The sequence below is a fragment of the Pseudomonas sp. SA233 genome (assembly GCF_054792385.1).
The window spans coordinates 57,672-112,146 of sequence record NZ_CP096450.1; the positions used below are offsets into that span (position 1 = coordinate 57,672).

General features: G+C 58.4%; 60 protein-coding genes and 4 pseudogenes (1 of these 64 running past the window's edge). 43 read left to right on the top strand and 21 right to left on the bottom strand.

The features are described 5' to 3' along the window. Positions 1–403 precede the first annotated feature (403 nt). The 3 genes from M1D87_RS26755 (at position 404) to M1D87_RS26765 (ending at position 2,018) form a co-directional block, all read left to right on the top strand. Positions 404–1,141: a HupE/UreJ family protein gene (locus M1D87_RS26755; protein ID WP_003089091.1), complete on the top strand. Its 738-nt coding sequence runs from the start codon at positions 404–406 to the stop codon at positions 1,139–1,141. A 12-nt stretch (positions 1,142–1,153) separates the two neighbouring features. After that, positions 1,154–1,834 (top strand): hypothetical protein, encoded by a 681-nt coding sequence (locus M1D87_RS26760; protein ID WP_003089089.1) that lies wholly within the window; start codon positions 1,154–1,156, stop codon positions 1,832–1,834. A gap of 61 nt (positions 1,835–1,895) precedes the next feature. After that, positions 1,896–2,018 (top strand): hypothetical protein, encoded by a 123-nt coding sequence (locus M1D87_RS26765; RefSeq protein WP_016713062.1) that lies wholly within the window; start codon positions 1,896–1,898, stop codon positions 2,016–2,018. An 80-nt stretch (positions 2,019–2,098) separates the two neighbouring features. Here M1D87_RS26765 and M1D87_RS26770 read toward each other — a convergent pair whose 3' ends face one another. Beyond that, positions 2,099–3,403: an MFS transporter gene (locus M1D87_RS26770; RefSeq protein ID WP_003089087.1), complete on the bottom strand. Its 1,305-nt coding sequence runs from the start codon at positions 3,401–3,403 to the stop codon at positions 2,099–2,101. Positions 3,404–3,561: 158 nt separating this feature from the next. On the opposite strand from M1D87_RS26770, the gene M1D87_RS26775 reads away from it, so the two are divergent. Continuing rightward, positions 3,562–4,503 carry a chromate resistance protein ChrB domain-containing protein gene (locus M1D87_RS26775; protein ID WP_023095846.1) on the top strand — a complete coding sequence of 314 codons (942 nt, stop codon included), beginning with the start codon at positions 3,562–3,564 and terminating at the stop codon, positions 4,501–4,503. After that, entirely contained in the window at positions 4,496–5,863 is a 1,368-nt protein-coding gene (gene chrA, locus M1D87_RS26780; protein ID WP_016713063.1) for a chromate efflux transporter, read from the top strand. Before M1D87_RS26775 ends, chrA begins: the two co-directional genes overlap by 8 nt. A gap of 98 nt (positions 5,864–5,961) precedes the next feature. On the opposite strand, the gene M1D87_RS26785 is transcribed toward chrA, so the two are convergent. The 4 genes from M1D87_RS26785 to M1D87_RS26800 all read right to left on the bottom strand — a co-directional run bounded on the left by M1D87_RS26785 (position 5,962) and on the right by M1D87_RS26800 (position 9,582). Then, positions 5,962–6,168 (bottom strand): hypothetical protein, encoded by a 207-nt coding sequence (locus M1D87_RS26785; protein ID WP_003089081.1) that lies wholly within the window; start codon positions 6,166–6,168, stop codon positions 5,962–5,964. A 124-nt stretch (positions 6,169–6,292) separates the two neighbouring features. After that, positions 6,293–7,687: a heavy metal sensor histidine kinase gene (locus M1D87_RS26790; protein ID WP_144000657.1), complete on the bottom strand. Its 1,395-nt coding sequence runs from the start codon at positions 7,685–7,687 to the stop codon at positions 6,293–6,295. Further along, positions 7,684–8,358 (bottom strand): heavy metal response regulator transcription factor, encoded by a 675-nt coding sequence (locus M1D87_RS26795; protein ID WP_003288515.1) that lies wholly within the window; start codon positions 8,356–8,358, stop codon positions 7,684–7,686. The genes M1D87_RS26790 and M1D87_RS26795 overlap by 4 nt, the downstream gene beginning before the upstream one ends. Positions 8,359–8,598: 240 nt before the next feature. Further along, entirely contained in the window at positions 8,599–9,582 is a 984-nt protein-coding gene (locus M1D87_RS26800) for an IS5-like element IS2000 family transposase (RefSeq protein WP_013973047.1), read from the bottom strand. A 336-nt stretch (positions 9,583–9,918) separates the two neighbouring features. Here M1D87_RS26800 and M1D87_RS26805 point away from each other — a divergent pair, with 336 nt between their 5' ends. From M1D87_RS26805 to M1D87_RS26820, 4 genes are read left to right on the top strand one after another with little or no spacing between them, the layout of a single operon-like run. Then, entirely contained in the window at positions 9,919–11,031 is a 1,113-nt protein-coding gene (locus tag M1D87_RS26805; RefSeq protein WP_023628708.1) for an efflux RND transporter periplasmic adaptor subunit, read from the top strand. Further along, entirely contained in the window at positions 11,031–14,114 is a 3,084-nt protein-coding gene (locus M1D87_RS26810) for an efflux RND transporter permease subunit (protein ID WP_003089077.1), read from the top strand. Before M1D87_RS26805 ends, M1D87_RS26810 begins: the two co-directional genes overlap by 1 nt. Next, the gene (locus M1D87_RS26815) at positions 14,107–14,409 is read left to right on the top strand and encodes a DUF3240 family protein (protein WP_003288512.1); all 303 of its coding nucleotides are present in this window, start codon (positions 14,107–14,109) and stop codon (positions 14,407–14,409) included. The genes M1D87_RS26810 and M1D87_RS26815 overlap by 8 nt, the downstream gene beginning before the upstream one ends. After that, positions 14,409–15,644, top strand: a complete 1,236-nt coding sequence (locus M1D87_RS26820) for a TolC family protein (RefSeq protein WP_003089075.1) — start codon at positions 14,409–14,411, stop codon at positions 15,642–15,644. Before M1D87_RS26815 ends, M1D87_RS26820 begins: the two co-directional genes overlap by 1 nt. Before the next feature lie 288 nt (positions 15,645–15,932). Here the strand turns inward: M1D87_RS26820 and M1D87_RS26825 are convergent. After that, a pseudogene (locus tag M1D87_RS26825) lies at positions 15,933–16,316 on the bottom strand (transposase); the annotation flags it as partial. Between the two features lie 216 nt (positions 16,317–16,532). Here M1D87_RS26825 and M1D87_RS26830 point away from each other — a divergent pair. The 26 genes and pseudogenes from M1D87_RS26830 (at position 16,533) to M1D87_RS26955 (ending at position 34,247) form a co-directional block, all read left to right on the top strand. Next, complete coding sequence (locus tag M1D87_RS26830; protein WP_003089068.1) at positions 16,533–17,468, top strand: recombinase family protein; 936 nt, start codon at positions 16,533–16,535, stop codon at positions 17,466–17,468. 211 nt (positions 17,469–17,679) lie between these two features. Beyond that, positions 17,680–18,030 (top strand): annotated as a pseudogene (locus M1D87_RS26835) (SprT family zinc-dependent metalloprotease); the annotation flags it as partial. Between the two features lie 15 nt (positions 18,031–18,045). Further along, a complete protein-coding gene (locus tag M1D87_RS26840; RefSeq protein WP_223817446.1) occupies positions 18,046–18,555 on the top strand; it encodes a SprT family zinc-dependent metalloprotease in 510 nt (169 codons plus the stop codon). A gap of 59 nt (positions 18,556–18,614) precedes the next feature. Further along, complete coding sequence (locus M1D87_RS26845; protein WP_004577585.1) at positions 18,615–19,115, top strand: hypothetical protein; 501 nt, start codon at positions 18,615–18,617, stop codon at positions 19,113–19,115. Positions 19,116–19,226: 111 nt separating this feature from the next. Then, on the top strand, positions 19,227–19,733 hold the full coding sequence (locus M1D87_RS26850) for a hypothetical protein (protein WP_004577584.1): 507 nt from the start codon (positions 19,227–19,229) through the stop codon (positions 19,731–19,733). Positions 19,734–19,982: 249 nt separating this feature from the next. After that, complete coding sequence (locus M1D87_RS26855) at positions 19,983–20,387, top strand: TraR/DksA family transcriptional regulator (RefSeq protein ID WP_144000633.1); 405 nt, start codon at positions 19,983–19,985, stop codon at positions 20,385–20,387. 50 nt (positions 20,388–20,437) lie between these two features. Continuing rightward, positions 20,438–20,758, top strand: a complete 321-nt coding sequence (locus M1D87_RS26860) for an Arc family DNA-binding protein (RefSeq protein ID WP_223817445.1) — start codon at positions 20,438–20,440, stop codon at positions 20,756–20,758. Between the two features lie 12 nt (positions 20,759–20,770). After that, positions 20,771–21,559, top strand: a complete 789-nt coding sequence (locus M1D87_RS26865) for a hypothetical protein (RefSeq protein ID WP_144000632.1) — start codon at positions 20,771–20,773, stop codon at positions 21,557–21,559. Positions 21,560–21,672: 113 nt separating this feature from the next. Continuing rightward, a complete protein-coding gene (gene rdgC, locus M1D87_RS26870; protein WP_144000631.1) occupies positions 21,673–22,593 on the top strand; it encodes a recombination-associated protein RdgC in 921 nt (306 codons plus the stop codon). Positions 22,594–22,761: 168 nt separating this feature from the next. Further along, the gene (locus M1D87_RS26875) at positions 22,762–24,231 is read left to right on the top strand and encodes a DNA cytosine methyltransferase (RefSeq protein WP_144000630.1); all 1,470 of its coding nucleotides are present in this window, start codon (positions 22,762–22,764) and stop codon (positions 24,229–24,231) included. Positions 24,232–24,386: 155 nt separating this feature from the next. Further along, positions 24,387–24,539 carry a hypothetical protein gene (locus tag M1D87_RS26880; protein WP_016487031.1) on the top strand — a complete coding sequence of 51 codons (153 nt, stop codon included), beginning with the start codon at positions 24,387–24,389 and terminating at the stop codon, positions 24,537–24,539. A gap of 71 nt (positions 24,540–24,610) precedes the next feature. Continuing rightward, positions 24,611–24,964, top strand: a complete 354-nt coding sequence (locus tag M1D87_RS26885) for a hypothetical protein (RefSeq protein ID WP_023662065.1) — start codon at positions 24,611–24,613, stop codon at positions 24,962–24,964. 416 nt (positions 24,965–25,380) lie between these two features. Beyond that, the gene (locus tag M1D87_RS26890) at positions 25,381–25,539 is read left to right on the top strand and encodes a hypothetical protein (protein ID WP_004574345.1); all 159 of its coding nucleotides are present in this window, start codon (positions 25,381–25,383) and stop codon (positions 25,537–25,539) included. Between the two features lie 223 nt (positions 25,540–25,762). Further along, positions 25,763–26,239 carry a hypothetical protein gene (locus M1D87_RS26895; RefSeq protein WP_023662067.1) on the top strand — a complete coding sequence of 159 codons (477 nt, stop codon included), beginning with the start codon at positions 25,763–25,765 and terminating at the stop codon, positions 26,237–26,239. 317 nt (positions 26,240–26,556) lie between these two features. Next, positions 26,557–26,805, top strand: coding sequence for a hypothetical protein (locus M1D87_RS26900; RefSeq protein ID WP_023662068.1), 249 nt, complete (start codon positions 26,557–26,559; stop codon positions 26,803–26,805). Positions 26,806–26,953: 148 nt separating this feature from the next. After that, positions 26,954–27,196 (top strand): hypothetical protein, encoded by a 243-nt coding sequence (locus M1D87_RS26905; RefSeq protein WP_023662069.1) that lies wholly within the window; start codon positions 26,954–26,956, stop codon positions 27,194–27,196. Positions 27,197–27,977: 781 nt separating this feature from the next. Beyond that, positions 27,978–28,208: a hypothetical protein gene (locus tag M1D87_RS26910; RefSeq protein WP_172688339.1), complete on the top strand. Its 231-nt coding sequence runs from the start codon at positions 27,978–27,980 to the stop codon at positions 28,206–28,208. Then, complete coding sequence (gene lepB, locus M1D87_RS26915; protein ID WP_023662072.1) at positions 28,205–29,146, top strand: signal peptidase I; 942 nt, start codon at positions 28,205–28,207, stop codon at positions 29,144–29,146. The genes M1D87_RS26910 and lepB overlap by 4 nt, the downstream gene beginning before the upstream one ends. Before the next feature lie 115 nt (positions 29,147–29,261). Next, positions 29,262–29,792 (top strand): hypothetical protein, encoded by a 531-nt coding sequence (locus tag M1D87_RS26920; protein WP_023662073.1) that lies wholly within the window; start codon positions 29,262–29,264, stop codon positions 29,790–29,792. 140 nt (positions 29,793–29,932) lie between these two features. After that, positions 29,933–30,178, top strand: a complete 246-nt coding sequence (locus tag M1D87_RS26925) for a hypothetical protein (protein ID WP_023662074.1) — start codon at positions 29,933–29,935, stop codon at positions 30,176–30,178. Next, complete coding sequence (locus tag M1D87_RS26930) at positions 30,179–30,799, top strand: hypothetical protein (RefSeq protein WP_023662075.1); 621 nt, start codon at positions 30,179–30,181, stop codon at positions 30,797–30,799. Between the two features lie 72 nt (positions 30,800–30,871). Beyond that, positions 30,872–31,537 (top strand): hypothetical protein, encoded by a 666-nt coding sequence (locus M1D87_RS26935; RefSeq protein WP_144000629.1) that lies wholly within the window; start codon positions 30,872–30,874, stop codon positions 31,535–31,537. 125 nt (positions 31,538–31,662) lie between these two features. Then, entirely contained in the window at positions 31,663–32,262 is a 600-nt protein-coding gene (locus M1D87_RS26940; RefSeq protein WP_023662077.1) for a hypothetical protein, read from the top strand. Between the two features lie 11 nt (positions 32,263–32,273). Further along, a complete protein-coding gene (locus M1D87_RS26945; protein WP_023662078.1) occupies positions 32,274–32,678 on the top strand; it encodes a hypothetical protein in 405 nt (134 codons plus the stop codon). A 129-nt stretch (positions 32,679–32,807) separates the two neighbouring features. Further along, positions 32,808–33,602: a hypothetical protein gene (locus tag M1D87_RS26950; protein WP_144000628.1), complete on the top strand. Its 795-nt coding sequence runs from the start codon at positions 32,808–32,810 to the stop codon at positions 33,600–33,602. A gap of 237 nt (positions 33,603–33,839) precedes the next feature. After that, positions 33,840–34,247 carry a helix-turn-helix domain-containing protein gene (locus M1D87_RS26955; protein ID WP_368045025.1) on the top strand — a complete coding sequence of 136 codons (408 nt, stop codon included), beginning with the start codon at positions 33,840–33,842 and terminating at the stop codon, positions 34,245–34,247. Between the two features lie 419 nt (positions 34,248–34,666). Here the strand turns inward: M1D87_RS26955 and M1D87_RS26960 are convergent, their stop codons facing one another. The 4 genes from M1D87_RS26960 to M1D87_RS26975 form a co-directional block, all read right to left on the bottom strand. Beyond that, positions 34,667–35,653, bottom strand: a complete 987-nt coding sequence (locus M1D87_RS26960; RefSeq protein WP_023662083.1) for a ParB/RepB/Spo0J family partition protein — start codon at positions 35,651–35,653, stop codon at positions 34,667–34,669. Between the two features lie 174 nt (positions 35,654–35,827). Continuing rightward, positions 35,828–36,625, bottom strand: coding sequence for a hypothetical protein (locus M1D87_RS26965; protein WP_023662084.1), 798 nt, complete (start codon positions 36,623–36,625; stop codon positions 35,828–35,830). 128 nt (positions 36,626–36,753) lie between these two features. Beyond that, entirely contained in the window at positions 36,754–37,164 is a 411-nt protein-coding gene (locus tag M1D87_RS26970; protein ID WP_023662085.1) for a hypothetical protein, read from the bottom strand. 59 nt (positions 37,165–37,223) lie between these two features. Then, positions 37,224–37,766, bottom strand: coding sequence for a M50 family metallopeptidase (locus M1D87_RS26975; RefSeq protein WP_054903276.1), 543 nt, complete (start codon positions 37,764–37,766; stop codon positions 37,224–37,226). A gap of 175 nt (positions 37,767–37,941) precedes the next feature. Between M1D87_RS26975 and M1D87_RS26980 the strand changes: the two genes are divergently transcribed. Continuing rightward, positions 37,942–38,190 carry a hypothetical protein gene (locus M1D87_RS26980; RefSeq protein WP_128637225.1) on the top strand — a complete coding sequence of 83 codons (249 nt, stop codon included), beginning with the start codon at positions 37,942–37,944 and terminating at the stop codon, positions 38,188–38,190. Positions 38,191–38,217: 27 nt separating this feature from the next. Further along, entirely contained in the window at positions 38,218–38,874 is a 657-nt protein-coding gene (locus M1D87_RS26985; protein ID WP_039614970.1) for a hypothetical protein, read from the top strand. Between the two features lie 115 nt (positions 38,875–38,989). On the opposite strand, the gene M1D87_RS26990 is transcribed toward M1D87_RS26985, so the two are convergent. The 3 genes from M1D87_RS26990 to M1D87_RS27000 form a co-directional block, all read right to left on the bottom strand. Continuing rightward, complete coding sequence (locus M1D87_RS26990) at positions 38,990–40,669, bottom strand: autotransporter domain-containing protein (protein WP_421091836.1); 1,680 nt, start codon at positions 40,667–40,669, stop codon at positions 38,990–38,992. Positions 40,670–40,732: 63 nt separating this feature from the next. After that, positions 40,733–43,699 carry a Tn3 family transposase gene (locus tag M1D87_RS26995; protein ID WP_003090772.1) on the bottom strand — a complete coding sequence of 989 codons (2,967 nt, stop codon included), beginning with the start codon at positions 43,697–43,699 and terminating at the stop codon, positions 40,733–40,735. Between the two features lie 3 nt (positions 43,700–43,702). Beyond that, a complete protein-coding gene (locus M1D87_RS27000; RefSeq protein ID WP_003090771.1) occupies positions 43,703–44,263 on the bottom strand; it encodes a recombinase family protein in 561 nt (186 codons plus the stop codon). 331 nt (positions 44,264–44,594) lie between these two features. On the opposite strand from M1D87_RS27000, the gene M1D87_RS27005 reads away from it, so the two are divergent. Then, complete coding sequence (locus tag M1D87_RS27005) at positions 44,595–45,095, top strand: integrase (RefSeq protein WP_223817443.1); 501 nt, start codon at positions 44,595–44,597, stop codon at positions 45,093–45,095. Then, positions 45,088–45,504 carry a TetR family transcriptional regulator gene (locus tag M1D87_RS27010; protein WP_079384160.1) on the top strand — a complete coding sequence of 139 codons (417 nt, stop codon included), beginning with the start codon at positions 45,088–45,090 and terminating at the stop codon, positions 45,502–45,504. Before M1D87_RS27005 ends, M1D87_RS27010 begins: the two co-directional genes overlap by 8 nt. An 89-nt stretch (positions 45,505–45,593) precedes the next feature. Here the strand turns inward: M1D87_RS27010 and M1D87_RS27015 are convergent, their stop codons facing one another. The 4 genes from M1D87_RS27015 to M1D87_RS27030 are packed head-to-tail and all read right to left on the bottom strand — an operon-like array spanning position 45,594 to position 49,314. Then, positions 45,594–46,556, bottom strand: coding sequence for an SdiA-regulated domain-containing protein (locus tag M1D87_RS27015; protein WP_028692954.1), 963 nt, complete (start codon positions 46,554–46,556; stop codon positions 45,594–45,596). A gap of 45 nt (positions 46,557–46,601) precedes the next feature. Continuing rightward, on the bottom strand, positions 46,602–46,955 hold the full coding sequence (locus M1D87_RS27020) for a TraR/DksA family transcriptional regulator (RefSeq protein WP_028692953.1): 354 nt from the start codon (positions 46,953–46,955) through the stop codon (positions 46,602–46,604). Between the two features lie 5 nt (positions 46,956–46,960). Beyond that, the gene (locus M1D87_RS27025) at positions 46,961–47,812 is read right to left on the bottom strand and encodes a universal stress protein (protein WP_028692952.1); all 852 of its coding nucleotides are present in this window, start codon (positions 47,810–47,812) and stop codon (positions 46,961–46,963) included. A gap of 14 nt (positions 47,813–47,826) precedes the next feature. After that, positions 47,827–49,314 (bottom strand): SulP family inorganic anion transporter, encoded by a 1,488-nt coding sequence (locus M1D87_RS27030; RefSeq protein ID WP_028692951.1) that lies wholly within the window; start codon positions 49,312–49,314, stop codon positions 47,827–47,829. A 448-nt stretch (positions 49,315–49,762) separates the two neighbouring features. Here M1D87_RS27030 and umuC point away from each other — a divergent pair. Beyond that, positions 49,763–50,944: pseudogene (gene umuC / locus M1D87_RS27035) on the top strand (translesion error-prone DNA polymerase V subunit UmuC); the annotation flags it as partial. Positions 50,945–51,229: 285 nt separating this feature from the next. Here umuC and M1D87_RS27040 read toward each other — a convergent pair. The 4 genes from M1D87_RS27040 to M1D87_RS27055 all read right to left on the bottom strand — a co-directional run bounded on the left by M1D87_RS27040 (position 51,230) and on the right by M1D87_RS27055 (position 53,449). Then, positions 51,230–51,400, bottom strand: coding sequence for a hypothetical protein (locus M1D87_RS27040; protein WP_190295240.1), 171 nt, complete (start codon positions 51,398–51,400; stop codon positions 51,230–51,232). A gap of 379 nt (positions 51,401–51,779) precedes the next feature. Continuing rightward, a complete protein-coding gene (locus M1D87_RS27045) occupies positions 51,780–52,565 on the bottom strand; it encodes an inositol monophosphatase family protein (RefSeq protein ID WP_144000625.1) in 786 nt (261 codons plus the stop codon). 99 nt (positions 52,566–52,664) lie between these two features. Further along, complete coding sequence (locus tag M1D87_RS27050) at positions 52,665–52,925, bottom strand: AbrB/MazE/SpoVT family DNA-binding domain-containing protein (RefSeq protein WP_144000624.1); 261 nt, start codon at positions 52,923–52,925, stop codon at positions 52,665–52,667. 74 nt (positions 52,926–52,999) lie between these two features. Further along, a complete protein-coding gene (locus tag M1D87_RS27055; protein WP_144000623.1) occupies positions 53,000–53,449 on the bottom strand; it encodes a hypothetical protein in 450 nt (149 codons plus the stop codon). 86 nt (positions 53,450–53,535) lie between these two features. Between M1D87_RS27055 and M1D87_RS27060 the strand changes: the two genes are divergently transcribed. The 3 genes and pseudogenes from M1D87_RS27060 to M1D87_RS27070 all read left to right on the top strand — a co-directional run. Continuing rightward, complete coding sequence (locus M1D87_RS27060) at positions 53,536–53,823, top strand: helix-turn-helix domain-containing protein (RefSeq protein ID WP_144000622.1); 288 nt, start codon at positions 53,536–53,538, stop codon at positions 53,821–53,823. A gap of 247 nt (positions 53,824–54,070) precedes the next feature. Next, a pseudogene (locus tag M1D87_RS27065) lies at positions 54,071–54,280 on the top strand (recombinase family protein); the annotation flags it as partial. Positions 54,281–54,326: 46 nt separating this feature from the next. Then, positions 54,327–54,475, top strand: the beginning of a protein-coding gene (locus M1D87_RS27070) for a histone-like nucleoid-structuring protein, MvaT/MvaU family (protein WP_144000621.1). It continues 217 nt past the right edge of the window; 149 of the gene's 366 nt are visible here — the first part of the coding sequence; the start codon lies at positions 54,327–54,329; its stop codon lies off the right edge, out of view.

A 54,475-nucleotide genomic window follows, 5' to 3' on the forward strand; every position in this document is an offset into this window, starting at 1 on the left:
TGTCTCGTCGTTTTCTTTCAGCGACCATGATCGTGGCTTTGGCAATGGCCTTTCTGCTGGCCTGGACCGGTCATGCCTATTCACTTTCCGTCCTCTCGCAAATCACGGCAAAGAGCGCCCAGAGCCTGACTCATGATCACTCCCACGACTCGTCCCTGAGTTGTGCGCAGTGCTCTGATCACTACCACTCCCCCCTGACGCCCGATCACCAGCACGAAACGCCTCAGATACCAGCTGCAATCCACTTCTCCAGTCATTTCGAAGCCTCGGTACACCTGGCCATGCTGGGCGATTCCGTGCCTTGGCCCCCCATCTTCCGTATCGAACGCCCACCCCGTCCTGTGCTTGCTTCCTGACCAAGGCCGCTCTGCGGCCAACAATCACTGCAAGAAAGGATTGATCCATGCATTCGCACTCCCTAAAGGGTGGGGGCCTGTTCGCCATGCGTTCACGCCACCTGTTGTATCTGCTGTTCCTGCTCGTCGCCTCGCTGTTCATCGGCATGCCAGAAGCTCTGGCCCATGCCGTGGCCGAGGGTGACAAGGGCTTCATCCAGGAAAGCACCGGGGTCATGCTGATCCCCTTCATCTACATGGGCGCCAAGCACATGGTCACGGGATACGACCATCTGCTGTTCCTGTTCGGCGTCATCTTCTTCCTCTACCGGCTGAAGGATGTCGGCCTGTACGTCACGCTGTTTGCGGTCGGCCATTCGGTGACGCTGCTGATCGGCGTGCTGACGGAAGTCAGCATCAGCTCGTACGTCATCGACGCAATCATCGGTTTCTCGGTGGTGTACAAGGCCCTGGATAACCTGGGCGCCTTCCAGCGCTGGTTCGGCTATCAGCCGAACACCAAGGCCGCCACGCTGATTTTCGGCCTGCTGCACGGCTTCGGCCTGGCAACCAAGATCCAGGAATACGAGATCTCTCCCGATGGGCTGATCCCCAACCTGATCGCCTTCAACGTAGGGGTGGAGATCGGTCAGCTGATGGCGTTGAGCGCCATTCTGATCCTGATGGGCTTCTGGAGGCAGACCCCAAGCTTCTGGCGTCATGCCTATACCGCCAACGTCGCAATGATGAGTGCTGGTTTCCTGTTGATGGGTTACCAGATCTCCGGCCTGTTTCTGACCGCTTAAGGACTCCTGATCATGTTCAATTCTCCACTCCCATCGGCAAGCGAATTGCCGAGCAGCCGCCAACTCGTTCGTTCCACCGTCATTGCCCTGGCTGTCGCCATGGGCCTGCTGGTCACCGTGGTGATGCCTTCGGAATACGCGGTCGACCCGACCGGCCTGGGCCGCGCCATGGGCCTGACGCAAATGGGCGAGATCAAGATCACCCTCGCTGCCGAGGCTTTGGCTGACGAGGCTGCGTCGAAAGCGGCAGCTGCTCCGGCCCCAGCTCCTGTCGTTGCTGCTGCACCGGCACCTGCACCGGTAGCGCCACCCGTACAGCAAGTGGCAGCAGCCCCTCAGCCCGCGGCTCCCGTATCCAGCAAACCTGCTGCCAACGCCAAGTCCGATCAGGTCACCGTAACCCTGACGCCAGGCGAAGGTCGGGAGATCAAGCTGGAAATGCTCAAGGGCAGCACTGTGAGCTATGAATGGACCGCATCCGGCCCGGTCAACCACGACACCCACGGTGAGATCTACAACGCCGCCCAAGGCGATTTCCACAGCTACAGCAAAGGGCGTCAGGTGAAAGGCGACAAGGGCGACCTGACCGCGCTGTTCGATGGCACCCATGGCTGGTTCTGGCGTAACCGCACCAACGCCGATGTCACCATCGTGCTGAACACGACTGGCGACTACCTGAACGTGAAGAAGTAATCCCGCCGGGGCGAACCTGTTGTTCGCCCCGACTTTTTGATCTCAATTGGAATAGCTGAAGATGACTACCAAAATCCTCAAATCGCTCGTTGTGCTGAGCTTCCTCGGCCTGTTGGCTGCCTGCGGTGGTACTGATACCGAATCGAAGTCTGGCGATGCGGGTCACGGCCACTCGCACGAGTGATGCAAACAGGGCCGCTAAAGCGGCCCTGTTTCTTTCTGGATTACGCGAAGATCATCGATAGAACCCGTGCAACGCGGGCTTTATGGCTTTGGCCATTTCCGGTGATCGTCATCGATGACGAACGAGTGCGCATGCGCATTGCCGTTGGCCACGTGCGGGTGGTCTTCCGGCAGGTCATCGTGATTGTGCGCTACCACGTCTTCCTCATACTCCGGGCGCCAGATCCGCTTGCTCACCAGCCAGGCTACGGCGGCAACCAGACTCAGTCCGATGAACGAAGCCGTCAGGCTGACGCTTGCCCCCAACCATCCCGCGAGCGGGTAGGTGATCAGCCAGCAGGCGTGTGAAAGGGCGAACTGGGCGGCGAACAGCGCAGGTCGATCCTGGGCTGAGGACGAGCGCCGCAGAATGCGTCCGGACGGTGTCTGTGCCAGGGAGTAGCCGGCACCCAACACCAGCCACAACAGGATCAGCGCCGGGTAACTGGAGACGAAGGTACCCAGGATCAAACCGGCTACCAGCACGGCACCGCCGGCCAGCATCGCCTTGCGATCGTCCAGTCGTTCCAGCAGCTTGGGCAGCATCAGGGCGACCACCATCGAGCCACCGCCGAAGGCCATCAAGGCCATGGCGGTAGAGCTCTGGGGCAGCGCGAACTTGGATTGCACCAGTACCACGGTGTTGACGATGACCATGGCGCTGGCGGCTGCGATCGTCAGGTTCAGTGCAAGAAGGCCACGCAGCCGCGGGGTGCGCAGGAAAATCCGCATGCCCTTGGTGGTGCGTTCATAGATGCTGCGTTTGGGTCCTCGTGCCGCCAGGGGCAGCACCACGGTACCGACCATCGCGGCGGACACCAGGAAGCCCACCACCGTGCCCGCGAACAGGCTGTGGAAGCTGACCACCGTAAGCAACAGCGCGGCCAGCATCGGACTGATCACGCTTTCCAGGTCATAGGCCAGGCGCGAAAGGGAAAGCGCCCGGGTGTACTCGCGCTCATCCGGCAGGATGTCAGGGATGGTGGCCTGGAAGGTTGGCGTAAACGCCGCAGAGGCCGACTGCAGCACGAAAATCAGCACGTACACCTGCCAGATCTCGGTGACGAAGGGCAGCATCAGCGCGACCGCTGCCCTGACCAGATCGAGGGTGACCAGCATCGCCTTGCGCGGCAGATGCTCGGCGAACGCGGCGGCAACCGGTGCAACGCCGATGTAAGCCGCCATCTTGATGGCGAGCGCGGTACCCAATACAGCTCCCGCCTGGGCGCCGGCCAGGTCGAATGCCAGAAGCCCGAGGGCAACCGTCGCCAGACCAGTGCCCACCAGGGCGATCACCTGGGCCAGAAAGAGGTGTCGATAAGTACGATTTTTTAGAACGGATAGCATGCGCTACCTCCGGGTAGTGCGGGTGATTCATGTTTCTAGCGTATCCCCCCTGGGGGGATACGGTCAACGTGAGTGAATCGAACCCTCATCCCGGCAGTGCATTTTCCTGAGAACAGAGCTAAAGTAGAGATTCATACATTTTATGTTTGATTCTCTACATGAAAAATTGGCTTCTTCTTGTGTTGGCACTCCCCACGGCCAACGCGACCGAACGTATGCGTGCCTGGCGGGCGTTGAAGGCTTGCGGCGCTGCCGTGCTGCGCGACGGTGTGTACCTGTTGCCTGAGCAGGACGCGGGCCGCGAGGCGTTCGAGTCCGTGGAGCGCGATGTGACGGTCAGCGGCGGCACTGCGTTTCTGCTGGCATTCCCGGACGAAGAAACTCGCTTCGCCGGCCTGTTCGACCGGAGTGAGGAGTACAGCAAGCTGCGCGACGAAGTCGCCGCGTGCAGGGAGGGACTGCTTCCCGAGAACGCCCTGCAGGTCGCTCGCCAGGTCAGAAAACTGCGCAAGAGCTTCGCCCAGTTGGCCCTGATCGACTTCTTCCCCGGCGTTGCGAAGCAGCAGACGGAGACCGCGCTGGAAGCGCTGGAGACGGCAATCAGCCGTGCCCTCTCACCTGATGAACCGCACATTCAGGATCATCCCGTCACGCTGCTGGACCACAGTCATTACCAGGGGCGTCGCTGGGCAACCCGTCGACGTCCCTGGGTCGACCGGCTGGCCTGTGCCTGGCTCATCCAGCGCTTCATCGACAGCGGCGCGGAAATCCTCTGGCTGGAATCCCCGAGCGACTGCCCCGCCGATGCACTGGGCTTTGACTTCGATGGCGCCGCGTTCAGCCATGTCGGGCACCGCGTCACCTTCGAAACCCTGATCGACAGCTTCGTGCTGCAGGCTCCAGGCCTTTCACGCATCGCCGCGCTGGTTCACTACCTCGATGTCGGTGGCAGCCAGCCTGCGGAAGCGTCCGGCATCGAGCGTGTCCTGGCGGGCCTGCGCGAGAGCATTACCGATGACAACCAACTGATGGCAGCGGCAAACGGCATCTTCGACGGGCTGCTGGCGGCCTTTGCCAACGAGGAAAACGGTCATGGCTGAAACGACGACGCTGGCCACGGGCGAAGCCCCCCTCAAGCCAGCGACCCCGGTGGGCTTGTTCGAAGCGTTGCTGTTCTGGCTGAAGATCGGCTTCATCAGCTTTGGCGGGCCGGCAGGACAGATCTCCATCCTCCACCAGGAGTTGGTGGAGCGTCGCCGCTGGATCAGCGAGAAGCGCTTTCTGCATGCCCTGAACTACTGCATGTTGCTGCCCGGGCCCGAGGCCCAGCAGCTCGCGACCTACATCGGTTGGTTGATGCACCGGACCTGGGGCGGGGTGATTGCTGGCGGGCTGTTCGTGCTGCCGTCGCTGTTCATCCTGATCGGGCTGTCGTGGGTCTATATCGAGTTCGGCAACGTTCCGGTGGTTGCCGGGATCTTCTATGGCATCAAGCCGGCGGTCACCGCGATCGTCGTTCATGCGTCGCACCGCATCGGTTCCCGGGCATTGAAGAATGGCTGGCTATGGGCGATCGCCGCAGCATCCTTCGTCGCCATTTTTGCCCTGAACGTCCCGTTCCCGCTGATCGTTCTGGCCGCTGCCGTGCTGGGCTACATCGGCGGAAAAGTGCTGCCGGACAAGTTCGTGACCGCTGGCAAGCATGGCTCCGGGAAGGCCAGTTACGGGCCTGCGCTGATCGATGACGATACACCGCCACCCGCGCATGCCCGTTTCCGCTGGAGCTATCTGCTCAAGCTGATCCTGATCGGTGCGGCGCTATGGATGCTCCCCATGGGGTTGCTGACCGTCATCTTCGGCTGGCAAGGCACTCTGACCCAGATGGGGTGGTTCTTCACCAAGGCTGCGTTGCTCACCTTCGGCGGTGCCTACGCGGTGTTGCCCTATGTCTACCAAGGTGCGGTCGGTCACTACGGCTGGCTGTCGCCCACGCAGATGATCGACGGCCTGGCCTTGGGGGAAACAACGCCGGGGCCGTTGATCATGGTGGTGACTTTCGTCGGCTTCATTGGCAGCTACATCCACCCGATGTTCGGCACCGACCATCCGTTCCTGGCGGGCGCGGTGGCGGCTGTGCTGGTCACCTGGTTCACCTTCCTGCCCTCGTTCCTGTTCATCCTTGCCGGCGGTCCGCTGGTGGAGTCGACGCACAACGAACTGAAGTTCACAGCGCCGCTGACCGGGATCACCGCCGCCGTGGTAGGTGTGATCCTGAATCTGGCGTTGTTCTTCGGTTACCACGTGCTCTGGCCCAACGGCTTTGGGGGAGGATTCGAGTGGGCCTCCGCACTTATCGCCGCGGCCGCCGCTATTGCCCTGTTCTACTTCAAGCGCGGTGTGATCCAGGTGCTGGTGATGAGTGCACTGGCGGGGCTGGCTGTCCAGCTGTCGATGCGTTGAGGAGGATGCCGCTTGAGGGTGATCCGGGGCAGGCGGTCAAGCGCCTGCCTCAAGATCGAGGGGGAAGGAGGAAGTAGAGAAACAGCACATCCATGAGCCTAGGATGGGCTTTTAGCGTTTTCCTTTTCTTTGGTCTCTGCCGGTTTGGCTTTGTCTGCGGTGTCTTTTTCACCCCAGAGGCGTTTCTGGTCCTCGCGGAATTTCTTGTTGAATTCGATCGAGCGGTCGTAGCCATCTTCGGCAAATACCGGTGTCGTCACACCAACAGCCAGTACACCGATGAGAAGCGCTTGGGTCAGTCGCATTTTCAGAAACTCCAGGGGTTTGGATCTCAATGGATCGTGAGATTTTCGATACCCCTGAAGCTTAAAGAAGCGTCTCTGACGACAACGTGAGGCGCGAATTACAATGTTGAAAGACGCCTTGGGCTCAGAGACGGTTCACCGGAAAACTCAGGTGGAACCAGGTAAAGCCCGAGCCCGTTATTTCTACCTTCGCCACGCCTTGGTGCAGGCTCATGATCGATCGCACGATGGCAAGCCCGAGGCCTGTGCCTCCCTCGCTGCGCGCACGCCCTTTGTCGACCCGATAGAAGCGTTCGAACAGATGAGGCAGGTGCTCTTCCGGAATACCTTGGCCTGGATTGCCTACGCTGAGCCTGATGTGCTCCTGCTCACGGTGAACCTTCACCACTACAGCCTGCCCTTGTGGGCAGTAGCGAATGGCGTTGGAGAGCAAATTGGACACTGCCCGTTGAATCATCAGGCGATTGCCTTGGATCACATCGACACTGCCTGACACATCGAGCCGAACGCCGCTCTCTTCGGCACTCAGGCTGAACAAGTCACTGACCCTCTGCACCTCGTCGACCAGTGCCACCGTCTCGAATTGCACCAAGGCTGCAGGCTGGCTGACATGTGCCAGGAAAAGCATGTCGGCCACCATGCTTTTCATGCGATCCAGCTCCTCGGCGCAGGATTCCAGCACCTCACGGTACTCCTCCGAGCTGCGTGGTCGTGACAGGGCCACCTGTGCTTTGCCCATCAGGTTAGTGAGCGGAGCACGCAACTCGTGGGACAGGTCGTCCGAGAACTGCGATAGCTGCTGCACGCCACCGTCCAGGCGGTGCAGCATAAAGTTGATGCCGTCCGCGAGCTCCAGCAGTTCGATCGGCAAGCGGTCGGTAGGCAGCCGATGCTGCATGTTGTCGGTGGAGATCTTCGACGCGACTTTCAGAAAGCGCGTAAGCGGCAGCAAGCCCCGGCGTACCGTCCACCAGGCCACGACCATGATCAGCGCCAGGATGAAGGGTGACGCCATCAGGGCCCAGCTCAGCATCGCCCGGAGCAATTCGGCATCGGAGGATTCATCCACGGTCATGTACACACCGACCTGGGTACCGTCAGCCAGACGCATGAGCTGGGAAACGCTGAGCATGGGCATGCCCAGTTCGTTGTTCCACTCGTAGAACTCCACTTGATCGTTGGCAGGAAAGCTGGTGAGTTCGGTGGTTATCTTCTTCGAGCCGATGGTCAGCAGGGGGATTCGGCTGTTTGCCGTATCGAAAATGCTGACGAACAGTTTGTTGTGGCCCATCGCAAGGTCGACCAACTGGTGGGAGTCTGCGGTGACCTCGGACAGATCCGCGACGGTCGATAGGTTATGGGCCATGCCACCCATCTTGGTGATCAGGCTGCTTTGCGCCGTGCGCTCCAGCGCCTGGCCGAGCATCAGGTAGCCCACGATAGAGAGCAGCACCAGCAGTATCACGCTCATCAAGCCGACTTTGAGTCCCAACCTGGCGGCCAGGCTGAAGCGCTTCATGAACGCTCCTCGATCACATAGCCCACACCGCGCAGGGTGTGGATAAGTTTGTTCTCGAACGGATCGTCGATCTTGGCGCGCAGGCGCCGGATCGCCACGTCGATCACGTTGGTATCGCAGTCGAAGTTCATGTCCCAGACCAGGGAAATGATCTGCGAGCGGGTCAGGGCTTCCCCTGGGTGGCTCATGAGCAGGCGCAACAGGGCGAATTCCTTGGTAGTCAGCTCGACGCGCAGGTCACCCCGGAACGCGCGGTGGCGACCCGGATCCAGCTCAAGGTCTGCGACCCGCAAGGTCGGGTGGTCCACCACCTTGTCGCCACGCCGCTGCAGCGAGCGGATGCGGGCAAGCAGTTCCGGAAACTCGAACGGCTTCACTAGATAGTCGTCGGCGCCGCCGTCCAGGCCCTTCAGCTTGTCGTGCAGGCGGCCACGACCGGTCAGCATGATGATGCGAACCCGACTGGTCTTGCGGATCGTGTCGAGCACGTCCCAGCCGTCCACCTTGGGCAGGTTCACATCCAGGATGACCAGGCCGTAGGTGTTGTGCTGGAACAGGTGCAGCGCATCGACACCATTACTTGCCCGGTCAACGATATAGCCACTTTCGGTAAGCCCTTGCTGAAGGTATTCGGCAGTTTTGGCTTCGTCTTCCACTACTAGAACACGCATTATTTGTTTATCTCAAATTAAAAAAGTATTCGGGTGTCAAATAAAAAAATATTCATTTATTTCTTGAAGTGTCATTGCCTCATGCACCGAACCAGCATGGTGATCATCGATGAATCAATCTTAAGGAAACTCCGAACAAGTTGCTCATCAGTCGGAAATGGGCGGCTTAGGGATGCCGAAAAGCCCGCTTTTCAGTCGCTGATTATTGGATAACCAAGGCAAAGCCTTGGTTATCCGGACTCACGGGCGCACCTCTCCCGCAGCAGGCAATAATTGCCGGCGCACCATCCACAGATTCGACAGGGCAAACAGCGTGGTCAGTTGCGCCGTGTTCTTGGCCAAGCCGCGAAAACGAGTCTTTACATAGCCGAACTGGCGTTTGATCACCCGGAACGGGTGCTCCACCTTCGCACGCACTTGCGCCTTGGCCTTTTCGATCTTGCGCTTGGCTTGGTAGAGCACGCTGCGTTTGCTCAAGTGTTTGTAGGTGCTGCGGCGGGCAGCGACCTGCCATATCACCTGCCGTCCCTCGTGTTCTGGCCGCTTTTCCACGCCTGTGTAACCCGCATCCGCACACACGACATTCTCTTCGCCATGCAATAGCTGAGCGACCTCCGTCACGTCAGCTACGTTCGCGGCGGTGCCATGAACGTGATGCACCAGACCCGATTCAGCATCCGCGCCGATGTGGGCCTTCATGCCGAAATAGTACTGGTTGCCCTTCTTCGTTTGATGCATTTCAGGATCGCGCTTGCCTTCCTTGTTCTTGGTCGAACTGGGCGCGTGGATGATGGTCGCGTCGACAATGGTGCCCTGGCGCAACGACAGGCCCTTGTCTTGCAGGTAATTGTTGATGGTTTCCAGAATGCCGGCTGCCAACTGATGCTTCTCCAGCAGGTGCCGGAAGTTCATGATCGTCGTGTCTTCGGGGATCGGAGCGCTGAGCGTCAGACGAGCGAACTGGCGCATCGAAGTGATCTCGTACAGCGCCTCTTCCATGGCGGGATCGCTCAAAGAGAACCAATTCTGCAGCAGGTGAATGCGCAGCATGGTTTCCAGAGGATAAGGCTTGCGGCCACCGCCAGCCTTTGGGTAGTGAGGCTCGATCAACGCCACCAGTCCACTCCACGGTACCACCTGTTCCATCTCGGCCAGGAAACGCTCGCGACGGGTTTGCTTGCGCTTGCCGGCGTACTCGAAATCGGAAAAGCTCATCTGACTCATGGGATGGCGGACTTGTAGAAGGCAGTTGGACGGAGGGCTATTTCAGCACAGGTCAGATGGCCTGTGCTGACTTGATCGGAGAATCCTTAAAACGAAAATCAGGAGGGAGGTGGAATCCTTCAAATTTGTAATTCAGCGGTAACGTTCCTGATAGTCACCCCCCTCTAGAATCGAACCTGTAGAGGAGTCTACGACAATCTCCTTCCATGCAAAGGGTGCAGCAGACGAGTGGGTTACTCATGTGTGTCCTGCGACCGCGCTCGCCTTGCGATTTAAAAATCCTCAAAGACAGGTCTAAAGCATGCCCATGTCATGGCGCTTCACGGGGAACTTTCGATGAATAACGAACATTATCTGCGCAGTGTAAAGGGGCTCTCTTTCGCCATCGCTTTTATTATTTCAGGGCCTGCCATGAGTGCTGAGAAGTTCTCTGTCGCCAATGAACAGATTCAAGCGCTGGGTATCAAGACGTCTGCTGTGCAAAGCATGAAACAGACGGTCAGCACGCGATATCCCGGCCAGGTTGTCGTGCCTCCGAAAGCGGAGCAGATCGTCAGTTCCCCACTTGAAGGTGTGGTGGTGCAACTGCTGGTGGGCGAGTACCAGGCCGTTCGCAAAGGCGAGCCGGTCGTGCGCCTGTCCAGTCCGGCGATGAGCCAGCTCCAGCTCCAGCTGTTGCAGGCATCTGCCCGCGCCACGCTGGCCCGGCAGGCCTACACCCGGGAACAGAAGCTGTTCGATGAGGGCATCATTCCGCAGCGTCGGGCGCAGGAAGCCCAGGCAACGCTGAAGGAAGCGGAAGCGACTCTGGTGCAGACCAAGGCCGAACTGGCCCTGGCGGGAATGACCCCGGCCATGATCGAGCAGGTCATCCGCTCCGGGATTCCTTCCGACAGGATCACCCTCAGCGCCGTTCAGGACGGCATTGTCAGCAACATCTCGGTCCGGCCCGGCCAGCGGGTCGACGGTGCCACGTCGCTGCTGAACATCACCCAGGTCGATGCGCTGTGGCTGGACGTGCAGATTCCGGCCGCGGCCAGTATTGGCATTCAGCCGGGCGCGGGCGTAACGGTGGTCGACAAGGGCATTAATGGGCGTGTCATCAACCTGAGCCCGACCCTCTCGGCTACCAGCCAGTTCGTGGTGCTGCGCGCCGAAATCGAAAATGCCAACGGCGCCCTGCGTCCCGGCGAGCTCGTCACCGTGGAGATCCCGGTTCAGGCCGCTGGCAAATCCTGGGACATCCCTCTGTCTGCCGTCGCTCGCAACAAGACCGACTCCGTGGTGTTCGTCCGCACGCCCGACGGTTTTGAAGCCCGCCCGGTCAAGGTCGAAGCCAGCGCGGGGCAACTGGTCCGTGTCCAGGGCAACATCAGCGAACAGGACCAGGTTGCCGTCGCCGGCGTGATTGCGCTGAAAGGCGCCTGGCTTGAAGAGGACGGTGAGTGATGCTGAGCCGTCTTATCCAATTCTCTTTGTCCCAGCGCCTGTTCATGGTGCTGGCGACGCTGTTGCTGACCGGCGCGGGCTGGTATGCCTACCGTGGGCTGCCCATCGATGCCTTCCCTGATGTGGCCAGCACCCAGGTCAAGGTGATCATGAAGGCACCGGGGATGACCCCGGAAGAAGTTGAAAGCCGGATTGCCGTGCCGATCGAAGTGGAAATGCTCGGTATTCCCAAGACCAAGATCCTGCGCTCGGTCACCAAGTACGGCCTGGTCGATGTCACCATCGATTTTCAGGATGGCACTGACATCTACTGGGCGCGGCAACAGGTTTCCGAGCGTCTCGGCAACCTGAGCGACAGCCTGCCGGACGGCATCAGTGGCGGCATGGCGCCGATCACCACACCGCTGGGCGAGATGTTTATGTTCACGGTGGACGGTACAACCTTGTCTCTGGTCGAACGTCGCAGCCTGCTCGACTGGGTGATCCGGCCGGCGCTGCGTACCGTACCTGGCGTGGCGGATGTGAACTCCCTCGGTGGCCAGGTCAGGACCTTCGAGGTACTGCCAGATCCCATCCGCATGGCTGCCAGCGGCGTGAGCCTTGAGCAGCTGACCAACGCGGTCAACACCAACAACCGTAACGACGGTGCCGGCCGACTGGGTGAAGGTGACGAAGTCCTGCTGGTACGCAGCGAGGGCAGCATCCGCACCCTGGATGACCTGCGGGCCGTTGTGGTCAATTCCAACAGCTCCAGCCCGGTGCGGGTTGGCGACCTGGCCGAGGTTCGCCTTGGCACCCTGACCCGCTACGGCGTGGTGACCCAGGATGGCAAGGGCGAGGCTGTGCAAGGCCTGGTGCTCGGCCTGGCTGGCGCCAACGCCCGCCAAGTGGTCGCCGGTGTGCAACTGAAGCTCAAGGAACTGGAGGCCACACTACCGAAAGGCATCACCATCACCAGCTTCTACGATCGCTCGTCGCTGGTCGATAAAGCGGTAGGGGCTGTGTCCAAGGCGCTGATCGAGGCCACCGTGTTGGTCATCGTGTTGCTGGCCCTGTTCCTCGGCAACGTTCGCGCAGCGCTGACGGTTGCCCTGGTACTTCCGCTGGCGGCGTTGATCACCTTCATCCTGATGCGCTTCGTCGGCATGTCCGCCAACCTGATGAGTCTGGGAGGGCTGGCCATTGCCATCGGCATGTTGGTGGATGCCGCGGTGGTGGTGGTCGAGAACATCGTCCAGCGTCTGGCCACCGATCCTTCCGGTGGCAAGCTGCCGCGTCTGCACATCATCTACCGGGCGGTGCGCGAGGTCGCGGTACCGGTGACGTCCGGCATCCTGATCATCATCACGGTGTTCCTGCCGCTGCTCACCCTGCAGGACCTCGAAGGCAAGTTCTTCGTCCCGGTGGCGCTGACCATCGTCTTCGCTCTGGCGGGATCGTTGCTGCTGTCGCTGACCGTGATCCCCGTGCTGTCCTCCTACCTGCTGCGCGAGGTCAAGCACGAAGACCCCTGGCTTGCCCGCAAGCTGCTGGGCATCTATGGCCCGGTGCTGGAGTGGGGGCTTGGCCGGCAGAAACTGATCGCGATCATCGCTGGCGCCATGTTGGTCGTCGCTGGCCTGGTCTACACCCAGGTGGGCAAGACCTTCATGCCGACCATGGATGAAGGCGACCTGATCGTGGGTATCGAGAAACTGCCATCGGTCAGCCTCGAACAGACGGCCGAGCTGGACAAGAAGATCCAGACCGCGCTGATGGCAGCGGTCCCGGAGATCCGGGGCATCGTGGCGCGGGCCGGTTCCGACGAGATCGGTCTTGATCCCATGGGCCTGAACCAGACCGATACCTACCTGCTGCTCAAGCCCATGAGCGAATGGCGGATGGACACCAAGGAAGAGCTGATGGACGAGGTCCGCAAGGTGCTCGATCCAATGCCGGGTATCGGCTACAGCTTTACCCAGCCCATCGAGATGCGCGTCTCCGAGATGATCATCGGTGTGCGCGGCGACCTCGCCGTGAAGATCTATGGCCCTGACCTGGGCACCCTGAGCCAACTGGGCGGCAAGATCGAGTCGCTGCTCAAGACTGTGCAGGGCAACCAGGACGTCTACACCGTGCAGAACGACGGTGTGCAGTATCTGCGCGTGGAGATCGACCGGCTGCAGGCTGGCCGTTTCGGCCTGAGCGTCGAGGCCATCCAGGATGCACTGCGCGTGCAGATCGAAGGCCAGCAGGCCGGCCTGGTGATCGAAGGCAACCAGCGCACGCCGATCCTCATTCGCTCGGACGAGTCGGTGCGCACGTCGCCGGCGGACTTCAACGCGGTGCGGATCACCACGCCGGATGGCCAGACCATTCCGCTGAGCAGCGTGGCGAGACTGGAGCGTGCCGATGGCCCGGTGAAGATCGACCGGGAAATGGGCAGCCGCTACAGCGTGGTGATCGCCAACGTCAGCGGTCGTGACCTGGTCGGCTTCGTCGAGGAGGCCAAGGCGCTGGTGGCTCAGCAGGTGGAACTGCCCAACGGCTATCGCATCAGCTGGGGCGGCCAGTTCGAGAACCAGCAGCGTGCGGCTGCCCGGCTGTCCATCGTCGTTCCCGTGGCGCTTGGTCTGATCTTCGTCCTGCTGTTCTCGACCTTCGGCTCCGTGCGCCAGGCGTTGCTTATCCTCAGCAACATCCCCTTCGCCCTGGTGGGCGGCATCGTCGCGCTGTGGGTCACTGGCGAGTACCTCTCGGTGCCAGCGTCGGTGGGGTTCATCGCTTTGTTGGGTATCGCGGTGCTCAACGGCATCGTGCTGGTCAGTTACTTCAACCAGTTGCATGGCGAAGGCCTGCCACTGCGGGAAGTGGTGCTCCAGGGTGCCCGTCGCCGGTTACGCCCGGTACTGATGACCGCCTCGATCACCGCCTTCGGTCTGGTCCCACTGTTGTTCGCTACCGGGCCCGGCTCCGAGATCCAGCGGCCGTTGGCCATCGTGGTGATCGGCGGTTTGATCACCGTCACCGCGCTCACCCTCATGTTGCTCCCGATTCTCTATCTGCGATTCGCCCACGCGAAAAAGGAGGCCAAAGATGCCTGATACCTGGTTGACGCTGCTCTGCACCCCAAGCTTGGAGGAGAAGCTCATCGACCACCTCCTGGTCGTGACGGGGAACCAGATCTTCACCAGCACACCGGTTGCGGCGCACGGGCTGTCCACCGCGGCACTCAATCCGATGGAGCGTGTCATGGGGCGGGCCAAGGCTGTGCAGATCCAACTCGTGGTGGAACGGCAGCAACTCACGGAGGTGCTGCAATCCCTCAAGGAGGAGTTTCCAAATACCGGGCTGCGCTATTGGACGGTCCAGGTCAGTAACTTTGGGGAGTTCGTGTGATGAAGCGCCTTGTTCCCCTGGCTCTGCTGATCAGTGTGTGTGGCACGGCCGTGGCGCAACCTGCCGCTCCGGCAAACATTCTGCCCAAGCCGCTGGTGGTGTCGCTGCTCAACGCCGATCCCCGCGTGGCCTCGGCACGCTCCAGCATGGATGCCGCCATGCTGGAGGCTGGCATCATCCGGCGTTCGCCTTATGAATGGACGGCCACGGCAATCGGCCAGCAACGGCGTACCGACGCTGGCCCCAACTACAACGAATGGAACGTGGGTATCGAGCGCACGGTGCGCCTGCCTGGCAAGGCCAGTGCCGACCAGGACATCAGTTCGGCAACGCTGCGATTGGCAGATGCCACCTATGGCGAAGTCCGTCATGAAGCCGCGCGGGAACTGATGACCCTGTGGCTGGATTGGCTGGTGTCGGAGCACGCGCTCACCATCGCCAATAAAGGCCTGGCCTCAGCCAAGGAAAGCCTGGCGGCGGCGGAAAAACGCAACCGTGCGGGTGACGCCTCTAAGCTGGATGTAAGCCTGGTCAAGGCGGAAGTGGCCGAGCAACTGCGACAAGGCAACGAAGCCAAGATAAAAGCCGCTGCGAGCTGGGCAACACTGTCGCGGCGCTTCCCTGGCATCGAGCGCAAAGTGGTTGATCTGCCCATTCCTTCGGCCGAACTCGGTCAGTACGACACCTGGCGCGAGCGGATCCTGGCCGAAAGCGATGTGCTGCGTCGGGTCGAAGCCTCTCTGCTGAGAAATCAGGGGCAATCGGCCCGGGCGAAGGCTGACAGGGTGCCGGATCCTACGTTGGGGGTATTCACCGCCTCCGAGCAGGGCAACCGTGAGCGCATCTACGGTGTCAGCTTCAGCATGCCGATCCCCAGCGGGTCGCGCAGTGCTCGCTACAGCCAGGCGCTGGCCCAGGAGAATGCGGCTCGCGAGGATGTCGACCTGGCCAAACGCGAGCTGGAAGCCGGGATTGCCCGTGACGTCGAACTGGCTTCAGGTGCTTACGAGAGCTACCTGATCGCGAAGGATGGCGCCGCTGCCATGACCCAGAACGAAGCACAGATGCAGCGTGCCTACGAACTGGGCGAGGTGGATCTGCAGTCGTTGTTGCTGGCTCGCCGGCAAGCCGTCGCATCGTCTACCAGCGCCCTGCAGGCCCACGCGGATACGCTGCGCACCCATCTGTCGCTGTTGATCGATGCCCACTGGATATGGGGGTTGGACGAAAGCTGAGTTGTTGCGTTGCCCGGCATAGGCCGGGCAACCTTTCAGAATCGTAATGAGTTACTCATGCTCCGGTTAGTTTTCGGCAGCAATGATAGGAAACGGCCAGTGACCACAGCTGAATAATAAACGGCCGTCCTATCTCAATAAGGGAAGGTCTGAAGTAACCCTGTATTTCCGGTCGACTTCAGCCCTTGCTGCTTTTGAAAGCGGGCCGTCGATCAAAATCGACCAGGTAACCCGCTCAGTTCTCCGTTTTTGGCCGCCGCGAGCACCTCGCAGCAGCCATTTTCCGCATTACAGGTGCACCTTTCCTGCGGTAGTCAGCAAATGTCGGCGCGCCATCCATAGGTTCGACAGCGCGAACAGCGTCACCAGCTGAGCGGTGTTCTTGGCCAGGCCACGGAAGCGCACCTTCACGTAACCGAACTGGCGCTTGATCACTCGAAACGGGTGCTCGACCTTCGCTCGCACTTGTGCCTTGGCCTTCTCGATCTTGCGCTTGGCTTTGTACAGGGCGCTGCGTTTATCGAGCTTCTTGTAGGTGCTGCGGCGTGCTGCGACCTGCCAGATCACTTCGCGGCCCGCATGTTCGGGGCGCTTTTCGACGCCGGTGTAGCCGGCATCGGCGCAGACGACGTTCTCGTTACCGTGCAGCAGTTTGTCGACCTGGGTGATATCGGGGTTTGGGGAGCAACGGAACAGAAAGTGCACTTAAGCCCAGCGCCTGCCCGCAAACCCTTGTGGCGTCTGGTTAGTTCGGGAAAACCAAGGTTTTGCCGAACTCTATCGAGGAATGGCTCGGTTCGTTAAGCTCCCCACGCTACGGTTCAAATAACTGGTACGCTTTATCAAAGTTCAACTATTACTAACGTAGTCGAGTAAACGGTACTTTTGATGAAGATCGGTTATGCGCGAGTGAGCACTCGGGATCAGAAAGCCGACCTACAAGTCGATGCCCTGAAACAGGCCGGGTGCGAACGCATCTACCAAGACATCGCCAGCGGCGCGAAAAGCGCCCGTCCGGAACTGGACAAACTGCTGGCCAACGTGCGTCCGGGTGATGCCGTGGTGATCTGGAAACTGGATCGCCTCGGGCGCTCGCTCAAGCACCTGGTCGAGCTGGTCGGCGAGCTGGCAGAGCGTAAGGTCGGCTTGCAGAGCCTGAATGACCCCATCGACACCACCCATGCCCAAGGCCGCCTGGTGTTCAACCTGTTCGCCTCGCTGGCCGAGTTCGAGCGCGAGCTGATCCGCGAGCGGACTCAGGCGGGCCTGTCGGCCGCACGGTCGCGGGGCCGGATCGGTGGCCGTCCCAAGGGTCTGCCCGCCAAGGCCGAGGCCACCGCCATGGCGGCGCAAACGCTGTACCGCGAGGGTCGCCTGAGCGTCAGCGCCATCGGCGAGAAGCTACACATCTCCAAGAGCACACTGTACAGCTACCTGCGCCACCGGGGTGTCGAGATCGGCGCATACCAGAAGAGCGCCCGGTCACGCGATCAGCAGATCACGGCCTCGTCGTCATCGCCGGCAGAGCCGCCCGCTGTCGAGCGGGTGGCCACCGTCACCCTGCGCCTGGCGGTGGTGAATAACAGCAAGTTCGTGCGCGGCCGGAAACGGGCCAAGGAGAACATCGAGCGCTACTGCCTGGAACCCTACGGCATGAAACGGCTGGAGTCGGGCCACTACGAGTTGGCCATTTCGTATCGAAGCGACGACGAGCTGGACAAGACCGTGCACGACCTGCTGACCGAGATCAGCCAGGAAGCCGACATGCGCAACTGCTTCATCGAGGCGGATGCCTGGGAAGAAGGCACCGAGCGCAGGTGGTAGGGCTTACGTTGGTTTTTGGTTCCATTGCTCCCCAAACCCCCTAATGCATGGAGATGGCGGAGCGGGCTATCATTCTGGTTTGTTGGTTTACGATACATAACGCGTACGTGTAATATTTTCTGTCTCTACCCAGGATCCCGGCCATGCCTACACCTTTCTCTGCTAACGACACCCAGCTGAGCTTTCAGGTGCTGCGAGTGGCTGAAATCTGATGCGCCCTGTCGACGAGTTGAAGGCTGTTAGGAGTCGAGTCACCGAGTGCCTTGGGCTTGCGTCCTCACACTTCGGTCGTGTGTTTCCTGAAATACCTGTGAGATTTGATCTCACGGGTAAAACGGGGGGCATGTACCGATACAGGATCGACAGGCACACTGGAAAGCTAAAGGACCAGGAATTTCGGTTCAACCGACTGCTGGCGAAAGAAAATCTACATGAATACCTAGATCAAATTTGCGCTCACGAGGTTGCGCATTACATCACGCGCAATGTCTGGGGGACCAAGCCCTCGCCCCATGGCGCAGAGTGGCAGGGCGTAATGCGAGACGTGTTCAAGCTTGACCCCGACAGGTGTCACAGCATGGATACGTCGAAGTCAGTCAAGAAAGGCTTTGTCTACAGGTGCGGGTGTAAGGGCAATGACCACATGCTCAGTACCAAAACGCACAATCGGGTGGCGCGTAAGATAGCCATACTCCGGTGCAAAACGTGTGGTGAGCTCCTGGAGTTCGTACAGCAGGCAGAGAGAGCGCCTGCGCCGATCATCTCGAAACTCTTCATCAGCACCTCAGGTCCGACGATCGACAGCGATCAAGCAGACCGAATAGTCAAACTCATCGTTGACCACCAGGTGAACCAGGTCGTCCTTGACTGCTTGATCACGGGTGAGCGGCATCGTGAGCTACTGAGCAAGAAGCTGAAGGTCCCGTCGAGCTCGGTGCTCAGGCATTTGAGCCCAGACACCCTGCCAGGCGGAGTGACCCACGCCATTGTCTTCAGCGATGGCCAAGATGAGCGACAAGTACGCGTTGCCAGGGCTTTCGAGCAACGAGGGGTGAAAGTGCGAATGGTGCGAGCGGGTGTTGGCTGACGTCAGCCGCCTTCGAGACCCTCCAATTACCACCCAGTAAATTTGCGTAGAGCCCCAACATGCAACAAGTCGAGCAAACCAATCAACGCCCCGCAGTCGCGGAGACTTTCCGCTTGAAAGCATTCCGAGTGGTCACCGGCGAACTGTTCGCTGCGGCCACCGCGCAGCATGCGCTCGACATGGCCAAGTCAGAGCTCTCTCGACCCCAGCTCAGCCTGAAGGATGTCGTCGCGGTGAGTCACAGCGATCGGGTGGTAGCTGAAGTGAATGGAGCCGAGCTCGCAACTGGCGCTTCAGTGCTCCTCGCACGAGCAACCGCTCCGGGCTTGCTGGGACGTTGCCGAACTGACCATACCTACCAGACGGTGTTTGTCGAGGCGCTGAGCGGACCAAGCTTGGAGTGGGCCGTGCGCGAGGCGAGCTTCAAGGCTTTTGGATTCATGATGAGCGCTGAGCCAGGGTGCCCTGAAGATACCCTGCGGAATGCCGTGCGGCGATGGCTTGGGGATGTCGTAAGTGTCCCTGCAGATCTTCATATCCTGGACACACAAGCGGCCTGAGTTGTTTGCCCGCCGGCGCCGGGCATCCCATTGGGAGAGGGCCGCGAGGTCGTACATACCCGTGTGCGCCATAACCACCCACAAACCTAACGCACATGAGGTGCCGCGATCATGACCAATCCAACCCACGCTGTAGCAGTCTCCACTGAAGGCCGTGTGCCTGCTGATTGGACGGCTCCTGATTTCTATCAGCCGCTGGACCTTCTGCGCGCCAAGCTGGCGTTCCAGTTCGGCGATTTCGCTCATCTCATGCTCAGTGGGTATGAGAAAGCGAAGAAAGCCTACCTTGACCGCGACTTCTCGCAAGTACAGTTCCCACGAGCTGGCGAAGAGGCGATGGTCGAGCTTGAGGTTCGAGCTCAGACCATGCTGTGGGTCGTTGAGATGGCTGGCCTGACAGGCAAGGCTGCAGACTACGCAGCCAATCGCTATCACGAGGACACCGCATTTTTGCTGGTCTACTCGGTGCCAAACGAAGATTCGCTTCAGACGTTCCGTTGTGGTGGTGGTAGCCCGGGCGCCGCCCTTGCTCAATTCGCGCAGCAGAATCCAGACCGGGTTCATCTCGTACAACAGATCTACGTAGATAAACGGAGCCTTCAGCCGGCAGCAGCATAACGATTCACCCAAACCCCACCGCTCAGCGCTGGGGTTTTTTCTTGCCCAACGGAAAGCCAGGGCGGTCAAGATGAATATTTTCTGCTGCATGCATAACACGTATGTGTAATTTTTGTGTTGTGCGTTTCCGATACTGGTCGTAATATCAATGCGTGTGAAAATGACAGCATGGTGCCATCAACCTGTCGTATCGATACCCGAGACGCTGGCGCGAGGCACATTGCCCCAACTAATCACGAGGCCCAACTGATGACCCCTGAGGAACTGTTGCAACAGCCCGAAGACCAGTACATGAACCCTGACCAGGTAGCGTTCTTCAAAAGCCTGTTGGTGGGTGAAAGTGCCACTGCAATGGGGCGCATCGATCAGCTGCGAGTCGACCTGACGGGTTTGGAAAAAGCCCCAGACGAAGTGGACGCTGCGCTGATCGAGCAAGAGCGTCAATCAATCCTGGGCAGCATCGAGCGCGAGAACCAAAGTCTGCGCGACATCAAACTGGCGATGTCGGCAATTGCCGACGGCAGTTACGGCTTCTGCATTGATACCGGTGAGCCAATCGGCTTGCGACGCCTGCTCTCTAATCCCCGGTCTCTTCTCACGGTCGAAGCCAAGGAGAGCCGCGAGAACAAGTCCCGGCACCTTCGCGCCGCATAATCACTTTTCACCTGAAGCACCGACAGCCGGTCATTCCTGAGGTTATCCCCATGCCTAAGTCCCAGCCTCGCACTAACTCCCGCACAGCTGACAAGTTTGTTGTCCGCCTGCCGGATGGCATGCGAGAGAAGATCGCAGAAATTTCGAAAGAAAATCACCGCAGCATGAACTCTGAAATCATCGACCGCCTGGCTTTGAGCATTGAGCGGGATGAGCAGGGCGATCTGACGGTTCGTGCGCTGGCTCAGGTTACCCGGCGCTGTGAGGAGCTGGAGCAAGAGCTGGCGGAACTCAAGGCAGCTCTGGCCAACGAAACCTCGAAGCCTGCTCTGCAGCAGGCACCAAGACTGTCGATCGCAAGCGCCCAGTGAGAGACGGACACCATGGGGAATTTGCTTGATGTAGGCCCCGGCGCTACCAGCGCCGGCACTGCTGACATTGCAGCTGTGCTCTTGAAGGCCGCCCAGCGGTATTTCTACTTGCGTGGTCCAGCCCTGCGGACTGGGAAAGCCAATGCCCCAATGGTGCGTATCGGCATCGACGCTCTTCTGGGCGGTGAGTCTCTCGATATGGCGCTCGACCAAGCAATGATCGAGGCGCATGTAACGGGGCTCAGTGTTCCGTCGGGAGCCATCGGCCATGTCGGCAGTCACCAGTTCTCCGCCGCTGAAGCGGTGTTTTTGCGAAAGCTGCTCACAGCGCCACAACCATCACAGGCTGCTCAGCTCTTGAAGTACGCGACGGCCGTGGGGGTGCGTGACACGGCCAATCTCTTCGGCAACTACATCGCGTACATGAACTCGCCAATGCCCTGGCTCCAACAGGTGGGTACTGAAGGGCTACTCACGCCCTGCAGTGGGTCGCCTACGTGCCCGGTGGAGATCGTGCATGAAGACCGGCCGCAGGATTCTGAAGGCCGTGCACGCCGGATTTGGTCTCAAGTGGCCCCCGAAAGTGCAGGCCGTTACTGGAACTGGAGCGGTAAGGACGGAATTGAGGCCTCCCTGCTGGCGGTCACCTGGTCGTCGGACGTAGGCAAGTTCTGCGTAGAGGGGGCGCCCGGCACATCGCGACCAGTCAGCTGTGAGGAGTGGGGAGGATGGTGGGCAGAGCTCGATCGGCCAAACCCCCGCGAAGAGATCGCTTGCCTTCGCTACACGGCAGCCAGCTGATCGGCATAGCACCTAGCAGCATCCCGAAGCACGTAGAAGCTTCAACCTCAAGCATCCAAGACAGTGCTCATGAGGGCACTGTCATCACCCAAATCACCTAACAAGGCATGACCATGTGGTTTAAGAACCTGACTGTTTATCGTCTGACTCAAGATATTGAATTTGCGGCGGAGGCGCTGCAGTCCGCCCTGGCGTCGAAGCCCGCCCGTGCGTGCGGTTCGCAAGAGCTGGTCACCTTCGGCTTTGTCGCGCCTCTGGGCAAGGGAGAGGAGGCTCCGCTCGTTCACCAGAGCGGTAATTTCTTCCTGATCAGTGCTCGGAAGGAAGAGCGCATCCTGCCAGCAAGCGTGGTGAATGATGCTGTGAAGGGAAAGGTCGAGGAGATCGAGAAAGAGCAGCAGCGCAAGGTGTATAAGAAAGAGCGCGACCAGATCAAGGACGAGACAATCCAGGCCATGTTGCCGAAGGCGTTTATCCGCCGCGGCGTGATCACGGCAGCCATTGCGCCAAAGCTTGGGCTGATTATCGTCAATAACGCGAGTGCCAAACGAGCCGAGGATCTGCTCTCCACGCTTCGTGAAGTGCTCGGTTCGCTGCCGGTGCGGCCGGTGACGGTAAAGATTGCTCCGACTGCAACCCTCACTGACTGGCTCAAGAACGAGCAGGCGGGCGAGGGCTTCCACGTCCTGGACGAATGCGAACTGCAGGACACCAGTGACGAGGGTGGGTCGGTGCGCTGCAAGCGACAGGATCTCACCAGTGGCGAGATCAAGAATCATCTTGCAACCGGCAAGCTTGTGACCAAGCTGGCGCTGGCCTGGCAGGACAAATTGTCGTTCATGTTGGACGACAAGCTGGTTATCCGGCGCCTCAAATTCGAGGACCTGCTCCAGACCCAGGCTGAGCAGGATGGGGGCGATGACGCCTTAGCGCAGGCAGATGCGACGTTCGCGCTGATGATGATGACCTTGGCCGAGTTTCTCCCGGCGCTTTACCAGGTGCTGGGTGGCGAGGATGTGCCAGCGTCGATCTGAGCCATGCAGGGTACCCAAGCCTCCGCGTTGACGGGGGCTTTTTGTTGCCCGAGAAAAATATCGGTCTCTGTTACGCATTCCAGGAAGTACAGACAACCAGTTTGTCATTTCCCCCAATCGGGCTCAGTCCCCGCCTGGGGAGCTGTGTCGACTACTTGGAGCACCACAATGACCACCATCATCAACGCAAAAATCGGCGAATCGAAGGGCGTTTCACGTGTCTTTATGGAAGGCCGTCACCTCCTGACGGCCGGTATTCAGATTGGCAAGAAGTACTCGATTAAGTCAGACAAGATTGCACGACGTCTCGAACTAATTGAGGTTCCAACTGGCTTTTCCGGGAAGTGCATCAGCGTATCTAAGCGTGAGCGTAATGGGGTTGTACATCCAGTAATCGACTTGCGCTCTGAGCAAATCCGTGAAGTCTTTGAAGATGACCATAAGGTCCGAGTTGCGATTCGTCGTGGCCGGATTGTGATTACTGCTTTGCAGATTCAGACAAAGATCCGCGAGCGCCTCAAGCGCATGAAGGAAAAGTTGGAGCGAGGACAAAAGCTTGCTGTATGCAGCCTCTTCCACGGCGGCGTCCTAGACGCCGCAGTGCACTCTGGCCTAATGCAATCCGGTGTAGGCTCATTCGTTCAGGTCGGTGTTGAGTTGGAGAGCGAGTATCTCGACTGCTCAATGCGAAACAATAATGAGATTTGGACAGAAGAGTCGATTGCTATCAACTCAGACGTACGAGACGTGTACCTCAGTGAAAATACCCCGCAATGTGAGCTTTTGACAGGTGGAATACCTTGTGTTGGGGCATCACGTAGCGGAAAGGTGAAGAATAAGCTATATTTTGCAGAGGATCATGCTGATGCAGGCGCGCTTTTCGTGGATTATCTCAACTGGCTCCGTCATGTCAACCCCTGTGTTGCGTTGATTGAAAATGTTGGGGAGTACGCAAATACAGCTTCCATGGCAGCTATCCGAAGCGTGTTTATTCACCTCGGATACAAAGTGCATGAAGCTGTTCTTGATGGATGGGACTACGGGACGCTGGAGCACCGGAAACGCCTGGTTGTGGTGGCAATAACGCCTGGTTTAGGGGACTCTTTCTCGTTTGAAAATCTGAAGGTCAACAAGGTCAGAGAGACATGCATCAATGCGATACTCGATGATATACCTCTCGACGATGAATCTTGGAAATCCTATGAATACTTGGCAACTAAGGAGAAAAGAGACAAGGCTGAAGGCAAGGGATTCTCCAGGCAGTTGCTAACTGGAAATGAATCAGGTTGTGGCACGTTAGGGTGCTACAAAAAAGGCAGAAGTACCGAACCGTTCATATTGCATCCTGAAAAAACAGGCCTCAGCAGGCTCTTCACTAAAGCCGAACACGAAAGGCTCAAAGGGATTCCTGCAGGTTTAACTGATGGAGTTTCTGAAACTATTGGTCATGAAATTTGCGGCCAGAGTGTCTGCTTTCCAAAGTTTGTTTCGGTGGGTGAGGAAATAGGGCGGGCGCTCATGGCATCCCGCAATAACGTGGTTAACTTTCCGATTCGTTCTGCCCATCCTGAGATGGATGAGGTGACGGGCTCAGAGTCTGATAAATTCCAAACTGGCACATTGGCCTTGTTGATCTGACGGGTGGTCTTCCGTTCAAACGCTGCACCTGCCCGGTTCGCTTATGCGAATCGGGTTTTCTTTTGGCTGGCGAAAATGTTTCTCTCGCTTGAAGGTTCTCTCCCTATTTGCTATATGTAGGTCATTAGATATTTTCTCAAGAGAGGGGCAAGCACATGAAAGCAACGACTTTCACTTCGGAATTCCTGAGTGCTGCCAAACAGGCGCCTCGGATTTACTTTGCGCCTGTGATTGGCGCCTACAAAGCCATCAAGGCAGAAATTGCGAAGGCTTCAGGCAGCAAAGGCGCTCCCAGCGCCAAGCACTAAGGCTTACAGAAACCCGCCGATCGAGCGGGTTTTTTGTGCCTGGAATTTACTGGTTTCTGTGAAGCATCCCCATGGAGCAAGTCAACTTTCAGGGGGCCATCATGCTTCTCGCAATCAACGATCCAGCTGTGCAATCCGCTTTGATAAATGCTTTCGCCGCTGTAACCAGCACTGTCCTGGCTGCGGCGTCAGCTGCACTGATCGGAAAGAAATTTTCAGACCGGAAAAAGCTGGAGCAGTCGCTGGAGCTGTGCCAAAAAGACGTCGAATTTCTGCTCCAGGTAGAAGCCGAGCATGTCGAGCTCCACAAGGAGCGGGGCGACAAATCCAACAAGCTGAAGGTCCGTGAGCGAGTAAGGGATCTCGGCTATTCGTTCTCTGGGAAATTCACGCCCGGCCGGCTGCGGCAGGCACGGCAGAGCTAAGCGAATTGTTCCACCAAGCCAGGCACTGCCTGGCTTTTTTGCGTCCCGCAGATTACAGGCCCGCGTTACGCATCTCCAGGGGCTAGGTCTACCGCAAGAAGGCCTATGGGATTTCTCAACGACCGCCCCAGGTCCTTTCAGGAGTAACAGATGTCCAAAACGCAAAAAAAAACCTTGGTGGAGCCCGATCGCACACTTCGCGGCTCATGGCTTCGTCGGTACTATCATATTTTTGATTATCATGGTGCCTGCAGTACTACTCAACCATCTGGTCCAGTACTTGGCTGAATTCGGGATTAGTGAGTTCACTTTACTAATTCTGGGGCTGCTCGAACACTTCATTGTATTAATGGATGCTGGTCTTTTCTTCATCTTTATATGCATTGGGGCTTACAGGGCTATTAAGGAATTTGCTGATGAATAATACGTTTGGGTCAGAGTTCGCTAACGCTGCAAGGCAAGCACCGCGTATCTTTTTCGCGCCCTTGATGGGAGCTGTTGCTGCCATTAAAGGTGAGTTCAGACGCGTAAAATACGGTGCAAACCAAAACGGCAAGCCGCTGCAATCCAAATAAACGCTCAGCAGAGCCACCTATAAAGAAACGCTAAATCCGACCCACCATCCTTGATGGTGGGTCTTTTTTTGGGTTCGATTTCCGGGACCCGGCGTGGGCCTCCTGAACCCTGTCACCTACTCCTAGGGAAACGTGTAGATTTACATTGATCTCTATCGCCGTATGCGTACGCGTTATGTATTATTGATGGCGCCCATTTTTGGAACCGATAGGAGCGTTCAAATTGGCCAACTCCCACGAATTCGAGGTCGGCGCCGGCTACGAGGTAGCCAACCCGCCCATGCTTGCTGTCGGCGACGATGAAACCCACCGACTCTCCCGCTTTTTTACCGTGCTCACTACCGATGAGCACGGGGTGACAGTTTATGACGGTTGGTATGGTGACGGCCTTGCGAGCTTGCATCTCTCACATGAGGTCCTTGCTCAGCTGGATGTGACCAGGCTGCCGCCCCGTGGTGAAGCGGTGGCCGCAGAGCTGGCCAACGCTATTGCCACTTCTGCTGCCGCTGCCATCGAGAGACGAAACCAGGTGAAGGAGCATGGCGACTCTGTACAGAGCGAGCACGCTTCCCAACGTTTCTTCGTACAGTTTTTCTCTGGCCAGGTCAGGGGGCTCGCGTCGAAAGGACTGATCAACCCAGATCTCGCAGTTCAGATGATCAGCCTTTCGACCGGTTTGGAGTTTGCCGCTGGTGCGTAATCCAAGGCGTCTCCGCTCCTGGCGTACTGCTCTTGCCGCCTTTGCCACGGTAAGCGCTGCTGCTGGCCTGATCATGTTCAAGCCGGTGGCCCAGCCTCACTTCGGGGCAGCAGTCTCCAAGCCGTTAGGGCGTTACTGCTTGATCAAACCAGGTGAGCGCCATACCCATTGTGAGGGGCAAGATGCTAGCCCCAGGGATCCAGTGCTCGCAGCCATTAAGACCATGCGTGAACAAGGGAATCGGCAACCTTGACGCCGTTTCTCGCTGACTCACTCGCTCTACCTGTTCTGTATTAAATCCAACCTGAGGAAACGCAATGACTATCACTCCTGACATGCTTGCTCGTATCGCTGTCGTGGTGCTGGCTGTGATCATTTCGATCGCGATCAAGCGCCGCAAAGCCCTTTTCACCGTGAAAAATGCCTCCGGGCCTGAGCAGATCCAGGCAATGCAAGGCTTTACCGATCGCTCGCTGCGCGACGTAAAAATTCTGATCTGGCTGTGCTCGGCGCTTTGCGCGGCTGCATTGGCGGTGTGTATCTACTCGATTTTCTACCCGCTGTGAGGCTCTCCCGGCCGTAGATCAAGGCCTCTGTCCATCCCTGTGGACAGAGGCCTTTTTTGTGGCGCTATCATGACATCGCATGGCTGGCAGGCGTGCAAATCTTCTAGTATTATGCGTACGTGTTATCAATCATTCTGAGGAGCTTGTAATGCCGAAAATTCAATTCTGGGCCATGCGGACTTTGAACATTGTTGGTCAGTTGCCGGCGGCTTTGGCCCTGGCAGCCTTCGTATTCGTGTGGGCGAAGATTGGTCACATCAGTCCCACACCCGCGTTTATGCTGATCGCGATTCTGGTCATGGTTGTGCTCTTCGTGCAGCTGCTGAAAGTGGCCGATCGTAAAAAGGCCAAGGCCAGTGCGCAGGGCCGTGTTGGTACCGGGCTGCGCTGAGCTGCATCATGCCTGCCGGCCTAACGCAAGTGTCGCGGTGTCGTCCGCATGTGCGGAGCCGAATAGATACCGGCTTCTACAGCGAAATTCCAATGCATCGCGGCCTGGTTGAGCGCATGGAGCTCGCAGGTGACTACTCCGTAGAGCTGAGCCTTTCAGGGGATGTGTTTGATGGCTTTGCGGTATGTGAAGGGCGACTGGTTACAGCCTGGCTTCGGTTACAGTCAGAGGCTGTGCCAGTCGCTGTCCTGGACGCGGTTCTGTTGTCCAGCGGCGATGGAAAGCGATATTCCTTGGCTGATGCTTGCGACCTGGTAAGTGAGGCTCTCCAGAAGGCTGTGCAGGAGCTGGTCTGGACCTGCCGGAATGACTTCTCTGCTGTGCTCGAAGCTGGCAGCGTACTTTTCATTAGAAGACTTGAAGTGAGGGATGAATTCAGGTCATCACAACTAAGCCAAAATATAGTAGACGCTGCCTGCGTCTGGCTGACGTCGAAGTGTCGACTCGCGCTTCTTACCCTTAAGCCGTTTCCTCTTCAATACGAGAATATAGAGCCTGTGCTGGGTAGTCGCCATTACGAAGCGTATTGCCGGGGCTTACGAGAAGATTTGGAAAAGCTTTCTCTATATTACAGCTATCACTTCGGGTGCTTAGCTGCGTCACTTGAATCCACATTGTTGATCAAGCCGTTGAACGGACACCGATGCGCGCTAAGCCGGGCAGGGTGGTCGTTTATTGCCGCGGAGTAACTATGCTAGCGACACAGAGCCGGTCTAAAGGCGTGAAGTATAATGTACAGCTGCTTTTGAATGGTTGGGTATTTGCAGCGCTCCTCTGGGCTCTTGGATCTTTGATTGAATTCCTTTTGGAAGAGCTAGAAGTTTCCATTCCCCATAGTTACGGCCTGTGGGTCAAGGCTTCTGGCTGGGGTTTGGGTGGTATATTCTTTCTGCTGTTCGTTGTCCGTATCGCTATCTATGGCTACAACAGAAAATCAGGTAAGTATCTATGAGCCTGTTTTGGGTTGGGCTTGGTTTAACTGCGGCTGCTCCAGTGCTTTGCAGCAAGAGGTACCGGTTACACGGGCCTGCCTGGATGTACTCTTTAGGGTGTGGGGCCGCTGTCCTTGGTCCATACATCTTGCTGTGCACCTTTCTGGATGTTGCTACCTTGCTCGCCGCTGCTGCGATCATCGGAGTGCCTTTCTGGGGCTATGAACGGTATCGAGCAGCTAAGGGTCAGCAGCACTATACGCAAGGCATTATGGGCTACATGGTGGAGCTGACCCCGGTTGCCGTGTTCCTGCTCTTATTCCGATCCTTCGTGGCAGAACCCTATCTTGTTCCGTCCTCCTCAATGCGTCCTACTCTAGAAGTAGGCAGCGTGGTTGTCGTAGACAAGTTCAGTTATGGTGTGAGGTTGCCTTTCGTTTCAAAACCGATCTCGCATGGGGGGGCGCCGAAGTTTGGTGATGTTCTGGTATTCCGTTTTCCTCTTGACCCGGCTAAGCCTTACATTAAGCGAGTGGTCGGCGTCCCGGGCGACAATATCACTTATCAAAGTGGTGAGTTGTCTATCAATGGTGCCCCGGCGGTGCGCGAAATGGAAATGCCATATGATTACGAAGATGAAGCCAGCGGAAAGCTTAAGCACGCCACCTATACGTTGGAGCGAATTCAAGGCTTGCAAATTGATACTCTGCAGGACAATGGCAGCAGTGATTTTGGTGTGAATACAGACTTCCCTGCCATCCCAGGCTGCGTGAGGAATGTTTCAGGGATTTCATGTGTTGTACCAAAAGGCTCTTATTTTGTGCTGGGTGACAATCGCTCCAATAGCCTGGATAGTCGCTATTGGGGGTTCGTAACAGACAAGGAAATTATAGGTCGGGCCATTTTCGATATAAATATCGATAACGGCAGTTTCCAGTTCAGCCGGCTCTCACGATGAGTGGCCACCAAAAGGATGCCGCCATGGAGTGCCGATCCAATACAAGTCCGTGTTTCTCATACCTCCTCTGTAAGGCAACGCAAGGCCTTGCACCCATCATTCAGGAGAGAAACGCATGAACTTTCATGAAACAGCCATCAAGTACGCTCAACTAGCAGCTGCACCGGTCGATTCCCTCGGCAACCTGGTACAGCAGGTGGGCTCGTATCCTGTTGGAACAGTACGCGATGCCGAACTCGCAGAGCTTGAGCAAGCGTATCGATCGACAGTCATCGCCCAGTTGGTCAGCTCCAGCGAGCTGAAGGCCACTGCTCACGTTGTGTTGTCCCAGGACGATGATGAGTCTGGCGCGGATGCCGAGGTGATCGGTATCTGTTTCGACTCCGCTTCGGCTGAAAGTCTTGCCGACGAAGCTGCAGCTGAAATGGCTGCACGCATCAACAAACTGCTGGCCAATGACATGGGGGCGGATTTCGAACCTGTCGCAGTAACGCAGACTGCCCAGGAGCGCATCGTCCACAATTCCAATGTCGGAATCTTGGGTGCGATTCGCGTCAAGACCGCATCGGTAAGCGTCGAAATGAACGGATTCGGACTGCAGAACGTTACCTCGCCAATCATCCCGCTTGGGGTGCCCGGCTTGTAAACCTGCTACACGCCCGGGCCAAGTGCCCGGGTTTTTTTGCCTGCTGATTATTAGCCTCTGTCTTTCCAAACACGACATTGTGCTGATCTATAGTCATCCAGTATTATCAGTACACGTTACGTATCGATAAGGCGCTTGTCATGGATACCCGTCCTTCACACTCTCTGATCACCCGCGTCGTTGTTGCTCTCTGCGTTGTCGTCATGGGCTTGCTGGCCACCATGGCTGTTGGCGCTGGCCTGGTGAAGATTTCCCCGGTCCTCATTTTCAAGGGGGTTTTTCTCTGCCTTGTCGGCGGAGCCCTCTACCTCATGATCCGCGCCTGCGTCGCAGCTCACATGGAGCAGGACGAGCAGGGTGCGGCAGAAGTTGATGGAAGCAAATAGATGTTCGACATTCATGCCGGGGACGGCAATCCCGAGGTGCCAGCCGACCTGAGCTCTCGAAATCTCTTTTTTGAATCTGCAGACACCGGATTGAGCAGTGTCGCCTGGGCCCAGCTGATGGACCGGTTCCGCGAGGAGCAGGGCTGGGCGGATACTCGGCTTAGCAAGGAGATTGGCATCAGCATCTCCATGATCCGCCAATGCCGAGTGAACATGCGCCCGTTGCCGCCCCCGGCGCGCATACGCACGCTCGGTGCGATGGGGGTAGAGGTGACCCTGTCGACTCTGCTCGCTGCATTGCCTGAACCAATTCGAGAGGCGGTTGAGGCGGCCAATCAGCAGTCGCAGGTGGTCCGTGAGACTTTGCTCTACGGATTCTTCGATCGTCTGGATGCTGGCGGATCACCAGATTTGGTCAGCGCCTTCTTTGATGGTCTGGCAGAGATCTCAGGCCTCAGTGAAACTGAGCAAGCGTCCCGGATAGGCCTATCCCTGGAGGATTTCACCTCTATCCGAAAAGGACGAAAACCCATCCCGTTTCGAGTCAAGATGGCTATCTCTGGCTCTTACACCGCCAACGAGTTAGGTCCCCTGATCCTATCGCTGCTGCCGGCCGCATAGGAATAGCGAAAAATGTGAGGACGATTGCGCCTTTAAAATATACATACGTGTTATGCTTCATTAAGATTCTGAATGCGTTTACTGGTGTGTATTCTGGAGGTGTCCATGGGGGCTCACATTACCGCTCCAACCAAGTGCCTTTGTGGGCACCTTGATCTGTTCAGCTTCACCTCGCCAGGGATGGGTGGGCGCAGGCAGGATCGCCTCTACGCCAGTAGCACGATCTGTGGGGAATGCAGCGCCCATATCCGCGAACTCGTTGCGCCGCAAGCCAAAGGCTTCTATCAGATGAGCTTGCCCCAGTTGGCGGGGCACCCTCGCTCTGTTTCTTGGGCTCAATCTCTTCGTCTAGCTCACATACGCACCCTTGGCCCTATCATGGCTCATCTCAAGTGCAGCACAGATCCTGTGGCCGTCGCTGCGCTGGCCGTCTTTGAGATGCTCTTCAAGATCACTGATGCGCAGTACTGGATTGCGGGGAGAGACCACGCGTTTGGCGCTGGTCACTGGGTGGTCTCGGAGATCGAGCACCTGATGCGCAAGCGTGACCTGGCCATGCACGAGAACTCTCGATCGGCCTACTGCTACTGGAAGAGAGTCAATCCCGCAGTGATCGATCAAGCGAAGCAGGATGCGGCTGTGCTGCTGTCTTCATTTGCTTTGGCGCCAGGCAAAACGACGACACCGCAACCAGCACAGGCAAAGCCCTCTGAGGCTGGCACTTCTGTGTTCCTTTGATCAGTGATTCAGGTGGATTTGTGCAAGTAGAGAATTCGAGTGCGCACCTCGACTCAGGTGCGCGTCCAGCGGGCAGCGCTACCCAGCTGGCAGGGGCCTCGCCACAGGATGCGACTGGGGGCTGCATGATGATCAGCGGGACCCTTCATTGTGAAGGATTCGGCTTCATGGCGAGTCAAGGCAGCATTCCCAGCTACAACGAGTCAATCCCTTGTCCTGCTTGTAACACGATCTTGTGGCTGGCCAACGCGAAGAACCAGGCCTCTGCCCCCATGGGAGCCGGCAGCGACATGCCAACCGAACAGATCTGGTTGGAGGCACTCCGGGTCGCTCACCGAGAGAACCCCGGCGGCGTGCACGCTGCTTTGGAGGCGGTCGGTGAGGTCCAGGTCAGAGTGCAGGCTCAAGAACAAACGGCGCTTGTTGTTCGTACCTACAACTCACCGAGCCAGTTCGGCGAGGCTGTGCTTGATGATGCGGCCGTCGACGCTATCGCACTCAACATGAAAGTGAAGATGGCCCGAAACCGGGCAAAAGGGCGGTCTGGCTGGAATGACGAGACCACATGCACTGCTGATTTCCTTTCAACGGAGCTGCGCGAGCACGTCGCAAAAGGAGATCCCCTTGATGTCGCTATCTACGCAATGATGCTGCATCTACGCGGGGAGACCATTTCTGCACCGGCCTGCAGCACTCACTTACCAACTGAAAATGACCCCGCTTGAGTAATCCTCCCATGATCAAACTGACAAAACTGGCCCTCCTCGCAATTATGGTCTTCGGCTCTAGTAGTGCCTCTGCTGTCGAGCTCGTGCTTTCTGCACATGCCGCTGAGATCTCCCAGGATCTGATCAAGGAGACGATTTCATCTCACCTGCCAAAGCAGGTTGTGAAGCTGGATGGCGGCTACAAGATCTACGCTTACCTGGAGACGGCCGACTATCAGCCGGGGGAGCGTCTTTTCAGCTACTCGGTTCAGCTTCACAAGCGTGTTGTAGAAGCCGGTACGGGGAAGGTGTATTGGGTCAGCACAGGCGGCGTCCGCGGGCACGGGGTAGCGGTTTCTGGGGATACGATTCTAGCCAACCTAGGCAATGATCTGGTTGCCGGCGCCGAGTCATTCAAGCTCGATCAGATGTGATTCACTAGGGGAAACCCTGGCGCTCATTTTTTCAGCGTGACAATAAAGCATTAGACGATACTATTCGTGTACGTGTACGCGTTATGTATCAAAACTAGCCTAATGAAGCTGTCAGCGCTGGAGCCTGAAATGACTGCTAAACGTCAATTGCTTTTGTCACTGTCAGGGGCAGTAGCGCTGCCCCTGGTCTCAGCTGACTCGTTCAGTTTCAATCTCGTGCCAGCCCCTCCCGCAAGCCAACTGCCAACGTACCTGGTTGCATCGGCGGCTGGCCTTGCCCTCCTTGGTGCCTGGTACTGGTTCAATCGGTCTCGAACCACGGCACAAGCGGCGGAGTTGCGGATCGAGCGCCAACTGCAGGCTCTTGAGAAGCTGGCGACCCAGGTCGGAAGGGCGGAGCAAGTACTCTCCTTGAAGTGTGAGTTCATGACGCACCAGGTGCGGACCGAACTCAAAGACGCCCTGTACGCCATCACCACTGACACCATCCGCAACATGGGCGGGTTACGCCGCAAGGAGCCCATGTCAGACAAGCAGTTCAGCAAATTAATGGCCAAGTCTGACGAGTTCTTCAGCAGCCTGGAGAGAGCGCAGGCGAGCGAGGTCACACTCAACCTGGATGATGATGTGCCGCTGCTTATGCCGGAGCGGGGTAACCCACTTCCGAAGCCTGTTCCTCAACGGCGCCCTGCAGAGCCCATGATACTCCAGGCCCCTGCACCTTCGTCTCCCGCGAGTATCCCTATGCCGGAGAAGCCTAGGCCCAAGGGCGCCAACGCTGATGCTGGAGATTCCGATGGGGTTCCGGCGCTAGGGCTTAACTCAGCTCTGGTTCTGGGCGGTGGTTTGCTTTCCGGCAGTGGACTATTCCTCGACCGAGATGATGGTCCAGAGCCAGATCAGTCCGATTTCGCGGCGGACTGAATTCCTATGGATACCCCAAGCCTGCAGCCTGGCGCCGCCACCTCCACAACTAGGCGCATCTCGGACACAGAGATGCAGGGCATTACTCGTGACAATCGACCGTCCAAACCTTCGGACGCCGGCTGGCGTGTGCGGTTGATGAAGGCTGGAAAGTTTGTCGCCGATCGCCATTTTCGCGACTTGGCCTACCACGGTCGTTCCCGGGCAAAACACGCAGCGCAATGCTACCGCGACGACATGGCCAGGGAGCACGATATTCAACTCCCCCCGACCGTGCAGAGTGAGCTTGCAAGCCAACGCCATTCGGCGGGCCTGACACAGAAAGCTATAGCCATGATGCTATCCGTCTCGCCCGGGCTGATATCGAAATGGGAGAAGGGGGCCGAAATGCCAGCTGCAGCGCGATCACTCTATCGCGCTGCTGTTGAGGGCCAATTGCCCGCTTGTGAACCGACCCTCACCGGCGCAGATCTCAGGCGCATCAGAGTCGAGGTTCTAGGTTGGTCTCAGGCACAGCTAGCCAATTCCCTGGGCTGGGCCTATGCCGCTGTGGGCTATTGGGAGAGAGGGCAGCGGCCTGTACCAGGGTGGGTCAAGGTGTACGTGAACGCAGTCAGCAAGGGGTGGGTCAGTGGAGAGCAGTGAGCGTGTAGATGGAAATGACCCTGTAGGGGACGCAGTTGCTCAGTGGAGGCAAGTCATGCCGCTGCATCACAGCCTGCCGATTGTATTTTCTGATGGCACTGAGCTTGCCCGCTTCGCAGTGGATTGTGCCCAATGCCGGCGTAGCTTGGCCGGGGATCTGGTGCGGGGGGAGGTCAAACCTCAGCCGGGAGATCGCTTCGCGCTGACTGGTCTTGCTGCCTGTGCGGCCTGTGCGTCGTTCACCAGGTTCGCGTTCATGTGCACAGGCTCGACAGGCTCGGTGCAGCTTGAGTGGGCATCAGGGGGAGAAGTGAAGAGGTACGAGGTGCACACTCCCTGGTGGTCCAAGCTTGTGGCTATTTTCCGGTAGGCAAAAAAAAGCCCCTACCTCGCGTGTAGGGGCTGCCCGGAAGGCATGGTTATTCCTCAGTTGTATTGAGGTTGAGCTGTTGCTCGGTGGACGGGTTCACGTTCAGTTTCTCTTCTTCTTCTTCGGCCAGTCGAAATTGCTCCAGAATCGCATCCAGCTTTTGCTGATTTTCCAGCGTCAGGTGCTGAAAACCACTGTCCTGACGAATGTCTTGAATAGCCGTTCTCATTGTTGGAGCAGCGTTTGTGACTGCCTTCTTGATGACCTTGCCCGGAACAAAGCGTGGCATGAGCTTTTCAGTTTTACCGCCTGCAGCAGCGGAGCGGGCGAGGCCTTGCTCGATCACTTGCAGAGCTTTCGGCCCGTGCTCCTGAAGAATTTGAACAGCCAGTGTGAACGATACAACTTCATCGCGGACATAGTTCCTGATCTCGATGGGGCCGTTGATCATCAGAAGGTAGTCCGAAACTTGGGCCGGCCAAAGATTCAGCTTCCTGGCGATCGCGGCGTGGTCATCGGGATGAAAGCGTGTCATGCGCTTGCAAACGACAGCCGTCGCATATGGGCTCAGCGGCGTTCCGTTGTTACTAATGACCAGGTCAGCGGTCATGTCCTCTTCAGAACAATCATCTGCAGCGATGATGCAAGGAACGGTTGGAATGCTCTCGCCCTCAGCGATCGCCTCCATCGTGGCCTCCAGGCGCTGATGACCACGTTTCAAACAGATCGACTGCTCGCCATTTTCATCACGCCTGATGATGACCGACAGAGCAGAGTCTTTCTTGAAGCCATTGTCTTTGATGGATTGCTTCAGCTTTTGAACGTTGGCCAGGTAGGCAGCATTGCGCTCCCTGACGTTGTAACCCGGGATGACCTTGATGGTGCTAGGGGCCACATTCCACAGGTCTCCCGCAGTAAACCTCTGTTTTCCATCACCTTTTTCCATTGCCTTCTTGATGTTGCCCGTGGAGATGATCATGCGGAAATCAAGGTCAAGCTGGTGTTCGGTGCTGCTGTTTTCGATGGCTTCGGTCATGAGGTAGCACTCCTGAAAGGTCAGAGATCGTTGAACTTGCTAACAGAGATGACTGACACCTGCGCATAACCCAGGACACTGCCGACACCAGCCATCCGGACAGGATCTATCATCCATCCGGCGCGGCAATAATACAAAACGCGTACGCATACGCACTATGAAATATTAAAAATATCACAGGCTTTTGAGCGCCCAGCTCGTAGCACGCTGACCAGCATCCAGCAGCCCTTTTGCGGTGATGCCTTCGACGAGCGATACCTCAACCTCAACTGAGCCGCGGACGGCTGCCTCCAGCTGGCCAAGGCCCAACTCAGCTTGATAGGGGGACACGGCCACCCCGATCGTGCCTGTCACCATGAACAAATCGCAGCCAGGGCTGCGGGGGTTCTCCCCAACACGAGTGATTGTCAGGCCACGGATACCACCATCGGTAATCGCCACGGCCAAAGATTCGTGGCTTTGCTCGATGACGCGCAGAGACGCACCCACATGGCTTTTCATTTCCCCGTCGATCGACCGGCTAGCGTCGACTGAAATGAGTTTCCTGAAGATGGCGGTGAACCCTGGCCAAGTGTCGGGAGCTGAAATTCGACCGTGCTTTGATGACCAGACTGGGTGATGACTCACCAGGAGCTTTGACACACCATGGTCAAGGCTGTCTGCGAACGACCAGTGCTGGTCGGTGCTGTCTTGAACTTTTGCAACCCGCCACAAGGAACGAAACGCCCATAGTTCAAGGGTCGATGAAGCATCGATCTGGTAAAAATCGCATTTGCTTTGAGCGTGCGCCAGAGCAGGTGCCATCACCGCGTCACCGTGCCATTCGAATTGGTCGAGATTCTTGAGCCTCTGGTTCCCGTGCCAATACGACAGCTCGACAGTAACCTGGGAAACCCACCGAACAGCTGAGGAGCTTACGGCCGGCAGGTGGGCGGAAGAAGAAGCGCCTTGCTGGCGCTGGCTCGTGAGCATGTTGAGACCCTTTTGGTTATGACGCGGGGATCATACACGAACACATACGCCGCCTGTATCGCAAGGCCGCCATCATGAATGCCGAGCGAAAAAAAAACCGCCCTCAGAGAAGGGCGGTTTGGGTGGGGTTAATGTGCAGCAGGGGCTGCATGCTGTGACACGAGCTCCTCGACGGTTGCGCCGGCGAGGGCTGCTTTCACCATGCTGTTGATGACAGCTGCGGTGGTGCCTGGCTCTGTTTGCTGGATGCAGCTGCTGTATGCGAAGAGCAGTTGGTCGCCAATCAGTGGGATGCCGTTTTCGTCGGCGTCTTTCTCGTGGTCGAATTTCCCGCAGCCATCACCGATCTTCAGTTTCAGGGCTGCCGAATTAGCACAATAGGCGGGGTCACAGATGCCGCGAACGTTGAACCGGATGCAGAATGCCTCTGCAAAGGTGCGGAGCTTTGCCGGCACGTTGTAGTTTTTGAAGGCCTCTTCGAAAAAGTCGGGTCGTAGAGCAGGGCGCTGCGGTTTAGCGTCGAGGGTAGTGGTGGTCATGAGACATCTCCTGGTCAGTTGAACTTGCACCAGGAGATGCACTGCAGGGATCTATATTTCTAAAGGGCTAGGGTTATTGCCACAATAGTGGCCAGGCCAACACCCATCAATAGGCGCTTGTTTCTGTCATCAAAGTAGATCCCGCGGCGGTTCAAGAAATGCTCGACGATCGTCCAGCCATCCATGGGGGGCAGGGGGATGATGTTGGTTGCCGCTAGCAGGATCGAGCCTTGGGCCGCCACGAGTGTCGGCCAGTTTGGCGTAACGTAGTGAATGCCGAAGAACAATAGGCCGGTGGCCAGGGAGATCAGGGGGCCGCCCGCAGCGATGATCGCTCGGCGGTCTGACGGGGCCTTCTCATAATCGGAGCTGACCACATACGCCCAAAGCGGGATCAAACCGATTTCATGGATGATTCCTGATTTTCGGAACGAGAATAGCTTGTATCCACCGAGAATGAGTTTGTCTGGCTTAATACCGTAGCGTTGCATTGGTATTAAATGGCCGGCTTCATGGATCAAGAGCAAGAACACCAACATCAGCCAGATGACGAAAAATGCGATGGCGAACATCCCGATAGTTACCAGTGCGTCAGGCAGCATGGTTTTCTTTCCTAGAACATGATGCATGTGATTCTTTAGCAAAGCTTCAAAACCTTCAAGCCTATAGCCGCATATTTACCTGATGTGTGTACTGTGCAGTGCAAATTTTGCCTCTAGGGCTATACAGGCCCGTGTAATTCATTACAGGTGGTTATGAAACTACTCTGGTGAACGTATGAATACCTGTTTTCAGCTGGCGGCTTACGCTCGATCTCAATGGGCATTAGCTGTACTCCTCATGAAATCGCCTGAGAGCAATCAACTAGCAGCTAACGTATTTCAAGATGCAAAGAACGCTGCCTGGGGATACGGATGGGGGGCTTCTGAAACGCCGCATGCACTCCTCGAAGATATTCCGGAACTATTAAACGCTTTCTATGAAGGCAAATCCGCGCTTCAGCAAGACATGAAGCTAGCGGGCTAAATTAAATTCGAAAAAGGAACATGCATCATGAGCAATAATGAAGTTAAAGCTAATCAGTCCTCGCTTGATCTGTACGCAGTGACTCTGAACTGGGGGATGGCAGAAGAAGGCACTTACAGCGACAACGTCTTTGCGACGAGTCAAAACGAGGCTTGCTTGAAAATCGCTGAGGACATGGCAAATCAGCGTGAGTATGTTGACGAACTGGAAACCCCGAAAGAAAGGCAAGAGTGGATAGTTAGCCGAGCCTGCGACCTAGTGGATTGTCACTTTGTCGAAGATAGCCTGGCTGCCGATCTTGCTGCACTGTACGGTGACGTTTTGTTCCCGGATGGCGTAACGCGCTCGATTGATCTGGGTGCATTGCGAGCGCTGCTCGTTGAGCATCGTCACTGTTTGGTTCCGCCCGCTGAAGTCAAAGTCGTTGAACAGCTGGCCCTGCATACTGTGGACTCTGGCTATTGCCGGGTGTACTACAAGCGGCAGAACGGAGCACTGTGCTGCTTCCAGCTCGATACACGAAACACCTTCAAGCTCTATCACTGTTCGCGTGATGGTGAGCCGGAGCATGAGATCAGTCACCAGAACAAGGCAGTTTTTGCGTTACCTGAAGACAGTGGATGTTCTTTCGTAGCTAGCTTCCGTGCATGGTGGGAGCAACAGAGCCTGCAGCCTACTGCTTAGCTTTAACGATACCCGGCCACTCTTCGGAGTGGCTTTTTTATTGCCTGGCGAAAACTCGCGGCCCAAATATAAACGCCCCACTGGAAAGTGGGGCGCATGGTGAATCAGATTCCGGTCAGAAACCGATCGAAAGGGAGAGCGTTGCGACGTCCGAGGCTACGGCTTTGTCGCTGCCGAAGCGGTGACCGTAGGTGACGCCCACGCGGGAGGCTTTGAACGGGCCGGCAACCTGCAGGCCAACGCCGACTTCGTTCCAGCGCTCGGTGGTGTCCTGCTTCATGTCGAAGCGAGAGACGCCGATCACATCACCGGTCAGATCGTCTTGCGAGTTGTTCAGGCGGCTAACGTGCTTGATGTTGGCCGAAACAATGGCCTTGTTTGCCAGGTTCATGCTGGCGTTGAGGCCGGCGGTGCCGTAGATGTTCTCCTCAGTACGCTTGTCGAAACGCGCCGGGAAGGAGCCGCTGGTCTCGGTATAGGAGTCCAGTTTGGTGTTGAGGTAGTCCACGCCCAGGAACGGCATCACAGCGATGTTGTCCTGCAGGATGAATACGTAGCCGACCTGGCCCGAAACCGCACGCTGGCTGACATCCGACTTACCTTTCGATTCGTCGTCGCCGGCACCGGTTTTGTAGGAGCGTTTGATGGTGGCATCGCCTTCGGAAACTGCCACGGCGCCGCGGGCAAACACGCCCTTGCGCAGACGATTGCCGTACTCGACGAAAGCACCAATCGTGTTGGTATCGCCCTCTACGCGGTCGTCGTTGATCTTGAGCGAAGTGCTTGGTCCTTGATAGCCGATGCCGGCAACCAGGTCAGGGGTCAGTCGATATGCCGCGGTAACGCCGCCGTACACGTTGTCACCTTGGACAGTGCCCGAGTGATGGGTCATCTGGCTGCTGACGCTGACGCAGACGCCATTGGTATCGAAGGTCGAACAGGTCAGTTGGTCCTGGACGAAGCCTTGCAGCTGATTCTGCATGGCTTGTGCGTACAGGGTCGCGTTCTGCAGAGAGTCGCCGAGGTCCAGCAAACCAATCACGCCAGTCGGCAGATTGGTAGCGCCAGCATCACCAGCGCTGGCGCCGGTATCGGTTCCACCAGTGCTGCCGGCATTTGCACCAGTACCGGTACTGCCAGTGCTGGCGCCAGAATTAGAGCTTCCAGTGGAAGTGCTGCCAGTACTCGATGAACCACCGGTGCTTGGGGTCGAAGTGTCGGTAACCGGAGGTGTAGTGACGACAGGCTCGGAGATCGGGCCGTAAGAGCGTGCTACGAACGGCTGCGACCGGCCGTTCAGGAAGCCCAGGCCGAAAACGGTGTTGCCGTCCGCGGACACAGCGGTAGCGGAGTTGAGGGTATTGTTTGCGAGCAGGGTGTAGGACGGGTCGTTGTCCTGCAGCCACTCAACAAGGGACTGCATGCCTGTCTCTGCGGTCCAGCGGAAACCCGAGTAGACACTGCCAGTGGTATCAGCCATACCGACGACTACAGCGCCGTTAGCAGATACTCCCTCAGCGATCGACATGGTGCCGTCGGTCAGCAGGCCCAGGCCCTGCATACCGGACAATTCGGACCAAATCATCGCTTCGACAGATGCGACCGATGACTGACTCGCGCCGACGATATAGGTGCCGTCAGCACTGGCCGCCAGGGCAATGGATTGAGTGCCGCCAGCCAGGGTGCCAAGACTCTCAGTGCTCCCGCCGTCTACCCAGCGAGTGGCGACATCACCATTCCCGGCACCGTTTTGGGCGTAGCCCACCACCACCTTCCCGTCAGCTGAGATGCCCATGGCATAACTGTAGGTGCCGTCGTTCAGGTAGGGGCGAATAGAGAAAACGGAAAAAATCGTACGCTAAGGTTTTCCGGGCAGCCTTAGCGGCCGAAACTTCCCGTCCTCCAGCCTGCGGCTCTGCCGCCAGACATAATCGCCGGTCAGATTGATGTGCTCCCACCCCAGCGGCGACAGGTATTGCAGCAGCTCACCATCCACCGACTTCCCCGCATCGCCCATCGCCTGGGTGGCGCGCTCCAAGTACACCGTGTTCCACAACACGATGGCGGCCGTCACCAGGTTGAGGCCACTGGCCCGGTAGCGCTGCTGCTCGAAGCTCCGATCCCTGATCTCGCCGAGGCGGTTGAAGAACACCGCCCTGGCCAGGGAGTTGCGGGCTTCGCCCTTGTTCAGTCCAGCATGCACGCGCCGGCGCAGCTCGACGCTTTGCAACCAATCGAGGATGAAAAGCGTGCGCTCGATCCGGCCCAGCTCGCGCAGGGCCACGGCCAGGCCGTTCTGGCGCGGATAGCTGCCGAGCTTGCGCAGCATCAGCGAGGCGGTGACCGTGCCCTGCTTGATCGAGCTGGCCAGGCGCAGGATGTCGTCCCAATGGGCGCGGACGTGCTTGATGTTCAGGGTGCCGCCAACCATTGGGCGCAATGTCGGGTAGTCCTGGACGCTATTCGGAACATACAGCTTGGTTTCTCCGAGGTCGCGGATGCGCGGTGCGAAGCGGAAGCCCAGCAGGTGCATCAGGGCGAAGACATGATCGGTGAAGCCAGCCGTGTCAGTGTAGTGCTCCTCGATCCGCAAGTCGGACTCGTGGTACAGCAGACCGTCGAGCACATAGGTAGAGTCGCGCACGCCGACATTCACCACGCGGGTGCTGAACGGTGCGTACTGGTCGGAGATGTGGGTGTAGAACAGCCGCCCCGGCTCGCTGCCGTACTTCGGGTTGACGTGGCCGGTGCTTTCGCCTCGACCACCCGCCCGGAAGCGCTGGCCATCGGAAGAAGAGGTCGTGCCGTCGCCCCAGTGAGCGGCGAAGGTATGACGGTACTGGTGGTTGACCAGCTCGGCCAGGGCCGCCGAGTAGGTTTCGTCTCGGATGTGCCAGGCTTGCAGCCAGGACAGCTTGGCGTAGGTCAGGCCGGGGCTCGACTCGGCCATCTTGGTCAGCCCGAGGTTGATTGCATCGCCCAGGATCGCTGACAGCAGCAATGTCCGGTCTTTGGCCTCGGCACCGTCCTTCAGGTGTGTGAAGTGGCGGCTGAAGCCCGTCCAGTCGTCCACGTCCATCAGCAGTTCGGTGATCTTGATGCGCGGCAGCAAATGGCTGGTCTGGTCGATCAGCGCCTGCGCGGTATTGGGCACCGCGGAATCCAGCGGGGTGATCTTCAGCCCGGACTCGGTGAGGATGGCATCGGGCAGCTCGTTGTCCTTGGCCAGGCGGGTGACGGTGGCCAGCTGCTCGTCCAGCAGCTGCAAGCGCTCTTCCAGGTACTGGTTGCTGTTCGGGTTGATCGCCAGGGGCAGAGCCTGCGCATGCTTGAGCGCGGCGAACCTCTCTGCCGGCAGCAGGTAGTCGTCGAAGTCGCGGAACTGCCGCGAGCCCTTGACCCAGATGTCACCGGAGCGCAGCGCGTTCTTCAGCTCGGACAGGGCGCAGATTTCGTAGAAGCGCCGGTCGAGGCCTTCCGGGGTTATCACTAGCGGCTTCCAGCGCGGCTTGATGAAGGCGGTGGGCGCATCGGCCGGCACCTTGCGCAGGTTGTAGGCGTTCATCTCGCTCAGGGTCTGCACGGCTGCCAGCACGCCTTGCGCAGCCGGGGCAGCGCGCAGTTCCAGCACCTCCAGCAAGGCCGGCGTGTAACGGCGCAGAGTGGCGAAGTTCTCGCCGACCAGGTGCAGATGGTCGAAGCCTTCCGGCCGGGCCAGCAGCTCGGCCTCGCTGACGCTCTCGGTGAACTCGTCCCAGGGAATCACCGCCTCAATGGCGGCATAGGGATCGCTACCGCTTTCCTTGGCTTCCAGCAGAGCCTGGCCGATCTTCGAGTACAGGCGCACCTTGTCGTTGATCGCCTTGCCCTGCTTCTGGAACTGCTGCTGATGCTTGTGCTTCGCGCTGCTGAACAGCTTGACCAGGATACGGTCGTGCAGATCGACCAACTCATCAATCACCGTCGCGGTGCTCTCCAGCACCACGGCGGCCAGGGTCGCGTAGCGTCGCTGCGGCTCGAACTTGCCGAGGTCTTTGGGCGTCATCTGCCCACCCTCGCGGGCCAGCTTGAGCAGGCGGTTCTGGTGGATGTGTCGGCCCAGGCCTTCGGGCAAGTCCACCAGCTGAAATGTCTTCAGCCGCTCGATGTGTTCGAGCATGTGGCGGGAGTTCGGTTTCAGCGGTGCCTGTCGCAGCCAGGTCAACCAGGTGATGCTGCTGCCGGCCTTGAGCTTCAACAGCTCGTCCAGCTTGGCCCGATGCGAGTCCGTGAGTGGTTCGACCAGGGCGCGGTAGACTCGGCGATTGGCCCGCGCAATGGCCTCCGAACAAGCTCGATCAATTACGCTCAACGCCGGCAGAATGCGCCGCTTCTGTCGCAGGCTCTCCAGGGCCTGACCGGCCAGCAGTAAGCCCTTGTCGGTCTGCTGGGCCAACTCGGTCAGCTCGCGCACCAGGGCGCGGAAGTCGGACAGGCCGAACGGGGCCAGTTGTAGGTAGGTGCGCAGTTCCTGGGCGTGCTCGCGGCGAGTCACGTCGCGTTCGCCGTACTTCAACCAACTCGCCGGGTCGGCCTGAACTTGCTTGGCCACCCACTGGATGACCGGCTCGGGCGGCTCGCTGTCGGTGCCCAACGCATAGCCGGGGTAGCGCAGCAGGCTGAGCTGCACCGCGAAGCCCAGGCGGTTGGCGTCGCCGCGCCGCTGGCGGATCAGCGACAGGTCGGAGTCGTTGAAGGTGTAGTAGCGGATCAGGTCATCCTGGCTTTCCGGCAACGCAAGCAAGGTGTCGCGCTCCGTAGCCGAGAGAATCGAGCGACGCGGCATGGTTCAGTCGTCCTTGCGAAGGTACTGATAGAGGGTTTCTCGGCTGATGCCGAACTCGCGGGCGAGCTGCGCCTTCGGCTCGCCCGCAGCGGCCCGCTGCCGCAGCGTGATGGCTTGCTCGTCGGAGAGGGCTTTCTTGCGGCCCCGGTAGGCACCGCGCTGCTTGGCCAGGGCGATGCCCTCGCGCTGCCGCTCGCGAATCAGGGCGCGCTCAAACTCGGCAAAGGCCCCCATGACCGACAGCATCAGGTTGGCCATCGGCGAGTCCTCGCCGGTGAACACCAGGCCTTCCTTCAAGAACTCGATGCGCACACCGCGCTGGGTCAGCTTCTGCACCAGGCGGCGCAAATCATCGAGGTTTCGTGCCAGGCGATCCATGCTGTGCACCACCACGGTGTCGCCTTCGCGAACGAAACCGAGCATGGCCTCCAGCTGGGGACGCTGGGTGTCCTTGCCCGAGGCTTTGTCGGTGAACAGCTTGCCGACCTCGACCTGTTCAAGTTGGCGTTCCGGGTTCTGGTCGAAGCTGCTGACCCGGACGTAACCGATGCGTTGTCCCTGCAAGATGCCTCCATGGGCTGGATGGGCGGCAGGGCTTGCGTTGGTTTTTGGTTCCATTGCGCCCGAAGCCTTAGCCTCACGTCAGAATGTTGCCACCAGTACGCAATTGGCTTCTCTGGCAAGCCAACTTCAGCGTCTGATGCACATGTTCCGTCTTTAGGGAAACTCTGAAAAGCCCCAGCTTCGCGGAATTGATGCGCTGTAACCCGCTCGGCTGCTGGGCTCTTTTTCCCGAGAAAGGACTTTCTCAGGCCATCCTTAGCGTACGTTATTTTCCGAATTCTGCGGGCTCCCCATCTACCTCAAATGGCAGTTCAAACACAGCAGCATGAGTATGACCCAACTCTATGCATCCAATCCGCAGCAAGACCTGACTCTCTTTGATGAGATCTTCCAGCAGATGACAGAGTTTAAAATTGACCTGATCGAATCATGGCTCGATGATCAGCCACTGGCAGGGGGCGCTGGCGAAAAGATTGTGGAATTGCGGGCAATTCCAATCAAGGATAGAGCTGCTTTGCTTGCCCAGACCGCCCCACATGCCAACATTCGTGCGACTGGACACGGCTGGTGCATCGCCACAGAGCGGGGCTGCGGAGGTGCTGGTCTATACGAAGCCACACGGTGTCCAGGGTGCAAAAATTCGGTGATCGATGAAGTCTTCGCCAGCACTTGGCAGGACATCTACATTCAACAGCGAGAGCTGATAAAAATTGAGGATGCAGGCCCGGCTGTTAGGCAGCGCGCAGAACGCGACTTGCAGGTTGCACTAGATGTAATTACCAGCCTTGGCCTTTCTCCAGTTGAGGAAATGGAGGAGGCGGCAAATGACTAGACAGGCGGTGGGCCCTGACTCTCCTATTCGCTCCAGGTCGAAGACACTCGCCGCGCTCAACAAGGTCGTCGACGATCTCATTGCTGGTGACGGAAAGCTTTCCATCACATCCGTTGCCCGTGCCGCAGGTGTGACTCCGGGACTCATCCATAACACTTACCCAAGCATAGCGGAAAGGATTCGCAACATCGTTGGCAAGTCGGTGCGAGCCCAGCGAGACTCTAAGCATCAAGCGTTGATGAGCGAGAAAGAAAAGAACAGGGTGCTCCGTGCAGAGAATGATCAGCTTTTAGCGGAGGTAGCTCGGCTGGCTTCGGTTAACCAGCGACTAATATTCGAGATGATTCAGCTGAAGGCGGTTGCCAACGGTAAGGTCACCGCACTCCCTCTGAAACCAGGGCCCAACTAGGCCCTGATGGGGAACCCGCAGAATTCGTAAAAATCGCACGCTAACAGTTCAAGCGTCCCGGCCACGCCTGACTGTAGCTTGTTGACTGGTCAGTCTGTCTCGCGGGTAAAGCGATAGAACAAGTTCGGCTCGCTGACCACGTACAAATACCCTTCATCGTCGATGGTTACGCCTTCGGCTTGGGGTATGCCTTTCAGCAAACCAGCAAACCCCCTCGCCAAGGAGCGGAAACTCACCACCTTGCCCTCATCGGTGATTTCAATCAGCAGTTTCGACTCGTCGCTGAGCAATATCAGGTGGCCACTCTGTTGATCGAAGACGACCGAAGACAAGTCAGTGGCAAATACCTTGTCCTTTACCAAGTTGGACAGGTCGCGCACGTGCAGGGAAAAACCTCCTGCCAGGCTGGCACGAAGGCCGCCCACTTCCAGCAATTGGCGAGGGTCACGCTCCTTGGTCACAAACAAGCGATCACCTTTCAGGTCGTAGGCGAGCCCTTCAAGGCCTTTGTTGTCCGCCTTGCCAAGTGCCAAGGTCAGAGCTGGATACTGGTCTCGGCTCAATGAGCGACCGGGAGAAAGCTTACTGCCTTCGGCGAGGGGGACATCCACGATAACAAGGCTCTGCCGGCGCTCCTCGGCGATTACCAGTTGGCCGTTGCCGGCATAGGACACCGCCTCCACATCGTGGAAACCGTCCAGGCTATAGCGCCTTTCCACGTCACCGTCACGACTGAGGGCCAATAGTTCGTTTGGGCCGTTGGTAACCGCCCATAGCAGGTTCAGGTCAGGGTCGAAGGTCAGGCCCGAAAGGTTGTTGTCCACACCGGGAACCGGCTTAGCATCGAGCTCAACCCGATAGTCAGGCAGCCACACAGAGCGCTCCTGCCAATCGTCGGTGTGCCAGTGGGTCTTGATCCAGAAGTACAACCGATCATCAAGGTGATGGGTGCGGACTTGGAATACGGTAAGCAATACAAAGCACAGCAGTGCCCACATCCAGGCACTTGTTTTCTGTGTTCGGCCCAACCAGTTTTTAGCCATCAAATACATTAGAAGCCTCGTTAATTGGGACTGACGTCACGAGCTGTCATGGTTTCAATCCGACTCGGCGCGGCTCGCACAGGTGATGCACAACGGCGTGGCCGGATCGAATTCCAGGCGGCCCGAGGCGATCAACTCGCCGCATTGGTTACACCAGCCATACTCGCCCTCGTGCCAACGCTTGAGGGCCAGCTGGAGGCGGACGCGTTCATGCTGCGCCCGACTGCGGATGGCATCGTTCATCGCTTGCTGCTGGAGTGCGTCCATCCTCGACAGACGCCCTACCTTGCTTTGATCCAACTCCACCGATTGCGAGCGAGACTCAGCGTCTTCCAGCAACCGATCCAGCTCGGCAGCCCGCTGTTCCAGTAGGGTCTTGAAATGGGCAAGATCGAGGGCGTCGTCCATGGCCGTTAGCGCAGCAGCAACAGTGGGCCAGTGGTGGTGCGCAGCATGCTGGTCGTGGTGCTGCCGACCAGAAACTGACGGATGCGCGAATGACCGTAGGCCCCCATCACCAGCAGGTCGATGCCGTGCTCTTTCTGATAGGCGTGCAAGGTAGGCTCTATCTCGCCGTTCAGGGTCTCGGCGCGAACAGTGAATCCGACGTTGAGCAGCACTTTCTGCGCCCAGTCCAGCTGCGCGGACGATTCGTCGTTCACTGGCCCAACCATCACCAGGTGGATCGGCAGCCCCTTCAGCAGGGGGCTGGCCGCCAGCATCTCCACACCCTTGCGGGTAGTAGCGCTGCCATCGAAGGCCAGCATCGCGCTCTCGGGCTTTTGGAAGTTGGCCGGGGTGACCAGGATTGGCCGGTGCATGATACGAATCACGCTCTCCAGCTGGCTTCCGACATGCTGACTCAGACCGCCGCTAGACTCGCCTTGGCGACCGATGACCAATAGGCGCGTTTCGCTTTCCAGCTCTTGCAGGTTTTCCAGCAGATCGCCATGACGTTGCTTGGACTCCGGCGCGGTCACACCATCCGTCATGGCCCGCTCTTTCGCGGCCGTTAACATGATCCGCCCCTGCTCCAGGGCCAACTTACCGCGCTGTTCATCCAGGGAAGCAAGCTCATCGAGCAGATGCTCGCGGCTGCCAAGGCCGATATTGCCACTCAAGTCGGCCGCAACTGGGTACTGGCGCTGATCCAGCACATGCAAGAAGGTCAGCGGGGCTTCCAGGCTCAGACTGGCCCAGGCTGCGTAGTCGCACACAGCTGGAGCCGAGGTGGAACCGTCGATACAGGCAATTACTTGGGTCATCGTTGTTCTCCTTCTCAGTGGCCCATGAGTTGATCAATGGCGTCGGGTTTATCGTGAACTCCGAATCGATCCACGATAGTGGCGCTCGCTTCGTTGAGACCTAACACTTCAACTTCGGTGCCTTCGCGGCGGAACTTGATAACCACCTTGTCCAGGGCAGCAACTGCGGTGATATCCCAGAAGTGGGCGCGATTCAGGTCGATGGTTACCTTGTTCAGGGCTTCTTTGAAGTCGAAGGCCGCGACGAACTTGTCTGCCGAGCTGAAGAACACCTGGCCAGTGACGTTATAGCTACGATGCTCGCCGGATTCGTCCAGCGAAGAACTGATCGCCATGTAATGGCCAACCTTGTTGGCGAAGAACATCGCGGCCAGCAGCACGCCGGCCAACACGCCGAAGGCAAGGTTGTGGGTGGCCACCACGACCACAACGGTGACGACCATGACAATGTTGGTCGACAACGGGTGCTTCTTCAGGTTGCGCAGCGAATCCCAACTGAAGGTGCCGATGGACACCATGATCATCACTGCCACCAGCGCAGCCATCGGGATCTGCTTCAGCCAGTCGCCGAGGAACACCACCATCAGCAGCAGGAATACACCTGCGGCCAGGGAGGACAGACGAGAACGACCGCCGGATTTCACGTTGATGATCGACTGACCAATCATCGCGCAGCCGGCCATACCGCCGATCAGACCCGAAGCAATGTTGGCCACGCCCTGGCCCTTGCACTCGCGGTTCTTGTCGCTGGGGGTGTCGGTCAGGTCGTCGACAATAGTCGCGGTCATCATCGACTCCAGCAGACCGACCACGGCCAGCGCTGCCGAGTAAGGGAAGATGATGGCCAACGTCTCGAACGTCAGCGGCACGTCAGGCCAGAGAAAGATTGGCAGCGTATCCGGCAGTTCCCCCATATCACCGACCGTGCGGATATCCAGCCCAACCGACATGGCGACTGCGGTCAGCACGATGATGCACACCAGTGGCGATGGGATGAGCTTGCCGATCCTGGGGATATAGGGAAATAGGTAGATGATGCCGAGGCCTGCGGCTGTCATGGCGTAGACGTGCCAGGTGACATTGGTCAGCTCGGGCAGCTGAGCCATGAAAATCAGGATCGCCAGTGCATTGACGAAGCCGGTCACCACCGAGCGCGAAACGAAGCGCATCAGCGAGCCGAGCTTCAGGTAGCCAGCACCAATTTGCAACACGCCACACAGCAGCGTGGCGGCCAGCAGATATTCAAGACCATGGTTCTTGACCAGGGTCACCATCAGCAGTGCCATGGCCCCTGTCGCGGCTGAAATCATGCCTGGGCGGCCACCGACAAAGGCGATCACCACGGCGATACAGAATGAGGCGTAGAGACCAACTTTGGGGTCGACGCCCGCAATGATAGAGAAAGCGATGGCTTCAGGGATCAGCGCAAGTGCGACGACGATCCCCGCGAGCACGTCGCCACGGACGTTGGAAAACCACGTTTGTTTGAGTGTTTGTAGCATCAGAATATCCAAAGCAATGCACCGCACGCATGCCAGGAAAATGGCGAGCGCGTCGATACGAATTCAAATTGTGAGGATTATTTTGCTGTGCGCTTTGGGTGTAAGAACCGGGCATACAGCAGTACGCAGCCGCCAGCGAAACTGGCGGAGGCGAGGTTGTTGCGAGGGGGCGTAGCGCTAAGGCGGCGTAGGCTGCCAGTAGAGCGTTTGGAGTACAGTCATGCTGGTGTTCCTGTAGCTCAAGGGGTATGCGGAGCCAAAAGTATACAGTGAAGCTATCGTCGATTGCGATCCGCCGCCCTGCTTTGCGAAGCCACGTCTGAAATAGGCTTAGTCGAGGAGTATCGCCATCAGGAACGAAGGAAAATAATCAAAAAAATGTTAGGGAGTTAATTTGCTTATAAATCAATATCTTACACTCAACTAACTGTTAGGGTCATTCAGATACAACGACGGCTGCGTGATCGCGCGCAGCTACGATGCCAAGCCCTTCGTGAAGATGGGCGAGCCCTACTTCCAGATCCGCAACACCCTGCGCCGCCACGGCATCGTGGCGTTCTCCTCCAACTACGCCCTGTATGGCGACATGAGCCAGCGGGTGATGACCCTCCTCGAGGGCATGGTCCCGGCGCTGGAGGTCTACAGCATCGACGAAGCGTTCGCGGACCTGTCGGGCATGCCCGGCAACCTGGAAGCCCTGGGCAGGCAGATGCGCGCCACCGTGCTGCGCTGCACCGGCATCCCGGTGGGTGTGGGCATCGCCAGCACCAAGACGCTTGCCAAGCTGGCCAACCACGCCGCCAAACGCTGGCAGCGGCAGACCGGTGGGGTAGTGGACCTGCGCGACCCGGAGCGCCGCGACAAGCTGCTGCGCGCGGTCGAGGTGGGCGAGGTATGGGGCATCGGCCGCAAGCTCACCGAGCACCTGGCCGAGATGGGCATCCGTACCGCCTGGGATCTGGCCCAGGCCGACCCCTGGACCATCCGCAAGCGCTTCTCCGTGGTGGTCGAGAAGACCGCCCGCGAGCTGCGCGGCACCGCCTGCCTGAGCCTGGACGACGAGCCGCCGCCGAAACAGGAAATCTGCTGCAGCCGCATGTTCGGCAAGCGCCTGCACGAGCTCGCGCCGATCCGCGAAGCGGTGGCCACCTACGCCGCCCGCGCCTGCGAGAAGCTGCGCGGCCAAGGCTCGCTGTGCAAGAAGGTGCGGATCAGCATCCGCACCGGCATGTTCAACCCGGCCGAGCCCAAGTTCGCCAAGGGCGTGATCTGCGAACTGCCGTACCCGACCGACGACACCCGGCTGATCATCCGCGCCGCGACCGAGGGCCTGGCGCATGTCTACCGGGAAGGCTTCGCCTTCAGCAAGGCCGAGGTGCTGCTGCTCGACCTGCGCCGACGCGGCGAGTACACGCCCGACCTGTTCGCCTCCGAGCAGTCCGTCGCGGCCGAGCGGGTCATGGGGGTGATGGACAGGATCAACGCCAGGTGGGGCAGAGGCACGATGAGGCTCGCCAGCGTCCCGACCGCGCCCGACTGGGGTATGCGGCGGGAGCTGATGAGTCAGAGGTACACCACGCGGGTGGATCAGTTGTGGAGGGTGGGAGCGACGCCCTTGGCTAACTGCTAATCCCACAGTTTGAATGGTTGCCTGACGGGGATGCGTGTGTGACGGGCCGAAAGAGGTCATCTGATCACGATTCAGAGACCGGACGTGGAGCTCTCCTTTGTCGGCGAGGTCGACCTGAGCCGCTGCGGCGCTAGTTTCAGCCGTTGCTAGGTCTTCCTCGGAACGAATCGGCTTGATGTTCATTGCCCTGTCTCAGCATCGATCTGGTCGTACTGGCCATATCGGCGATGGCGTCCGTGTATGCCCGCTCGCCAAAATGGGGGCCAGCTTGGATCGCCTGAAGCATCAACGAAAGCGGGCCCGCATGGTTTCTAGGGATAGCAGCTCGGAAGCATGGACGGTGACTATACGATCACACGCAACACGCTCGATACGCAGATCCTCCAGCTCGTCGAGGAGCGCCTGGTAGGCCACGGCGCTAAGGGTGACGGCTTCCTGCTTGGACTGGTCAGACATGGCAGCACTCCCTGTTGGCTTCCGCGAGGCGACCTGCAGGCTCCATCGTTTTGCCATGGGCAAGAGCTGCCTTTATGAAGTAGCGTTGGTTGGCTGAAACACTGCCGTCCGACCGTAGGGCCTCTTTCGTGAGTTTCGCGATCCTAACGTGTTTGTCAGAGACTTTCATGTGCTTCATGCCTGCCTCATCCGGGGTTGTGTCCCGAGAGGTTAAGTGTCACTGAGTGATTACAACCCCTCAAGCTGAATGTAGCTGCGCTGCCTGCCCATTTCCTGAAGCCGGCGGCTGAACCTTGGTGGCCAGGCCGTCCTCCGCTTCGGGCGGATGCCGGCTGAAGTACACGCACGACTACTTTCCCATTGTGGGGCGCTCAGGGCGTCAGGGGATCGAAAGCCGCTGCCGCCAAGGGCGTGCAGCCAAGCGTTGACTGGCAGCCAGATTGCCACCGAAACAGCTGCGACACAGAGGTTTGTTCAGGTCGTCGTAACGAATCGGATGGCCGTCTTGGTCAAGCAAGTCGCCGCCAGCAGCCTTGAGTAGGGCATGGCCGGCGACCACGTCGTGTGGTGATACGGGGTAGAGCGAAACCCCCGCGATGCCGTCGCCGGCGGCCACTCGGGCGAGGCGGTAGGCGATGCTGGGCATTGCGCTGAAGCCCGCCGGTGAACAGAGTTCGGCATTCAGCTCCGGTTTCTGGTTGGCGGCGGTGCTTACGAAGACCACCGTACCGGCGTCGAGCTGCCGTGCGGCCAAGTCGGGAGAAATTAGAATGCCGTTACGCAAAAGACCGGTCATGCCAGACTCCCAGCTGATGCAGTCTGGCCCGCGCGGAGAAGTCGACGCATAGACGACGCCCAGTACTGGCTCGGAGTCCCTTAGCAATCCCACGGAAACGGCAGAGCCCGTCCGGCCTGCCAAAAAATCGGAAGTGCCATCGTTGGGATCCACCACCCAGCAATAGCGTGCCCCCGTCAGTGCGCTCCCGGTCTCCTCTCCCCAGAAGTCACCCGCCTGCAGTCGTAGCAGCCCCTCGCGCAGCAGGATCTCGACTTCGAGGTCAATATCGGCCTTGTCCTCTTCCCCACGCGGGCCTCCCGGGCGAGCGGCCTCGGCAGCGATGAGCTTTCCGGCGCGCAGAATCAGTGGAATCACTTCGTTCAGCATGGGCTGGCCTTGAGCCTACGTCTTCCAGCTGGCTCAGCGGCGCTCCCGTGGTGGCTCGTCGAGGTAACGACCGAGGAATCCTCGGTCGTTGGAATCAGCTCATTCATCCTTGGCTGACTCCGGTGGCGCCGACTCCGCCAGTTCCTCGGCGAGTTCTCGCTCCCACTGGGCGACCAGGGCGTCGATGCGATCCGGAATCTTGGGCGTCTTCGACAGGACGAGGCGTGGACCGTCGCCGACCCAAGCCTCGACCAAGTACAGCGAGTCTCCAACTTGAAGATCGAGCCGCTGCAGAACTTCGTCGGGGAGGCGCAGGGCTGGTTCCCCGTCCCAGTCTTCGATCGGTAGGTTGATCGGCATGGCCGAATTCCTTCTGTAATAGAGGTTTCCGCAGGGGGAGGCGACGGCGGAGCGCTGTTCGCGGTTCCCACCGCTCAGGCCGTCCGTATGTCCTCGGCAGCTGAGAAAATAGCGCGCTCAGTTCGCAGCCGAGACAGATCAGAGCATGTCCCTTCTATGTAGCAATGGCCACCCTCGATCACGTGGACGTAATTTGAGTACCCATCTCTATCGTCAACATCCACACGAAGCTCCTGTAGACGCTCCATTTTCCAGCCATCACTGCCATTCATGTAGCCGGGGCTGACTAGCATCACTTCTTCAACCCACATGCGATCGTGCTGCTCGCTGAGCAGCCGCTCAAGCTCTGGCGGGGATGGGATCAGCAACGTCCTGGTGAAGCTCTCCTCACCGGCTACATACCCGATGGTGGTGTAGAACCAGGGGCACCTGAGAGATAGCTCCACATAGCGCCAATGGAGAGAGTTCTCGTCCCCAAACAGCCTTCCCAGAGGCATTTCTGCCTGGCGGTATGTCACAAACATGGCCTTCGCCCCACAAAATGAACACTATAGATTGTAGCTCTATAGTGTTCAATGGGGCCTTATCGTTCCTTTTGCGAGAGCAGCAAATGGAACTGAAACAGGCATTCGGTACCGCCCTGAAGCGGCAGAGGCTGAGTAAAGGACTCCCACAAGAGGCTTTCTCGAACGTCAGCAGCCGAACCTACCTAAGCACGCTTGAGCGGGGGCTCAAGAGCCCTACGGTCGAGAAGGTGCATGAGATTGCATCTGCCATGGGGGTTCATCCGCTGACGATCTTGGCCGACTGCTACCTGCTACAGGACGAAACGCTCACCATCGACGATCTGTTTTCCCGCATTCGCATGGAGCTTGTTCAAAGCGAGCGGTCTGCCTGACACAGCGCCATCCTGATGCACCTACTAAAGGGTTCGAGCAGCAGGCCAAGTGGGGCGTGGCCGAGCTGAACGCAGCTGAATGCGTCAATGGGGGAAGTCACTGGTCAATGGCTGTGCATTTGGATGGGCAAATCAGTGCAGTTTCGCAAGGGGAGGCGACGGCGGAGCGCTGCCTGCGGTTCCCACGGCTCAGGTTGTTAGACTAGCGAGGCGGTCGGGCGGCGAAAACTTACGATAATGTATTTTAGAGCGCGCGCTGATCCGCGAGCTGCAGCGCGAGGGGATCGCCTTGGCCAAGCAATGTGACGCCTGCCGAGGCCGGAAGAATGCCCTGAGCGACGCCAGGTTAGCCGAGCTGCGCTATCGCACCGAGGCGGACGAGCCGAAGGCCGCCTTGGCTCCTGAGTTCGGCATCAGCCGGACCAGCCTCTCTGATCGCCTGCGAACCGGCGAGTAGCAGGCCGTATCCAATTTGATTCTGTTACGAACCCAAAGGAGTGAACATGTCCAAACTAGCCGAATTTCGTCGTGCCGAGCGTGAGCTGCAGAAGCAGATGGCCTTGCTTGAACAGCTGCAGGCCGACGCCAGCCTCCGGCGCGAAATGGAGTTCGAAGACAAGCTTAAGGCGCTGATGGCGGACTACGGCATGGA

Bases quoted from the DNA above. Each gene is read 5' to 3' on its own strand.
- M1D87_RS27030 (WP_028692951.1), bottom strand. From the start codon at position 49,314: ATGCTACAAACACTCAAACAAACGTGGTTTTCCAACGTCCGTGGCGAC.
- M1D87_RS27015 (WP_028692954.1), bottom strand. From the start codon at position 46,556: ATGTATTTGATGGCTAAAAACTGGTTGGGCCGAACACAGAAAACAAGT.
- M1D87_RS26860 (WP_223817445.1), top strand. From the start codon at position 20,438: ATGCCTAAGTCCCAGCCTCGCACTAACTCCCGCACAGCTGACAAGTTT.
- M1D87_RS26885 (WP_023662065.1), top strand. From the start codon at position 24,611: ATGGAGCAAGTCAACTTTCAGGGGGCCATCATGCTTCTCGCAATCAAC.
- M1D87_RS26935 (WP_144000629.1), top strand. From the start codon at position 30,872: ATGCGTTTACTGGTGTGTATTCTGGAGGTGTCCATGGGGGCTCACATT.
- M1D87_RS26955 (WP_368045025.1), top strand. From the start codon at position 33,840: ATGGCCAGGGAGCACGATATTCAACTCCCCCCGACCGTGCAGAGTGAG.
- M1D87_RS26970 (WP_023662085.1), bottom strand. From the start codon at position 37,164: ATGACCACCACTACCCTCGACGCTAAACCGCAGCGCCCTGCTCTACGA.
- M1D87_RS26810 (WP_003089077.1), top strand. From the start codon at position 11,031: ATGCTGAGCCGTCTTATCCAATTCTCTTTGTCCCAGCGCCTGTTCATG.
- M1D87_RS26865 (WP_144000632.1), top strand. From the start codon at position 20,771: ATGGGGAATTTGCTTGATGTAGGCCCCGGCGCTACCAGCGCCGGCACT.
- M1D87_RS26985 (WP_039614970.1), top strand. From the start codon at position 38,218: ATGAGCAATAATGAAGTTAAAGCTAATCAGTCCTCGCTTGATCTGTAC.
- M1D87_RS26990 (WP_421091836.1), bottom strand. From the start codon at position 40,669: ATGGGCATCTCAGCTGACGGGAAGGTGGTGGTGGGCTACGCCCAAAAC.
- M1D87_RS26795 (WP_003288515.1), bottom strand. From the start codon at position 8,358: ATGCGTGTTCTAGTAGTGGAAGACGAAGCCAAAACTGCCGAATACCTT.
- M1D87_RS26965 (WP_023662084.1), bottom strand. From the start codon at position 36,625: ATGCTCACGAGCCAGCGCCAGCAAGGCGCTTCTTCTTCCGCCCACCTG.
- M1D87_RS26930 (WP_023662075.1), top strand. From the start codon at position 30,179: ATGTTCGACATTCATGCCGGGGACGGCAATCCCGAGGTGCCAGCCGAC.
- M1D87_RS27005 (WP_223817443.1), top strand. From the start codon at position 44,595: ATGACCCAACTCTATGCATCCAATCCGCAGCAAGACCTGACTCTCTTT.
- M1D87_RS26890 (WP_004574345.1), top strand. From the start codon at position 25,381: ATGAATAATACGTTTGGGTCAGAGTTCGCTAACGCTGCAAGGCAAGCA.
- M1D87_RS26980 (WP_128637225.1), top strand. From the start codon at position 37,942: ATGAATACCTGTTTTCAGCTGGCGGCTTACGCTCGATCTCAATGGGCA.
- M1D87_RS26815 (WP_003288512.1), top strand. From the start codon at position 14,107: ATGCCTGATACCTGGTTGACGCTGCTCTGCACCCCAAGCTTGGAGGAG.
- M1D87_RS26805 (WP_023628708.1), top strand. From the start codon at position 9,919: ATGAATAACGAACATTATCTGCGCAGTGTAAAGGGGCTCTCTTTCGCC.
- M1D87_RS26820 (WP_003089075.1), top strand. From the start codon at position 14,409: ATGAAGCGCCTTGTTCCCCTGGCTCTGCTGATCAGTGTGTGTGGCACG.
- M1D87_RS26775 (WP_023095846.1), top strand. From the start codon at position 3,562: ATGAAAAATTGGCTTCTTCTTGTGTTGGCACTCCCCACGGCCAACGCG.
- M1D87_RS26875 (WP_144000630.1), top strand. From the start codon at position 22,762: ATGACCACCATCATCAACGCAAAAATCGGCGAATCGAAGGGCGTTTCA.
- M1D87_RS27025 (WP_028692952.1), bottom strand. From the start codon at position 47,812: ATGACCCAAGTAATTGCCTGTATCGACGGTTCCACCTCGGCTCCAGCT.
- M1D87_RS27050 (WP_144000624.1), bottom strand. From the start codon at position 52,925: ATGCCGATCAACCTACCGATCGAAGACTGGGACGGGGAACCAGCCCTG.
- M1D87_RS26880 (WP_016487031.1), top strand. From the start codon at position 24,387: ATGAAAGCAACGACTTTCACTTCGGAATTCCTGAGTGCTGCCAAACAG.
- M1D87_RS26755 (WP_003089091.1), top strand. From the start codon at position 404: ATGCATTCGCACTCCCTAAAGGGTGGGGGCCTGTTCGCCATGCGTTCA.
- M1D87_RS27010 (WP_079384160.1), top strand. From the start codon at position 45,088: ATGACTAGACAGGCGGTGGGCCCTGACTCTCCTATTCGCTCCAGGTCG.
- chrA (WP_016713063.1), top strand. From the start codon at position 4,496: ATGGCTGAAACGACGACGCTGGCCACGGGCGAAGCCCCCCTCAAGCCA.
- M1D87_RS26800 (WP_013973047.1), bottom strand. From the start codon at position 9,582: ATGAGTCAGATGAGCTTTTCCGATTTCGAGTACGCCGGCAAGCGCAAG.
- M1D87_RS26765 (WP_016713062.1), top strand. From the start codon at position 1,896: ATGACTACCAAAATCCTCAAATCGCTCGTTGTGCTGAGCTTCCTCGGC.
- lepB (WP_023662072.1), top strand. From the start codon at position 28,205: ATGAGCCTGTTTTGGGTTGGGCTTGGTTTAACTGCGGCTGCTCCAGTG.
- M1D87_RS26945 (WP_023662078.1), top strand. From the start codon at position 32,274: ATGATCAAACTGACAAAACTGGCCCTCCTCGCAATTATGGTCTTCGGC.
- M1D87_RS26940 (WP_023662077.1), top strand. From the start codon at position 31,663: ATGATGATCAGCGGGACCCTTCATTGTGAAGGATTCGGCTTCATGGCG.
- M1D87_RS27045 (WP_144000625.1), bottom strand. From the start codon at position 52,565: ATGCTGAACGAAGTGATTCCACTGATTCTGCGCGCCGGAAAGCTCATC.
- M1D87_RS26830 (WP_003089068.1), top strand. From the start codon at position 16,533: ATGAAGATCGGTTATGCGCGAGTGAGCACTCGGGATCAGAAAGCCGAC.
- M1D87_RS26975 (WP_054903276.1), bottom strand. From the start codon at position 37,766: ATGCTGCCTGACGCACTGGTAACTATCGGGATGTTCGCCATCGCATTT.
- M1D87_RS27055 (WP_144000623.1), bottom strand. From the start codon at position 53,449: ATGTTTGTGACATACCGCCAGGCAGAAATGCCTCTGGGAAGGCTGTTT.
- M1D87_RS26850 (WP_004577584.1), top strand. From the start codon at position 19,227: ATGACCAATCCAACCCACGCTGTAGCAGTCTCCACTGAAGGCCGTGTG.
- M1D87_RS26845 (WP_004577585.1), top strand. From the start codon at position 18,615: ATGCAACAAGTCGAGCAAACCAATCAACGCCCCGCAGTCGCGGAGACT.
- M1D87_RS26950 (WP_144000628.1), top strand. From the start codon at position 32,808: ATGACTGCTAAACGTCAATTGCTTTTGTCACTGTCAGGGGCAGTAGCG.
- M1D87_RS26960 (WP_023662083.1), bottom strand. From the start codon at position 35,653: ATGACCGAAGCCATCGAAAACAGCAGCACCGAACACCAGCTTGACCTT.
- M1D87_RS26920 (WP_023662073.1), top strand. From the start codon at position 29,262: ATGAACTTTCATGAAACAGCCATCAAGTACGCTCAACTAGCAGCTGCA.
- M1D87_RS26770 (WP_003089087.1), bottom strand. From the start codon at position 3,403: ATGCTATCCGTTCTAAAAAATCGTACTTATCGACACCTCTTTCTGGCC.
- M1D87_RS26785 (WP_003089081.1), bottom strand. From the start codon at position 6,168: ATGCGACTGACCCAAGCGCTTCTCATCGGTGTACTGGCTGTTGGTGTG.
- M1D87_RS26925 (WP_023662074.1), top strand. From the start codon at position 29,933: ATGGATACCCGTCCTTCACACTCTCTGATCACCCGCGTCGTTGTTGCT.
- M1D87_RS26900 (WP_023662068.1), top strand. From the start codon at position 26,557: ATGACTATCACTCCTGACATGCTTGCTCGTATCGCTGTCGTGGTGCTG.
- M1D87_RS27040 (WP_190295240.1), bottom strand. From the start codon at position 51,400: ATGTCTGACCAGTCCAAGCAGGAAGCCGTCACCCTTAGCGCCGTGGCC.
- rdgC (WP_144000631.1), top strand. From the start codon at position 21,673: ATGTGGTTTAAGAACCTGACTGTTTATCGTCTGACTCAAGATATTGAA.
- M1D87_RS26760 (WP_003089089.1), top strand. From the start codon at position 1,154: ATGTTCAATTCTCCACTCCCATCGGCAAGCGAATTGCCGAGCAGCCGC.
- M1D87_RS26840 (WP_223817446.1), top strand. From the start codon at position 18,046: ATGGATACGTCGAAGTCAGTCAAGAAAGGCTTTGTCTACAGGTGCGGG.
- M1D87_RS27060 (WP_144000622.1), top strand. From the start codon at position 53,536: ATGGAACTGAAACAGGCATTCGGTACCGCCCTGAAGCGGCAGAGGCTG.
- M1D87_RS26790 (WP_144000657.1), bottom strand. From the start codon at position 7,687: ATGAAGCGCTTCAGCCTGGCCGCCAGGTTGGGACTCAAAGTCGGCTTG.
- M1D87_RS26905 (WP_023662069.1), top strand. From the start codon at position 26,954: ATGCCGAAAATTCAATTCTGGGCCATGCGGACTTTGAACATTGTTGGT.
- M1D87_RS27020 (WP_028692953.1), bottom strand. From the start codon at position 46,955: ATGGACGACGCCCTCGATCTTGCCCATTTCAAGACCCTACTGGAACAG.
- M1D87_RS26995 (WP_003090772.1), bottom strand. From the start codon at position 43,699: ATGCCGCGTCGCTCGATTCTCTCGGCTACGGAGCGCGACACCTTGCTT.
- M1D87_RS26855 (WP_144000633.1), top strand. From the start codon at position 19,983: ATGACCCCTGAGGAACTGTTGCAACAGCCCGAAGACCAGTACATGAAC.